Source organism: Salmonella sp. SAL03688 (genome assembly GCF_046551895.1).
GTDB lineage: Bacteria > Pseudomonadota > Gammaproteobacteria > Enterobacterales > Enterobacteriaceae > Salmonella > Salmonella enterica.
The window spans coordinates 1-56,883 of the sequence record NZ_JBGDVI010000026.1 but is presented as its reverse complement, the minus strand read 5'-3'; the positions used below and the strand labels follow the sequence as shown (position 1 = coordinate 56,883).

The 56,883-nt window shown below is 52.2% G+C and carries 55 protein-coding genes, 4 pseudogenes and 1 other annotated feature (1 of these 60 only partly in view); of the genes and pseudogenes, 38 read left to right on the top strand and 21 right to left on the bottom strand.

Going from position 1 to position 56,883, the window contains the following annotated elements:
• Positions 1-449, top strand: the 3' portion of a protein-coding gene (locus ACLJR2_RS20775) for a DUF3748 domain-containing protein (protein WP_000809940.1). Its footprint begins 778 nt before the window's first position; the window shows 449 of its 1,227 coding nt (coding positions 779-1,227); its start codon lies beyond the left edge, outside the window; the stop codon is at positions 447-449.
• A 1-nt stretch (position 450) separates the two neighbouring features.
• On the opposite strand, the gene ACLJR2_RS20770 is transcribed toward ACLJR2_RS20775, so the two are convergent.
• On the bottom strand, positions 451-783 hold the full coding sequence (locus tag ACLJR2_RS20770) for a YceK/YidQ family lipoprotein (RefSeq protein ID WP_001581211.1): 333 nt from the start codon (positions 781-783) through the stop codon (positions 451-453).
• 242 nt (positions 784-1,025) lie between these two features.
• Positions 1,026-1,099: a sequence feature (ROSE (Repression Of Heat Shock gene Expression) occurs in the 5'-region of heat shock genes and acts as an RNA thermometer to modulate expression.), on the top strand.
• Here ACLJR2_RS20770 and ibpA point away from each other — a divergent pair.
• The 6 genes from ibpA (at position 1,093) to ACLJR2_RS20740 (ending at position 5,563) form a co-directional block, all read left to right on the top strand.
• Complete coding sequence (ibpA, locus tag ACLJR2_RS20765; RefSeq protein WP_001532742.1) at positions 1,093-1,506, top strand: small heat shock chaperone IbpA; 414 nt, start codon at positions 1,093-1,095, stop codon at positions 1,504-1,506. (Overlaps the previous feature by 7 nt.)
• Before the next feature lie 109 nt (positions 1,507-1,615).
• A complete protein-coding gene (gene ibpB / locus ACLJR2_RS20760; protein WP_001246918.1) occupies positions 1,616-2,044 on the top strand; it encodes a small heat shock chaperone IbpB in 429 nt (142 codons plus the stop codon).
• A gap of 188 nt (positions 2,045-2,232) precedes the next feature.
• Positions 2,233-3,894, top strand: a complete 1,662-nt coding sequence (locus ACLJR2_RS20755) for a putative transporter (protein ID WP_001279793.1) — start codon at positions 2,233-2,235, stop codon at positions 3,892-3,894.
• A 442-nt stretch (positions 3,895-4,336) separates the two neighbouring features.
• Complete coding sequence (locus ACLJR2_RS20750; protein ID WP_000703964.1) at positions 4,337-4,684, top strand: YidH family protein; 348 nt, start codon at positions 4,337-4,339, stop codon at positions 4,682-4,684.
• The gene (locus tag ACLJR2_RS20745; protein WP_001113454.1) at positions 4,674-5,036 is read left to right on the top strand and encodes a DUF202 domain-containing protein; all 363 of its coding nucleotides are present in this window, start codon (positions 4,674-4,676) and stop codon (positions 5,034-5,036) included. Before ACLJR2_RS20750 ends, ACLJR2_RS20745 begins: the two co-directional genes overlap by 11 nt.
• Positions 5,033-5,563, top strand: coding sequence for a radical SAM protein (locus ACLJR2_RS20740; RefSeq protein WP_000147839.1), 531 nt, complete (start codon positions 5,033-5,035; stop codon positions 5,561-5,563). The genes ACLJR2_RS20745 and ACLJR2_RS20740 overlap by 4 nt, the downstream gene beginning before the upstream one ends.
• Before the next feature lie 81 nt (positions 5,564-5,644).
• Here ACLJR2_RS20740 and dsdA read toward each other — a convergent pair whose 3' ends face one another.
• Positions 5,645-6,967, bottom strand: coding sequence for a D-serine ammonia-lyase (gene dsdA / locus ACLJR2_RS20735; RefSeq protein WP_000427991.1), 1,323 nt, complete (start codon positions 6,965-6,967; stop codon positions 5,645-5,647).
• 17 nt (positions 6,968-6,984) lie between these two features.
• Positions 6,985-8,322, bottom strand: coding sequence for a D-serine transporter DsdX (gene dsdX, locus ACLJR2_RS20730; RefSeq protein ID WP_000543314.1), 1,338 nt, complete (start codon positions 8,320-8,322; stop codon positions 6,985-6,987).
• A gap of 225 nt (positions 8,323-8,547) precedes the next feature.
• On the opposite strand from dsdX, the gene dsdC reads away from it, so the two are divergent.
• Together dsdC and ACLJR2_RS20720 are read left to right on the top strand one after the other, a co-directional pair.
• The gene (dsdC, locus tag ACLJR2_RS20725; protein ID WP_001522218.1) at positions 8,548-9,471 is read left to right on the top strand and encodes a DNA-binding transcriptional regulator DsdC; all 924 of its coding nucleotides are present in this window, start codon (positions 8,548-8,550) and stop codon (positions 9,469-9,471) included.
• 63 nt (positions 9,472-9,534) lie between these two features.
• A complete protein-coding gene (locus ACLJR2_RS20720; RefSeq protein ID WP_000238924.1) occupies positions 9,535-10,620 on the top strand; it encodes a cellulase family glycosylhydrolase in 1,086 nt (361 codons plus the stop codon).
• Here ACLJR2_RS20720 and emrD read toward each other — a convergent pair.
• The 4 genes and pseudogenes from emrD to ACLJR2_RS20700 form a co-directional block, all read right to left on the bottom strand.
• A complete protein-coding gene (gene emrD / locus ACLJR2_RS20715) occupies positions 10,547-11,731 on the bottom strand; it encodes a multidrug efflux MFS transporter EmrD (protein ID WP_000828737.1) in 1,185 nt (394 codons plus the stop codon). The genes ACLJR2_RS20720 and emrD overlap by 74 nt on opposite strands.
• Positions 11,732-11,933: 202 nt before the next feature.
• Positions 11,934-12,794, bottom strand: a complete 861-nt coding sequence (locus tag ACLJR2_RS20710; protein WP_001531658.1) for a DMT family transporter — start codon at positions 12,792-12,794, stop codon at positions 11,934-11,936.
• Positions 12,795-12,886: 92 nt separating this feature from the next.
• The gene (gene tisB / locus ACLJR2_RS20705; protein WP_000117642.1) at positions 12,887-12,976 is read right to left on the bottom strand and encodes a type I toxin-antitoxin system toxin TisB; all 90 of its coding nucleotides are present in this window, start codon (positions 12,974-12,976) and stop codon (positions 12,887-12,889) included.
• A pseudogene (locus ACLJR2_RS20700) lies at positions 12,973-13,087 on the bottom strand (hypothetical protein). The gene tisB and the pseudogene ACLJR2_RS20700 overlap by 4 nt, the downstream one beginning before the upstream one ends.
• Positions 13,088-13,609: 522 nt before the next feature.
• Between ACLJR2_RS20700 and ivbL the strand changes: the two are divergent.
• The 3 genes from ivbL to ilvN all read left to right on the top strand — a co-directional run bounded on the left by ivbL (position 13,610) and on the right by ilvN (position 15,797).
• Entirely contained in the window at positions 13,610-13,708 is a 99-nt protein-coding gene (gene ivbL, locus ACLJR2_RS20695) for an ilvB operon leader peptide IvbL (protein ID WP_001541152.1), read from the top strand.
• Between the two features lie 106 nt (positions 13,709-13,814).
• Entirely contained in the window at positions 13,815-15,503 is a 1,689-nt protein-coding gene (gene ilvB / locus ACLJR2_RS20690) for an acetolactate synthase large subunit (RefSeq protein WP_000168441.1), read from the top strand.
• Between the two features lie 3 nt (positions 15,504-15,506).
• Positions 15,507-15,797 (top strand): acetolactate synthase small subunit, encoded by a 291-nt coding sequence (gene ilvN / locus ACLJR2_RS20685; RefSeq protein ID WP_001171826.1) that lies wholly within the window; start codon positions 15,507-15,509, stop codon positions 15,795-15,797.
• Position 15,798: 1 nt separating this feature from the next.
• Here the strand turns inward: ilvN and ACLJR2_RS20680 are convergent, their stop codons facing one another.
• A complete protein-coding gene (locus ACLJR2_RS20680) occupies positions 15,799-16,584 on the bottom strand; it encodes a DeoR family transcriptional regulator (RefSeq protein WP_000448641.1) in 786 nt (261 codons plus the stop codon).
• A gap of 324 nt (positions 16,585-16,908) precedes the next feature.
• On the opposite strand from ACLJR2_RS20680, the gene rbsK reads away from it, so the two are divergent.
• The 8 genes from rbsK to ACLJR2_RS20640 all read left to right on the top strand — a co-directional run bounded on the left by rbsK (position 16,909) and on the right by ACLJR2_RS20640 (position 25,885).
• Positions 16,909-17,829: a ribokinase gene (gene rbsK, locus ACLJR2_RS20675; protein WP_000350272.1), complete on the top strand. Its 921-nt coding sequence runs from the start codon at positions 16,909-16,911 to the stop codon at positions 17,827-17,829.
• Positions 17,830-17,859: 30 nt separating this feature from the next.
• Complete coding sequence (gene fucP, locus ACLJR2_RS20670; protein ID WP_000998359.1) at positions 17,860-19,176, top strand: L-fucose:H+ symporter permease; 1,317 nt, start codon at positions 17,860-17,862, stop codon at positions 19,174-19,176.
• Between the two features lie 11 nt (positions 19,177-19,187).
• Positions 19,188-20,201: an aldose 1-epimerase family protein gene (locus tag ACLJR2_RS20665; protein WP_001533839.1), complete on the top strand. Its 1,014-nt coding sequence runs from the start codon at positions 19,188-19,190 to the stop codon at positions 20,199-20,201.
• A 74-nt stretch (positions 20,202-20,275) separates the two neighbouring features.
• The gene (gene uhpA / locus ACLJR2_RS20660) at positions 20,276-20,866 is read left to right on the top strand and encodes a transcriptional regulator UhpA (protein WP_000633672.1); all 591 of its coding nucleotides are present in this window, start codon (positions 20,276-20,278) and stop codon (positions 20,864-20,866) included.
• Positions 20,866-22,368 carry a signal transduction histidine-protein kinase/phosphatase UhpB gene (uhpB, locus tag ACLJR2_RS20655; protein WP_001091262.1) on the top strand — a complete coding sequence of 501 codons (1,503 nt, stop codon included), beginning with the start codon at positions 20,866-20,868 and terminating at the stop codon, positions 22,366-22,368. Before uhpA ends, uhpB begins: the two co-directional genes overlap by 1 nt.
• A gap of 9 nt (positions 22,369-22,377) precedes the next feature.
• On the top strand, positions 22,378-23,706 hold the full coding sequence (locus tag ACLJR2_RS20650; RefSeq protein ID WP_000948164.1) for an MFS transporter: 1,329 nt from the start codon (positions 22,378-22,380) through the stop codon (positions 23,704-23,706).
• 142 nt (positions 23,707-23,848) lie between these two features.
• Positions 23,849-25,240: a hexose-6-phosphate:phosphate antiporter gene (gene uhpT, locus ACLJR2_RS20645; RefSeq protein ID WP_000879180.1), complete on the top strand. Its 1,392-nt coding sequence runs from the start codon at positions 23,849-23,851 to the stop codon at positions 25,238-25,240.
• Positions 25,241-25,432: 192 nt separating this feature from the next.
• The gene (locus ACLJR2_RS20640; protein ID WP_001533865.1) at positions 25,433-25,885 is read left to right on the top strand and encodes a DUF1198 domain-containing protein; all 453 of its coding nucleotides are present in this window, start codon (positions 25,433-25,435) and stop codon (positions 25,883-25,885) included.
• Between the two features lie 432 nt (positions 25,886-26,317).
• Here the strand turns inward: ACLJR2_RS20640 and ACLJR2_RS20635 are convergent, their stop codons facing one another.
• Positions 26,318-26,641 (bottom strand): helix-turn-helix domain-containing protein, encoded by a 324-nt coding sequence (locus ACLJR2_RS20635; protein ID WP_001274844.1) that lies wholly within the window; start codon positions 26,639-26,641, stop codon positions 26,318-26,320.
• Complete coding sequence (locus ACLJR2_RS20630; protein ID WP_001217953.1) at positions 26,625-26,984, bottom strand: type II toxin-antitoxin system RelE/ParE family toxin; 360 nt, start codon at positions 26,982-26,984, stop codon at positions 26,625-26,627. The genes ACLJR2_RS20635 and ACLJR2_RS20630 overlap by 17 nt, the downstream gene beginning before the upstream one ends.
• A 215-nt stretch (positions 26,985-27,199) precedes the next feature.
• Between ACLJR2_RS20630 and nepI the strand changes: the two genes are divergently transcribed.
• A complete protein-coding gene (gene nepI, locus ACLJR2_RS20625) occupies positions 27,200-28,393 on the top strand; it encodes a purine ribonucleoside efflux pump NepI (protein WP_001004802.1) in 1,194 nt (397 codons plus the stop codon).
• A 59-nt stretch (positions 28,394-28,452) separates the two neighbouring features.
• Here the strand turns inward: nepI and ACLJR2_RS20620 are convergent, their stop codons facing one another.
• Positions 28,453-29,835: a glycoside hydrolase family 1 protein gene (locus ACLJR2_RS20620; protein ID WP_001270483.1), complete on the bottom strand. Its 1,383-nt coding sequence runs from the start codon at positions 29,833-29,835 to the stop codon at positions 28,453-28,455.
• 105 nt (positions 29,836-29,940) lie between these two features.
• Positions 29,941-30,234 (bottom strand): YicS family protein, encoded by a 294-nt coding sequence (locus tag ACLJR2_RS20615; protein WP_000824212.1) that lies wholly within the window; start codon positions 30,232-30,234, stop codon positions 29,941-29,943.
• Positions 30,235-30,430: 196 nt separating this feature from the next.
• Between ACLJR2_RS20615 and dagR the strand changes: the two genes are divergently transcribed.
• From dagR to ACLJR2_RS20575, 8 genes are all read left to right on the top strand, one after another.
• Positions 30,431-33,229, top strand: a complete 2,799-nt coding sequence (gene dagR / locus ACLJR2_RS20610; protein ID WP_001252672.1) for a transcriptional regulator DagR — start codon at positions 30,431-30,433, stop codon at positions 33,227-33,229.
• Between the two features lie 218 nt (positions 33,230-33,447).
• Complete coding sequence (locus tag ACLJR2_RS20605) at positions 33,448-33,873, top strand: PTS sugar transporter subunit IIA (RefSeq protein WP_000214106.1); 426 nt, start codon at positions 33,448-33,450, stop codon at positions 33,871-33,873.
• A gap of 10 nt (positions 33,874-33,883) precedes the next feature.
• Positions 33,884-34,369 (top strand): PTS system mannose/fructose/N-acetylgalactosamine-transporter subunit IIB, encoded by a 486-nt coding sequence (locus ACLJR2_RS20600; protein ID WP_001284293.1) that lies wholly within the window; start codon positions 33,884-33,886, stop codon positions 34,367-34,369.
• 145 nt (positions 34,370-34,514) lie between these two features.
• On the top strand, positions 34,515-35,264 hold the full coding sequence (locus ACLJR2_RS20595) for a PTS mannose/fructose/sorbose/N-acetylgalactosamine transporter subunit IIC (RefSeq protein ID WP_000380259.1): 750 nt from the start codon (positions 34,515-34,517) through the stop codon (positions 35,262-35,264).
• A complete protein-coding gene (locus ACLJR2_RS20590) occupies positions 35,261-36,121 on the top strand; it encodes a PTS system mannose/fructose/sorbose family transporter subunit IID (RefSeq protein WP_001526325.1) in 861 nt (286 codons plus the stop codon). Before ACLJR2_RS20595 ends, ACLJR2_RS20590 begins: the two co-directional genes overlap by 4 nt.
• A 3-nt stretch (positions 36,122-36,124) precedes the next feature.
• Positions 36,125-37,234, top strand: coding sequence for a D-glucosaminate-6-phosphate ammonia lyase (dgaE, locus tag ACLJR2_RS20585; protein ID WP_000188474.1), 1,110 nt, complete (start codon positions 36,125-36,127; stop codon positions 37,232-37,234).
• Entirely contained in the window at positions 37,221-37,964 is a 744-nt protein-coding gene (gene dagF / locus ACLJR2_RS20580; RefSeq protein ID WP_001186146.1) for a 2-dehydro-3-deoxy-phosphogluconate aldolase, read from the top strand. The genes dgaE and dagF overlap by 14 nt, the downstream gene beginning before the upstream one ends.
• A 235-nt stretch (positions 37,965-38,199) precedes the next feature.
• The gene (locus ACLJR2_RS20575) at positions 38,200-39,129 is read left to right on the top strand and encodes an Rpn family recombination-promoting nuclease/putative transposase (protein WP_000749536.1); all 930 of its coding nucleotides are present in this window, start codon (positions 38,200-38,202) and stop codon (positions 39,127-39,129) included.
• A 42-nt stretch (positions 39,130-39,171) separates the two neighbouring features.
• On the opposite strand, the gene ACLJR2_RS20570 is transcribed toward ACLJR2_RS20575, so the two are convergent.
• The gene (locus ACLJR2_RS20570; protein ID WP_000535970.1) at positions 39,172-40,074 is read right to left on the bottom strand and encodes an EamA family transporter; all 903 of its coding nucleotides are present in this window, start codon (positions 40,072-40,074) and stop codon (positions 39,172-39,174) included.
• A gap of 505 nt (positions 40,075-40,579) precedes the next feature.
• Between ACLJR2_RS20570 and ACLJR2_RS20565 the strand changes: the two genes are divergently transcribed.
• The 5 genes from ACLJR2_RS20565 (at position 40,580) to cigR (ending at position 45,013) form a co-directional block, all read left to right on the top strand.
• Complete coding sequence (locus tag ACLJR2_RS20565) at positions 40,580-41,275, top strand: MgtC family protein (RefSeq protein WP_000392699.1); 696 nt, start codon at positions 40,580-40,582, stop codon at positions 41,273-41,275.
• A gap of 217 nt (positions 41,276-41,492) precedes the next feature.
• Complete coding sequence (gene mgtA, locus ACLJR2_RS20560; RefSeq protein WP_000131289.1) at positions 41,493-44,219, top strand: magnesium-translocating P-type ATPase; 2,727 nt, start codon at positions 41,493-41,495, stop codon at positions 44,217-44,219.
• A gap of 21 nt (positions 44,220-44,240) precedes the next feature.
• The gene (gene mgtR / locus ACLJR2_RS20555; protein WP_001082117.1) at positions 44,241-44,333 is read left to right on the top strand and encodes a protein MgtR; all 93 of its coding nucleotides are present in this window, start codon (positions 44,241-44,243) and stop codon (positions 44,331-44,333) included.
• A gap of 12 nt (positions 44,334-44,345) precedes the next feature.
• Positions 44,346-44,432, top strand: a complete 87-nt coding sequence (gene mgtU / locus ACLJR2_RS20550; RefSeq protein ID WP_252515021.1) for a magnesium transporter protection protein MgtU — start codon at positions 44,346-44,348, stop codon at positions 44,430-44,432.
• A 101-nt stretch (positions 44,433-44,533) separates the two neighbouring features.
• Positions 44,534-45,013 carry an anti-virulence regulatory inner membrane protein CigR gene (gene cigR / locus ACLJR2_RS20545; RefSeq protein WP_001065324.1) on the top strand — a complete coding sequence of 160 codons (480 nt, stop codon included), beginning with the start codon at positions 44,534-44,536 and terminating at the stop codon, positions 45,011-45,013.
• A 228-nt stretch (positions 45,014-45,241) separates the two neighbouring features.
• Here the strand turns inward: cigR and ACLJR2_RS20540 are convergent, their stop codons facing one another.
• Entirely contained in the window at positions 45,242-45,922 is a 681-nt protein-coding gene (locus ACLJR2_RS20540) for an isochorismatase family protein (RefSeq protein ID WP_000106458.1), read from the bottom strand.
• A 783-nt stretch (positions 45,923-46,705) separates the two neighbouring features.
• On the opposite strand from ACLJR2_RS20540, the gene ACLJR2_RS20535 reads away from it, so the two are divergent.
• A complete protein-coding gene (locus ACLJR2_RS20535; RefSeq protein ID WP_001278064.1) occupies positions 46,706-47,563 on the top strand; it encodes a transcriptional regulator in 858 nt (285 codons plus the stop codon).
• 10 nt (positions 47,564-47,573) lie between these two features.
• Entirely contained in the window at positions 47,574-48,038 is a 465-nt protein-coding gene (locus ACLJR2_RS20530) for a hypothetical protein (protein WP_015633176.1), read from the top strand.
• 94 nt (positions 48,039-48,132) lie between these two features.
• Here ACLJR2_RS20530 and misL read toward each other — a convergent pair whose 3' ends face one another.
• The 3 genes and pseudogenes from misL to ACLJR2_RS20515 all read right to left on the bottom strand — a co-directional run.
• Positions 48,133-51,000, bottom strand: a complete 2,868-nt coding sequence (gene misL / locus ACLJR2_RS20525; protein WP_001143056.1) for an intestinal colonization autotransporter adhesin MisL — start codon at positions 50,998-51,000, stop codon at positions 48,133-48,135.
• A 74-nt stretch (positions 51,001-51,074) separates the two neighbouring features.
• Positions 51,075-51,692 carry a helix-turn-helix transcriptional regulator gene (locus ACLJR2_RS20520; RefSeq protein ID WP_000984812.1) on the bottom strand — a complete coding sequence of 206 codons (618 nt, stop codon included), beginning with the start codon at positions 51,690-51,692 and terminating at the stop codon, positions 51,075-51,077.
• Between the two features lie 755 nt (positions 51,693-52,447).
• Positions 52,448-52,558, bottom strand: a pseudogene (locus ACLJR2_RS20515) (transposase); the annotation flags it as partial.
• Positions 52,559-52,704: 146 nt separating this feature from the next.
• Here ACLJR2_RS20515 and ACLJR2_RS20510 point away from each other — a divergent pair.
• Positions 52,705-52,836, top strand: a pseudogene (locus tag ACLJR2_RS20510) (transposase); the annotation flags it as partial.
• Positions 52,837-52,989: 153 nt separating this feature from the next.
• On the opposite strand, the gene rhuM reads toward ACLJR2_RS20510, so the two are convergent.
• From rhuM to ACLJR2_RS20490, 4 genes and pseudogenes are all read right to left on the bottom strand, one after another.
• Positions 52,990-54,027, bottom strand: a complete 1,038-nt coding sequence (gene rhuM / locus ACLJR2_RS20505) for a virulence protein RhuM (RefSeq protein WP_000774140.1) — start codon at positions 54,025-54,027, stop codon at positions 52,990-52,992.
• 87 nt (positions 54,028-54,114) lie between these two features.
• Positions 54,115-54,531: pseudogene (locus tag ACLJR2_RS20500) on the bottom strand (DUF4942 domain-containing protein); the annotation flags it as partial.
• Positions 54,532-54,560: 29 nt separating this feature from the next.
• Complete coding sequence (locus tag ACLJR2_RS20495; protein WP_015633173.1) at positions 54,561-55,751, bottom strand: AAA family ATPase; 1,191 nt, start codon at positions 55,749-55,751, stop codon at positions 54,561-54,563.
• Positions 55,752-55,885: 134 nt separating this feature from the next.
• Positions 55,886-56,053 (bottom strand): TA system toxin CbtA family protein, encoded by a 168-nt coding sequence (locus tag ACLJR2_RS20490; RefSeq protein WP_223228506.1) that lies wholly within the window; start codon positions 56,051-56,053, stop codon positions 55,886-55,888.
• Between the two features lie 371 nt (positions 56,054-56,424).
• Between ACLJR2_RS20490 and ACLJR2_RS20485 the strand changes: the two genes are divergently transcribed.
• Positions 56,425-56,769, top strand: a complete 345-nt coding sequence (locus ACLJR2_RS20485) for a hypothetical protein (protein WP_000120778.1) — start codon at positions 56,425-56,427, stop codon at positions 56,767-56,769.
• The last annotated feature ends 114 nt before the right edge of the window (positions 56,770-56,883 follow it).

Here is a 56,883-nt window from a genome sequence, read left to right as displayed (position 1 = left end):
TGCCATCGCCGCCGTTGGGCGTAGTTCAGCGGCGTCTTACCTTCACTCACCAGCGTGTTTATCCGGGACTCACTAACGAACCACGCCACTGGGTCCGCAGTAATCCGCAGGCGACGGCGATCGCCTTTTTGATGCGGGACGATAACGGCGTAGCGCAACTGTGGCTGATATCGCCGCAGGGAGGCGAGCCCCGGCAGTTAACGCATCATGCGACCGGCGTACAGTCAGCGTTTAACTGGCATCCGTCGGGTAAATGGCTGGGACTGGTGCTGGAAAATCGGATTGCCTGCTGCGACGCACAAAGTGGGAGGATCGACTTCTTAACCGCCAGGCACGACAACCCGCCGTCTGCGGACGCCGTCGTTTTTTCACCGGATGGGCGACACGTCGCATGGATGGAAGAGGTGAAAGGGTTCCGTCAGCTATGGGTGACGGAAACCGGGCGATAAATCAGGGAGGAGGCATCTTCGCCGGGGGGATGACGGCATTGGTCATTTTCGTCTCCTCCTCGCTTTTCTCTACGCGCGATCTTACCGAACTGTCTTTGCGGAAGATGTCCCACGGCAGAAGGATCGTATCCATCACGGCGGTAAACGGCATATCCAGGATGGCCAACGATTTTGTGCCCCAGTTTGTCTCATCGTTACCGATCATCGTAGCGCTGGCGCGCGTGCCAGGATAAGTACCCTCTTTACCGCCGGTGTGCGACATGACGCTTGAACAACCGCTTAATAAAAGCATCCCATTCCATATTATCAGCGTTAACCACACGTTTTTTATCATCACTCATTCATCTGTTGGTTGTCGTTATTTGCATGATGAGTTATAGCGATCCGTTGCTAAAAATAACATCACCAGTACGTGGCACTGTGGCGGTAATCGCACTTTAACAATCAGTGCTGTCCCAACCAGTCTATGCAATAGCCAATAAACTGCAAAAAAAAGTCGGATTAAAATACTTGAAAAGTACGTATTCAGACCCATTTATAAGACGTAGTGAATAGAAGGGCACGCCTGATGGGTGTTCTGGCAATCCTGGCCTGTCCATGATGGAAGGTCTGACATTCTCGCTGATTTCAGGAGTTTATGATTATGCGTAACTTTGATTTATCCCCGCTGTACCGTTCTGCCATTGGTTTTGACCGTCTGTTTAACCTGCTTGAAAATAACCAAAGCCAAAGTAATGGCGGCTACCCTCCGTACAACGTTGAGCTGGTAGACGAAAACCACTACCGCATCGCCATTGCCGTTGCCGGTTTCGCGGAAAGCGAACTGGAGATTACCGCCCAGGATAATTTACTGGTGGTAAAAGGCGCTCATGCGGACGAGCAGAAAGAACGTACTTACCTGTATCAGGGCATTGCCGAGCGTAACTTTGAACGTAAGTTCCAGTTAGCGGAGAACATTCACGTTCGCGGCGCAAACCTGGTCAACGGGCTGCTGTATATCGAACTGGAGCGCGTGATTCCGGAAGCGAACAAACCGCGCCGTATCGAAATTAACTGATTCCGTCGGGTCGCGTTGCGCGGCCTGTCATCCCATGCTCGCCGTCAGGGAGCATATTCGCACGTAAAGTGTGAAGGTAAAAACTCGCTTCTTAGAAGGAGAAATGATTATGCGTAACTACGATTTATCCCCACTGCTGCGTCAATGGATCGGTTTTGACAAGCTGGCCAATGCGCTGCAAAACAGCGGCGAAAGCCAGAGCTTCCCGCCCTATAACATCGAAAAAAGCGACGATAACCATTATCGCATTACCTTAGCGTTAGCCGGTTTCCGTCAGGAAGATCTGGATATTCAACTGGAAGGCACGCGCCTGACGGTGAAAGGCACGCCGGAACAGCCGGAAAACGAGCCCAAATGGTTACATCAGGGCCTGGTCATGCAGCCTTTTAGCCTGAGCTTTACGCTGGCTGAAAATATGGAAGTTTCCGGCGCGATGTTTACCAACGGCCTGCTGCATATTGATTTAACCCGCAACGAGCCGGAAACCATTGCGCCGCAGCGTATCGCCATTAACGAACGCTCCGCATTAAATAGCTAATGAGCTCCTTGCCTTGCCCCGCCAGAGATGGCGGGGCTTTTTTGTGCCACGAAAAAGGGTAAGACGCTGCCGAAGTCAGGACGTCTGGGCGGTTTTGTAACATGAGAATGTGCGCCATGCTGTATATATGCCTTAACGGTTCAGTCATAATCCCTATAAATTGAAATGTTACTCACAGGGAAGAAAAGATGAGTGATATCGCATTGACGGTCAGCGTTCTGGCGTTGGTGGCGGTTGTCGGTTTATGGATCGGCAACATTAAAGTGCGCGGTGTCGGCTTTGGTATTGGCGGCGTTCTGTTCGGCGGTATTATCGTCGGCCACTTCGTCGATCAGGCTGGGGTGACGCTGAGCGGCGATATGCTGCACTTTATCCAGGAATTCGGCCTGATCCTTTTTGTTTATACCATCGGCATACAGGTGGGGCCGGGGTTTTTCGCCTCGCTGCGCGTTTCCGGGCTGCGTCTCAATCTGTTTGCTGTTTTGATTGTGATTATGGGCGGGTTAGTCACCGCGATTCTGCATAAAATTTTCGCTATTCCGCTGCCAGTGGTGCTGGGGATTTTCTCCGGCGCAGTCACCAATACGCCTGCGTTAGGGGCGGGTCAGCAAATCCTGCGCGATCTGGGAACGCCAGTGGATCTGGTGGATCAGATGGGGATGAGCTATGCGATGGCGTATCCGTTTGGCATCTGCGGTATTTTGCTCACCATGTGGCTGATGCGGCTGATTTTTCGCGTTAACGTCGAGGCGGAGGCGCAGAAGCACGAATCCTCTCTCGCTAACGGTCATTCATTAATTCAAACAATGAATATCCGTGTCGAGAATCCGAACCTCAATAATATGGCTATCCAGGATGTGCCGATCCTGAACAGCGATAAAATCATTTGCTCACGCCTGAAACGCGACGACACGCTGATGGTGCCGTCGCCGGGGACGATTATCCAGGCAGGCGACCTGCTGCACCTCGTCGGCCAATCTACCGACCTGCATAACGCGCAACTGGTGATCGGCAAGGAAGTGGACACCTCGTTGTCGACGCGCGGCACGGATTTACGCGTCGAGCGTGTGGTCGTCACCAACGAAAAAGTGCTCGGCAAACGTATCCGCGATTTGCACTTTAAAGAGCGTTATGACGTGGTTATCTCCCGTCTTAACCGCGCGGGCGTTGAGCTGGTCGCCAGTAGCGACGCCAGCCTGCAGTTTGGCGACATTCTCAATCTGGTGGGGCGTCCTGCCTCGATTGATGCGGTAGCCAATGTGGTCGGCAACGCGCAGCAAAAACTCCAGCAGGTGCAGATGCTGCCGGTGTTTATCGGCATCGGATTAGGGGTTCTGCTTGGGTCAATCCCGTTGTTTGTGCCGGGATTCCCGGTCGCGTTAAAACTGGGGCTGGCCGGCGGGCCGCTGATCATGGCGCTAATTTTGGGGCGTATCGGCAGCATCGGTAAGCTGTACTGGTTTATGCCGCCGAGCGCCAACCTCGCGCTGCGTGAGTTAGGCATCGTTTTGTTTCTGGCGGTCGTTGGGCTGAAATCCGGCGGCGATTTTGTCGATACGCTGACGCAGGGCGAAGGATTAAGCTGGATTGGCTATGGTATTTTCATCACCGCTATTCCGCTGATTACCGTCGGTTTGCTGGCGCGGATTTTTGCCAAAATGAACTATCTGACGCTGTGCGGGATGCTGGCCGGTTCGATGACCGATCCGCCAGCGCTGGCATTTGCCAACAATCTTCATGCCACCAGCGGCGCGGCGGCGCTCTCTTACGCGACCGTCTATCCGTTAGTGATGTTCCTGCGTATTATCACGCCACAACTGCTGGCGGTGATTTTTTGGGGAATGGGTTAGCGCCTGATGGCGCGTTGCTTATCCAGCCTACGCACTGTGTTAAATCCAGGCTGGATAACGCGCGCCGCACCGGTCACACTTCTGCTCTTCTTCTTATCTCCTTCCTCAATGAACGCGCTAATCAGCGTAATGGCAACGAGCATAATTCCAATTTTTTCAGTTAGTTATCAATCTTCATCGCCTTTTTTTTCGTCGCGACGGGTAGTTTTTCAGCTTTTAATTCGGCAATAATGCCTTTCCTGGCGGTGGCGTTGAAAAAGGTCGCAACTGAAATGAAAAATAGCGGCAATGAGCGCGGTTGCGCCGAAACACGTCACCAGTGAACTACAGTTATTTTGCAATAAGATTCCCTTGCTGCGGGATAATGTGAAGCATATCAGCAACAACGTGAGTGGTATTCTGAAAACGAACGGGAATACATAAGAACGTAAAAGGAGTCGTCATGAAGATTTCCCGCCTCGGAGAAGCGCCGGATTATCGCTTCTCACTGGCAAATGAGCGCACCTTTCTGGCGTGGATTCGCACCTCGCTGGGATTTCTGGCGGCAGGCGTCGGTCTTGATCAGCTCGCCCCGGATTTTGCCACGCCGGTGATCCGTGAACTGCTGGCGCTACTGTTGTGTCTGTTTGCGGGCGGCCTGGCGATTTATGGCTATCTACGCTGGTTACGTAATGAAAAAGCGATGCGCCTGAAAGAGGATTTGCCTTATACCCATAGCCTGTTGATCATCAGCGTTATTTTGATGATTGTCGCGGTGATAGTGATGGGGCTGGTACTGTATGCCGGATAGTCGTAAAGCCCGTCGGCAGAACGATCCGGGACTGCAACCGGAGCGTACGTCGCTGGCCTGGTTTCGCACGCTGCTGGGATACGGGGCGTTAATGGCGTTAGCCGTCAGGCACCACTGGCATCAGGCGGGGTTCTTGTTCTGGGTGTCAATCAGCGTTCTGGCGATAGTGGCGGTGATTCTTTGGCGTTATACCCTGAGTCGTAATTTGATGGATGTTGCGCATAGCGATTTTTCCGAAACTCATGTCGTGCGTGACAAATTTTTGATCTCCCTCGCGGTGTTGTCGCTCGCAATCCTGTTTGCTGTTACCCATATTCGCCAACTTATTGCATTTATCGGGAATTTTATATGACAGGACGTCAGGACATTGTCGTGAGTGATGACCAGATTCAGGTCGTCGTAAATCGCCAGAATAGCCAGCGCCCTCAGCAACTGTACCGTAACTTACAACGGCTCGGCATTCGCAATGTCCATTTTATCCCATTGTTGGAACATGGCCGGAACGGAATGTTGACCGAGGATTCATTGTGTTCAGCAGACTGGGGGCGGTTTTTAAATAGCGTATTTGATATCTGGGTACGTGAAGATATTCAGCGTATCTCGGTTCGCCTTTTTGATGAGACGCTACAGCAGTGGTGCGGCGGCAAGGATGGCGTTGAAGCGCCGGACAAGGCGCCGCTAAGCGCTGAATGTCAGAAGTGCTCTTTATTACGATTTTGCGGCGGCGGATGCCCTGAGCATCGGGATAGCCAGGGGAAAAATCAGCTTTGCGAGGGCTACCAGACCTTTTTTAACTACTCCTCGCCGCATATGCGGGTGATGCGGGATTTACTGAAACAGCATCGCTCGCCTGAGGAGTTGATGGCGATGCTGCGTTAACGTTACAGGCCTGATAAGCGTAGCGCCATCAGGCGATGGCGTGCCGGATGGCGTAGCCGTCTTTCCGGCACTGAGCGAGTATTAGCGTCCTTTTGCCAGGTATTGTTCCATTTCATCCTCCGGCACCATGCCGCCCCCGGTTGCCCATACCAGATGCGTCGCGTTGCCGAGCTGCGTCTGACTGAATCCATGCCTTTGCTGATACGCGACGGAGGCGCAAATGCGCTGTGGCCCGGCCATCCCCGCCAGAGCTGATGGCTCCAGTCGAATTCCTTCCTCCTGCGCCAGCCAGCCCAGCATGTCATACATTGTTTGATCGTCTAAGGTATAGAGGCCGTCAAGCAGACGCTCCATTGCCCGACCAACAAAGCCCGAAGCACGACCTACCGCCAGGCCGTCAGCCGCCGTCAGGTTATCAATACCGATATCTTGTACTGAGATGGCATCGTGCAGACCGGTATAAACGCCGAGTAACATACAGGGTGAATGGGTCGGTTCGGCAAAGAAACAGTGGACGTTGTCGCCAAACGCCAGTTTCAGGCCAAAGGCGACGCCGCCAGGGCCGCCGCCAACGCCGCACGGTAGATAAACAAACAGTGGGTGACTGGCGTCAACGACGCGTCCCTGCTGCGCGAATTGCGCTTTCAGACGCTGACCCGCTACCGCATAGCCCAGAAATAGCGTGCGAGAGTTTTCATCGTCGATAAAGAAACAGTTTGGATCGGATTGCGCTGCTTTTCGGCCCTGCTCAACCGCCACGCCGTAATCATCTTCGTATTCTACGACCGTCACGCCGTGGCTACGCAGCTTCGCTTTTTTCCAGGCGCGGGCGTCGGCAGACATATGTACCGTCACTTTAAAACCGATGCAGGCGCTCATGATACCGATCGATAGCCCCAGATTGCCGGTTGAACCGACGGCGATACTGTACTGGCTGAAGAATTGTTTAAATTCCGGCGAAAGCAACACGCTATAGTCATCGTCGGTGGTTAACAGACCCGCCTCCAGCGCCAGTTTTTCCGCGTGCGTTAGCACCTCGTAGATGCCGCCGCGCGCTTTAATGGAACCAGAGATTGCCAGGTGACTGTCTTTTTTTAACAGCATTTCACCGTCGATCGTTTGCCCATACTCTTTTTCCAGCCGTTTTTGCATGGCCGGAATAGCGACCACGTCAGATTCGATCATGCCGCCAGCGGCGGCGGTTTGCGGAAACGCTTTCGCCAGATACGGCGCAAAGCGCGCCAGACGGTCATGGGCGGCGTTTACGTCCTGCTCCGTCAGGCCGACATACGGTAGACCTTGTGCAAGAGAGGTGGCGCCCGGGTTAAACCAGGTGGTTTCTTTGAGGGCGACCAGATCCTCGACCAAAGGATACCGGGCGATGAGCTTTTGTATGTTTTCCATAGTACGTCTCTTTACGATCAGATGATAAAGGAAAGCAGGAATGTGCCAGCCAGTGCAACGACAGATGCGATAAACGTGGCCGTCGTATAGTATTTAAACGTTTCATTCAGCGTAGCGCCGCAATACTGCTTGACCAGCCAGAACAGGGAATCGGTCACGATCGTGCAGCCAATGGCGCCGGAACCAATGGCAATCGCAATGATCTCCGGGCTGACGTCAGGATAGAGCGGCAGCATGGGCGCAACAATCGCCGTGGCGCCCATCATCGCCACCGTCGCAGAGCCGACCGCCGCGTGCAGAATCAGCGCTACCAGCCATGCCAGCAGAATCGGGTGCATATGCATATTTGAGAGGATCACCGCCAGCGTGTCCGCCAGCCCGCTACTTTTGAGAATGGCGTTGAACGCGCCGCCCGCGCCGATAATCAGCAGGATGTTCGCAATGGCGCCAAAGCCGTTTTCGGTGTGGGTAAGTAGTGTGCCCATACCCATATGCTGGCGCAGACCGAGTATGTAATACGCCACAAAGACAGCGATAAACATTGCGGTGATCGGATTACCGATAAACTCCAGCAGCGTATACAACGTGCCGTCTTTCGCCATATTCAGTTCAGCGACGGTTTTCACCAGCATCAGGCCAATCGGCAGCAGAACGGTAAACAGCGTTGCGCCCAGCGACGGCAGGGTGTTTTCGGCGCGCACTTCAAGATCCGCAAACTCTGTCGGTACGGGCTTGAACGGCAGACGATTACCCAGAAACTTTAAGAACAGCGGGCCGCCGACCAATGAGGCCATCAGCCCGACCAGTAGACCGTAGACAATCACCGAGCCGATATCCGCCCCCAGTTTATTTGCGACAAACAGCGCAGCCGGATGCGGCGGTACCACGCAATGGACGGCCATCAGCGCGGTACACAGCGGAATGGCCAGCTTCAGCAGCGAGGTATGGGTTTTTTTAGCGATAGAAAACGCCAGTGGGATGAGCAACACGACGCCCACTTCCACGAACAACGTGATACCGCAAATCAGCCCCACCAGTACCATGATCACGTCAGCAGAGAGCCAGCGGCAGCGCTGGAGCGTAAGCCCGATGCGTTCCGCCGCGCCGGAAACCTCCATCATTTTGCCGAGGATGGTGCCAAGACCGATAACGGCGGCCAGAAAACCGAGCGTACCGCCTATTCCGTTTTCTATCGCCGTGACCATCTCCAGCGGCCCCATGCCCATCATCGCGCCGACAAAGAAACTGGCGAGCAGTAACGCCAGGAAGGGGTGGAATTTAAACTTCACGATGGTCAATACGATTAACACGATGCTGATCAGCAGCGTGCTCACTACCCAGATTTGAGCGTGCATATCTCACCTACCCTGTGATTAATCTGTTCTTATTGGACAGAAAAACAGCACCCCTTGACAAACGATATAATTTGCCATTCACATGATGTAAATTGAATCAACTATGTGATTTCCATCTAATATTGCCTTTATTTTGCGATATGGTTCATTTTGCTTCATCTATGTGCGGATTTTTTCAGCGTGTTTTTTTACACTTCGGGAAATTAAAAGATGACTGAGGTTGCCATGGAACCCCTTCGCGATACCCGAAACCGCTTACTCAACGGCTGGCAGTTATCCAAACTCTATACTTTTGAAGTCGCGGCCAGACACCAGTCCTTTGCTCTGGCGGCAGATGAGCTGTCGTTAAGCCCCAGTGCGGTAAGTCATCGTATCAATCAACTGGAAGCCGAGTTGGGAATCCAGCTATTTGTCCGCTCTCACCGTAAAGTGGAGCTTACCCATGAAGGCAAACGGGTATTCTGGGCGCTGAAATCGTCGCTGGATACGTTGAATCAGGAAATCCTCGATATCAAAAATCAGGAACTGTCCGGCACGTTGACCGTGTATTCCCGTCCCTCTATCGCCCAGTGCTGGCTGGTACCCGCGCTGGGGGACTTTACCCGTCGCTATCCGTCAATTTCTCTCACTATGCTGACCGGCAACGATAACGTTAACCTACAGCGTGCCGGCATTGACCTGGCTATCTATTTTGACGATGCGCCGTCGGCGCAGCTCACGCACCATTTTTTAATGGATGAGGCGATTTTGCCCGTTTGCAGCCCGGATTACGCCCATCGTTTCGCCTTGCAGGACAACCTGAATAACCTGCGGCACTGTACGCTCTTACACGACAGACAGGCGTGGAGTAACGATTCGGGCACCGATGAGTGGCACAGTTGGGCGCAGCATTTTGCAGTAAATTTGCCGGATTCATCCGGCATTGGCTTCGATCGTTCTGATTTAGCGGTGATTGCCGCGATGAACCACATTGGCGTGGCGATGGGGCGTAAACGGCTGGTGCAAAAGCGTCTCGACAGCGGAGAACTGATTGCGCCTTTTGGTGACATGAGGCTGAAATGTCATCAGCATTATTATGTCACCACTCTGCCTGGCAGGCAGTGGCCGAAAATCGAGGCATTTATTCGCTGGTTGCAGGAACAGGTGTGAAGATTTATTACGCTTTGTCGCTACACCTGCCGGGAGTGAATATGCTAAATACGTGCTATCACCGTGGTAAAAATTTTAGGGGGCGTCGTGTTTAAACCGCTTATTGCCTCTCTCATGCTGACCAGCGCGGTCGTCTATGCGAAACCGATGCCTTTGACGGCGGCGCGCTATGCGCAGCAGCTTGGCGTTGGGATGGATGTTGACTGGGCGCGAACGGAACGGGGTATCCGCGAGTTTGATCCGCTGGTCGTGCGGGATTTTAAGGCAAAAGGGTTAACGCATGTCCGTATTCGTGTGGCAGGCGCGCCGACGGAAGCGCGCCTCATCCATTTGCGTAAGCTGGTAGAAGCCTGCGAATACTATGGCGTCATACCCATTATTGCCTATCAGGCGGATGCGTATAAAACCGATCCCAGCGCCAGCCATGAAAAGGAGCTGATCAACTGGTGGAGCGTGGTCGCGCGCTATTTTGGTCAGACATCCCCGCTTCTGGGGTTCGATCTCATTTATGAGCCTGCCGACAAACTCAATCATAATATGGCGTCGCTGAATCGCGTATATGACAAAACCATCCGCCTGATTCACGCCATTGACCCACAGCGGATGATTTTCGTTGCCCCCCGCATGCGCGCCGCGCCGGAGGATTTGTCGGCGCTTAAACTGCCGGCGCAAAGCCAGAACTATGTACTGGCGGAGTGGCACATCTTCCCGTGGGGACCCCTGAAAAGCGGCGGTAAATATCCGTGGACGTCAGGCACGGCGGCGGAAAAAGCGGCAATTCGGGCACGGATTAACGCTGCGGTTCGCTGGCAGCATAAGACCGGCCATGCAAGCTGGGTGGGCGGATGGGCGCCGGGAGAGTCGATAAAAATGACGCCGGTCGCTTCACAGTTCGCGTTTGCCCGTTTTATGGCCTGCGAGCTGAAAAAAGCGCATATCCCGTATGCGATAAACGCGGATACTCAGTTTTATGACGGCGAAGAAGGAGCGTGGCGTCCGGCGCAGGAGCCCCTGCTCAATGCGATGATCGCGCCGGAATGTGAAACGCCCGGCAAAAAGCCGGGCGAGGGAAACGTTAAACCGTCTGCCCCTGATGCGATATCCGTGACGCCAGCGGCAGCCAGCACGCCAGGATCAGCAATCCCATAAGGGTCATCAGCAATCCCAGACTGCCCTGACCGGTTTGCGGCAGCATTGCCGAAAGCCACGCCAGTACGCCGGAACCAATATTTTGCAGCCCGCCGACCAGCGCGCCAGCGGTGCCTGCGAGGAATGGAAACGGCTCCATCGCGCCGCTGGTGGCCAGTGGAAATAACATCCCGGCGCCGAAGAAAAACAGCGCAGCGGGGATGAGTAGCGTCCAGACGTTCATCACGCCAAACCAGCCGGGAATCCACATCATAAGGCCTGCCAGCAGACAGCAAATAACTGACTGCCACATCAGGGTTGAGAAGCGTTTATTCGGGCGTCCGGCAAACCAGGCTCCGAAGAACGCCGCCGGAATCGGCAGAATAAACAGAATGCTTACCACCATACTGCTGAGACCTAATACTGCCCCCATCAGCACGCCGGAACAGGCTTCAAAGACCGCAATGCCAGCCAGCCCGCCGATTAGCATCAGCAGGTAACAGTTAAATGCGCCGTTGCCAAACAGCGTTTTATAGCTGGCGATCAGCCGTGTGCGCGGCGCGCCGGCAGGGCGGGTTTCCGGCATCCAGCGCGCCATGCTGAAGGTGACGCCAGCGCAAAGCACCAGCAGGAAAGCGTAACACGCGCGCCAGTTCCACAGGGTATCCAGCAGACCGCCAATCAGCGGCGCTAACAGCGGGCTGACCAGAATCCCCATATTTAACAGGCTATTGGCGTGACGAAGTTGCGTTCCTTCATACAGATCGCGCGGGAGCGTTCTCGCCATTACTCCGCCAACGCCGGTTCCCATCCCTTGCATGGCGCTGGCGGCAATCAACACCGTCAAACTATGCGTGGTCATGGCGAACAGAGTCGCTACCATAAAAATAGACATGCCGACGAGGATTACCGGGCGGCGCCCAACCCGGTCGGAAAGCGGGCCGTAAAACAGTTGCGAGACGCCGTAGGTCAGGAGGTAAGCAGCCATTACGCTCTGGACGGCGCCTTCCCGGACGTTTAGCGCTTGTGCCATATCGGCGATGGCGGGAATATAAATGGTTTGCGCCATCTGCCCTACGGCTACCAGTAACACCAACATCAACAACAAATTGACGTTTCTCTGCCTTTTCATTTCGCTGATTACTTTTCAAAAAAAGAAAAAATAAGAATAACTTGCTGCGCATTCCCATAAATGCGAGAGGAATCTATCACACCAGAAAAAGAAGGCCAGACAGCGACCAGTAATGGCAGGCGAAGGAACGGCAGGATATGTAAACAAAAGCGGCAACAAATGTTGCCGAGAATGTGTTACGTCTGCGGCTGTTATTGGGCGATCATGACAGACGGAGTAAAATCGCCCCGAGGGCAATCCCGCCTGCCGCCACCAGACGTAGCCCGGCCACTTTCTCTTTAAGCAACAGCCAGGCTATCAGCGCGCCGAATAAAATCGACGTCTCACGCAGCGCGGCGACCACCGCCAGCGGCGCCTGGGTCATGGCCCATAGCGCCAGCCCATAAGATCCCATAGTGCCAATCCCGCCAAAAATGCCTTTTTTCCACTGTTGCGCCAGATAACGCGACGCTTCCCGCCGCCGCGCAATCATCGCCCAGGTTAACAGGCAGGCGCCGTTGAGAAAAAATGACCATAGCGTATAGCCCAGCGCCGTTTCGGAGAGTCTTACGCCGGTCCCGTCCACCAGCGTATATCCGGCAATAAAACAGGCGTTAGTTAATGCCAGCACGACACCACGTTGAGAGCTGGCGCGGCCATTACAGGCCATCCCAAGTATCGCCATGCAGATCACTGCGATGCCGACCCAGGCCATCGACGACAGGCTGTCGCCAAGAAACAGAACGCTAATGAGCGCCACCAGCAGCGGCGCGGTGCCGCGCATAAGAGGATAGGTCTGGCTCATGTCCGAGACCTGATAGGTTTTCGCCACCAGGACGGTATACACCACCTGGAGCGCGGTAGAGGCCGCTAAAAAAGGGATACTGGCGTGAGCTGGCTGCGGCGAGAAGGGCAAAAGGATCAATGCCATGACCGCCGCGGAACCGCTGACGCCGATCGCGGCGTAGAGCTTATCGTTTCCCGCTTTGACAATGGCGTTCCAGCTGGCATGTAGCAGCGCGGCGAACAGCAAAATGCAGAAAACGGAAAGGGTCATAGCGTCAGGCGTCGTTGAGGGTGTCATAAAAACGTAACATACCCGAGAAGCGAAAGACCAGCGGATAAGGTGAAAGGGGAGCGGTTGCCCGCTCCCCTTCGGTGCGGCTTGAATCTGAATTACTTAAGGTATTTCAGAACAGCATCAAGCAGTTGCAGTGCTGCAACAATGAGTTTCAGGATAAGAATGGTGATATCCACTACGCTCATACGCGTCTCCTGTGGTTAAGGAGCACTGCCAGCCGACGTACCTTTCCGCTGCCTGTTGCCAGCTGTTGCGCACGCGATCCCTTTTGCGAGGAATAGTGTGCGTGTTGACATAACACAGTGTGCTCACGAGGGGGTTAAGGCGCTGACGGCACCACCCGTTTCAGCCAGGACTTCGTTGCGCCGGTTTACGATGCGGCCCCCGCATAACACATTGTGTCAAAGACATTATAGTTAAGTACTGTATAAATGAACAGTAATTTATAGACAGAACGGAGCTTCTGATCCATACTCAAATTCATCAAAATTCGCGCCGAAATTGCGCGTTCTGCACAGAACGCGTATACTTCTGCTGTTGACATAACACAGTGTGCTTCGCGGCTACCACCCGCATTACGCTGTAAGAACCTCGCTTCGGCGAGGTTTTTTGTTTTCCGGCATTGTGAAACGTGTGATCATCAATCCCGGCGATTACCGGAGGGCGCTACGCTTATCACGCCTATACTCAAAGCGTGTAAATTCGTAGAAAAATGTGATCGCTGACGCATTTTTGTGCAGATGAAAACTTTTCCGTTGTCATGCTGAAAGCGCTGTGCTTGTATAAAACGTGTTAATAACAAACAGACAAGGCCCCTAATGAACCCTTCCATGCTGAACGCGACCCTACTAACAACTGCGCCATCTCGCGCAGTGGTCGTCGTGCGTGTGGTGGTGGTCGTCGGCAATGCGCCGTAGGGTCCGGAACACACACGATTCCAAAACCCCGCCGGCGCAAACCGGGCGGGGTTTTTTGTTTAAGACACCTTCCCGGAACGTCGGCTCAGAATAAAAGGAATGGAGCATGGCAAGTTCGGGCACAACATCTACACCTCAGCGCTTTACGGGCGCGGAATTTATTGTTCATTTTCTGGAGCGCCAGGGGATTCGTATCGTCACCGGCATTCCCGGCGGTTCGATCCTCCCCGTTTACGACGCGTTAAGCCAAAGCACGCAAATCCGTCATATTCTGGCGCGCCACGAACAAGGCGCGGGGTTTATTGCGCAGGGGATGGCGCGAACGGAGGGTAAACCTGCTGTTTGTATGGCCTGTAGCGGGCCGGGCGCGACCAATCTGGTCACGGCCATTGCCGATGCACGCCTGGATTCCATTCCGTTAATCTGCATTACCGGGCAGGTTCCGGCGTCCATGATCGGTACTGACGCGTTTCAGGAAGTGGATACCTACGGTATCTCTATCCCCATCACCAAGCACAACTATCTGGTCAGAAATATCAACGAGCTGCCTCAGGTGATGAGCGATGCTTTTCGTCTGGCGCAGTCGGGACGTCCCGGCCCGGTGTGGATAGACGTTCCTAAAGATGTGCAGACGGCGACAATTGAGCTGGATGCGTTGCCGTCGCCGGCGGAAAAATCACCCCCGCCGGAGTTTAGCGCGGAGAGTATCCGCGAGGCCGCCGCAATGATTAACGCGGCGAAGCGTCCGGTGCTGTATCTGGGCGGCGGCGTGATCAATGCGCCGACACGCGTGCGCGAACTGGCGGAAAAAGCGCAACTGCCGACGACAATGACCTTAATGGCGCTGGGAATGCTGCCTAAGGCGCATCCGCTGTCGTTAGGAATGCTGGGGATGCACGGCGCGCGCAGTACCAATTTTATTCTGCAAGAGGCCGATTTACTGATTGTCCTGGGCGCGCGTTTTGATGACCGGGCGATTGGCAAAACGGAGCAGTTTTGTCCGAACGCCAAAATCATCCATGTGGATATCGATCGCGCCGAGTTAGGCAAAATTAAGCAGCCGCATGTGGCTATTCAGGCGGATGTCGATGATGTACTGGCACAGTTAATTCCCCATATCGAGGCACAGCCGCGGGAAGCATGGCATCAGTTGGTGGCGGACTTGCAGCAAGAATTCCCTTGCAGTATTCCCCAGGAAAATAACCCGCTTAGTCACTATGGGCTGATTAATGCGGTCGCCGCCTGTGTGGACGACAACGCGATTATTACCACTGACGTAGGTCAGCATCAGATGTGGACCGCGCAGGCTTATCCACTCAACCGTCCGCGTCAGTGGCTGACTTCCGGCGGGCTGGGCACCATGGGGTTTGGTCTGCCCGCGGCGATTGGCGCGGCGCTGGCGAATCCGGGCAACAAGGTGCTGTGTTTTTCCGGTGACGGTAGTTTGATGATGAATATTCAGGAGATGGCTACCGCCAGTGAAAACCAGTTGGATGTGAAAATTATCCTGATGAATAACGACGCGCTGGGATTGGTACATCAGCAACAGAGTCTGTTCTATAAACAGGGCGTTTTTGCGGCAACCTATCCGGGAAGCATCAACTTTATGCAGATTGCCGCCGGGTTTGGTCTGGATACCTGTGATTTGAATAACGAATCCGATCCGCAGGCGGCGTTGCAGGCTATCATTCGTCGTCCTGGACCGGCGTTGATCCATGTGCGCATTGATGCAGAAGAAAAAGTGTATCCGATGGTGCCGCCGGGCGCGGCAAATACAGAGATGGTGGAGGAATAAGCCATGCAGAAACAATCACATGATAACGTTATTCTGGAGCTGACCGTTCGCAACCATCCTGGCGTGATGACCCACGTCTGCGGGCTGTTCGCCCGACGCGCTTTCAACGTTGAGGGTATTCTCTGTTTACCGATTCAGGGCAGCGATCAGAGCCGCATCTGGCTTCTGGTCAATGACGATCAGCGGCTTGAACAGATGATCAGTCAGATCGATAAACTGGAAGACGTGGCGAAGGTGGTACGAAACCAGTCCGATCCCACCATGTTCAATAAAATTGCCGTCTTTTTTGAGTAAGTTATTCACTTTCCGAATCAGGCGTGATGACTTTGACGGAACCATTCCGACAGTGAGCGGCATAATCTGTCGGTAATGGGCGATCGCTAATCAGGACATCAAAGGCAGAAAGCGGACCAATGCTGGCAGGCGCGACCTCATCAAACAGGGCGTGACGCGCCAGCAAAATTTTGCGCAGACCGCGCTCCATCGCTTTACGTTTGGCGGCAAGATCATCCGGGTTAAACCAGCTCACGCCAAAATGTTCATGTACGCCGCTGGCGGAAATAAACACTTTGCGCGGATTGAGCGAATCCAGCGCCGAAGGATTATTGGCATCATAAAAGGCATCGCTCTTGGCCCGATAGGTGCCGCCGCACAAAATCGCCGTGGCATTAGGCTTTTCATTCAGCGCGATAAATACCCGATGCGAGTAGCAAATCCCGGTAAAGGTAATATCATCCGGTATCATGCTGATAACTAATGGCATTTCCGGACCGTTATCAAAAAAAACCAAATCGTTTTCACGCACCAGGCCGGCGGCCAGGATCGCAACGGGAAGGTCGTCCCTATGATGCGTCTTTTTCGCCGGCAGCGGCATATTGGTTGAAGACGTAGGCTTATTTACCATGACGATATAGCCGCCGAGCAGCGTCAGCGGTAAAGGGTCATCATCCTGGCTGAGATCGCGGCGAATGGTCATCACCGAAACTTCCAGCATCCGCGCGGCGTCTTTCAGATGGATTCGATCGGTCTTTTTCAGTAACTCCATCAAGCGTCGGATACGTTCTTTTTGCTTGGTCTCCATTCACCCTCTCCACAAATCATGTTGTTATGTTCCATCAGTAACATTTATGTGTTTCTGAGAACATTACAGTGTGGCACTACTATACGTCTGGCTGTCAGGAAATAAAAGTGGGTTTATTCGCGTTTTATAACAATAAATAGTTAATTTTCAGTAAATTGTAACCCTAAAAATGATTTGATGCGCGTATGTTCCGCCAGGGATTGTTCACGCAGTAAATGGCAAAATGATCCTCTAATCGCGATCATAGTCACAAATGATACGGAAGTAACATGGTAATGTTATTTTAATATCATTGTCGTGTGACGATTTCTGAGAGGGAGTAAAATGGATATCGCGGTTATTGGCTCTAACATGGTGGACCTTATCACCTATACCAACCAGATGCCTAAAGAAGGGGAAACTCTGGAAGCGCCGGCGTTTAAAATCGGCTGCGGCGGAAAAGGGGCGAACCAGGCCGTGGCGGCCGCTAAGCTCAATTCAAAAGTATTGATGTTGACCAAGGTGGGCGACGATATTTTTGCCGACAACACCATTCGTAATCTCGAATCCTGGGGGATCAATACGACGTATGTAGAAAAAGTACCGTGTACCAGCAGCGGCGTAGCGCCGATTTTCGTCAACGCCAACTCCAGCAACAGCATTCTGATCATCAAAGGCGCCAACAAGTTTCTCTCGCCGGAAGATATCGATCGCGCGGCGGAAGATTTAAAAAAATGCCAGCTTATTGTTCTGCAACTGGAAGTTCAGCTTGAAACGGTTTATCACGCAATAGAATTTGGCAAGAAACATGGGATTGAAGTGTTATTAAACCCTGCGCCAGCATTACGGGAATTAGATATGTCTTATGCCTGTAAATGCGATTTCTTTGTACCCAATGAAACCGAGCTGGAAATATTAACCGGTATGCCAGTGGATACCTATGACCATATTCGCGCAGCGGCACGTTCGCTGGTGGATAAAGGGCTGAACAATATTATCGTCACCATGGGTGAGAAAGGCGCGCTGTGGATGACGCGTGACCAGGAAGTCCATGTCCCGGCGTTTAGAGTGAACGCTGTCGATACCAGCGGCGCGGGCGATGCCTTTATCGGCTGTTTCGCGCATTACTACGTCCAGAGCGGGGATGTGGAAGCCGCCATGAAAAAAGCCGTCCTCTTTGCCGCTTTCAGCGTCACCGGGAAAGGCACCCAATCCTCTTATCCAAGTATTGAGCAATTTAATGAGTATCTTTCGTTGAACGAATAACAATCACCCTGCACTGTTAAAGGTAGCACTATGAACGATAAAAACATCGTTCAGATGCCCGACGGGTATCTGAATAAGACACCTCTGTTCCAGTTTATTTTGTTATCCTGTTTATTCCCATTATGGGGATGCGCAGCCGCGTTAAATGATATTCTGATTACGCAATTTAAAAGTGTATTTTCGCTGAGCAACTTTGCTTCGGCATTAGTACAAAGCGCCTTTTATGGCGGTTATTTTTTAATTGCTATTCCGGCCTCGCTGGTCATTAAAAAAACCAGTTATAAAGTGGCGATACTTATCGGCCTGACGCTATACATTGTCGGCTGTACGCTCTTTTTCCCGGCGTCGCACATGGCGACCTACACCATGTTCCTCGCGGCGATTTTCGCCATTGCGATTGGCCTGAGTTTCCTGGAAACGGCGGCGAATACCTACAGTTCGATGATCGGGCCGAAAGCCTACGCCACGCTGCGGCTGAATATCAGCCAGACCTTTTATCCGATCGGCGCGGCGGCAGGCATTTTATTGGGTAAGTATCTGGTCTTTTCCGAAGGGGAAAGCCTGGAAAAACAGATGGCGGGCATGAATGCCGAGCAAGTCCACAACTTCAAGGTGCTGATGCTGGAAAACACTCTGGAACCCTATAAGTACATGATTATGGTTCTGGTAGTGGTGATGGTACTGTTCCTGCTGACGCGTTTCCCGACCTGTAAAGTCGCGCAAACCGCGAGTCATAAACGCCCCTCGGCGCTGGATACGCTACGCTATCTCGCCAGCAACGCCCGCTTCCGTCGCGGTATTGTGGCGCAGTTCCTGTATGTGGGAATGCAGGTGGCGGTCTGGTCGTTCACTATCCGTCTGGCGCTGGAGTTAGGCGATATCAATGAGCGCGATGCCTCAACCTTTATGGTCTACAGCTTCGCCTGCTTTTTTATCGGCAAGTTTATCGCCAACATTCTGATGACACGCTTTAACCCGGAAAAAGTCCTGATCCTTTACTCTGTGATCGGCGCGCTGTTCCTGGCCTATGTAGCGCTGGCGCCCAGCTTTAGCGCGGTATACGTGGCGGTGCTGGTCAGTGTTCTGTTTGGCCCCTGCTGGGCGACCATTTATGCCGGAACGCTCGATACCGTCGATAACGAGCATACCGAAATGGCGGGGGCGGTCATCGTGATGGCGATTGTCGGCGCGGCGGTGGTTCCCGCGATTCAGGGCTACGTGGCGGACATGTTCCACTCGTTACAGCTCTCATTCCTGGTTTCCATGCTGTGCTTTGTTTACGTTGGCGTTTACTTCTGGCGCGAAAGCAAAGTGCGCGGCAACCTGGCTGAAGTCGCCGCGTCCTGAGGAGATCAACCATGACAACACGTATTACATTATGGCGGGAGCTTTTTAGCGAGCAGCCGCGTATCTTGCTGGAAAATGATGATTTTACGGTTACGGCGTTTCGTTACGCCAGCGGCGTGGAAGGACTGAAAATACAAAACAGCCGCGGTCATCTGGTGATTCTGCCCTGGATGGGGCAGATGATTTGGGACGCGCAGTTTGACGGTCATGACCTGACTATGCGCAACATGTTCCGCCAGCCGAAGCCGGCTGCGGAAGTGGTGGCAACGTATGGTTGCTTTGCTTTCCATTCCGGACTATTGGCGAATGGCTGCCCGTCGCCGGAAGATACACATCCGCTGCACGGCGAGATGCCCTGCGCTGCCATGGACGACGCCTGGCTGGAGTTAGAGGGCGACAGTCTGCGCGTGACCGGGCGCTACGAGTATGTGATGGGGTTCGGTCATCATTATCAGGCGCAACCTGCGGTGGTAATGCGTAAAGCAAGCGCGCTGTTTGATATTCAGATGACCGTGACTAACCTGGCTTCAGTCGCCATGCCGCTACAGTACATGTGCCACATGAACTATGCCTATGTGCCGAACGCCACGTTCCGCCAGAATATCCCGGATACCGCGCTGAAGCTACGCGAGTCGGTGCCGGCGCATGTCAAACCCACGGCGCAGTGGCTGGCGTTTAATCAACGGCTTTTGCAGGGTGAAGCCTCGCTGGCAACGCTCAACGAGCCTGGCTTTTACGACCCGGAAATCGTGTTCTTCGCCGATGAACTGGACAAGTACACGGATACCCCGGAATTCAGTATGATCGCCCCGGATGGCACCACGTTCGTGACACGTTTCGCCAGCGCGGAGCTGAATTACGTGACCCGCTGGATTCTTTATAACGGCGATCAGCAGGTTGCCGCCTTTGCCCTGCCCGCGACCTGTCGGCCTGAAGGTTTTCTCGCGGCGCAGCGAAATGGAACCTTGCTTCAACTGGAACCGCAGCAAGCCCGGACGTTCACCGTCACGACAGGCATTGTCTGACCGCTCAAGGCTTGAACAGCCGCGCGCTTATCGTTAAGGTAAGCGCGTTTTTTTTATCCATCAGGACAGAACCCATGATCACCGTTGCCCTTATCGACGACCACCTTATCGTCCGCTCCGGCTTTGCACAGCTACTGGGGCTGGAACCTGATTTGCAGGTGGTCGCCGAATTTGGTTCCGGGCGCGAAGCGTTGGCAGGCTTACCGGGGCGCGGCGTACAGGTGTGTATCTGCGATATCTCGATGCCGGATATTTCCGGACTGGAGCTGCTAAGCCAACTGCCAAAAGGGATGGCGACGATCATGCTCTCGGTTCACGATAGCCCGGCGCTGGTGGAACAGGCGTTGAACGCCGGCGCGCGCGGTTTCCTCTCTAAACGCTGTAGTCCGGATGAACTGATCGCCGCGGTGCATACGGTGGCGACGGGCGGCTGCTATTTGACCCCCGATATTGCCGTGAAACTGGCGGCGGGTCGGCAAGATCCGCTAACCAAACGCGAGCGTCAGGTGGCGGAAAAACTCGCCCAGGGTATGGCGGTAAAAGAGATTGCCGCCGAGCTGGGGCTGTCGCCAAAAACGGTGCATGTCCATCGCGCGAATCTGCTGGAAAAATTAGGCGTCAGCAATGACGTTGAACTGGCGCATCGCATGTTTGACGGTTGGTAATGAACACCTTTTTTTCCCGTTTAATCACCGTTGTTGCCTGCTTTTTTATTTTCTCCGCCGCGTGGTTCTGCCTGTGGAGCATCAGCCTGCATCTGGTAGAGCGCCCGGAGCTGGCGGCGCTGCTCTTTCCCTTCGGCCTGCGCCTGGGACTTATGCTGCAATGTCCGCGCGGTTACTGGCCAGTATTGCTGGGCGCGGAGTGGCTGCTGGTGTACTGGTTGGCGCAGGAAGTTGCGCTGGCCCATCTGCCGCTTTTGATGATCGGTAGTGTGTTAACGCTACTGCCCGTGGCGCTGACTTCGCGTTACCGCCATCAGCGCGACTGGCGCACGTTATTGCTTCAGGGCGCGGCCCTCACCGCCGCGGCGCTACTGCAATCCCTGCCCTGGCTGGGGCAGGGGGAAGCGGCATGGAACGCGCTACTGCTGACCCTCACGGGTGGTCTGACGCTGGCCCCCATCTGCCTGGTTTTCTGGCACTATCTCACCAGCACTACCTGGCTGCCGCTGGGACCATCGCTGGTATCGCAGCCGGTAAACTGGCGCGGGCGGCATCTGATCTGGTATCTGCTGCTGTTTATCGTCAGTCTGTGGCTGCAACTGGGGTTACCTGCTGAACTTTCGCGCTTCACGCCGTTCTGCCTGGCGTTGCCGATTATCGCGCTCGCCTGGCATTATGGCTGGCAGGGCGCGCTCATTGCCACACTGATGAACGCTATCGCGCTGATCGCCAGCCAGACCTGGCACGATCATCCCGTCGATTTATTACTTTCGCTGTTGGCGCAAAGCCTGACCGGGCTACTGCTTGGCGCGGGCATTCAGCGCCTGCGCGAGCTGAACCAGTCGTTGCAAAAGGAGCTGGCGCGCAACCATCGGCTGGCGGAGCGTCTTCTGGAGACCGAAGAGAGCGTGCGGCGCGATGTTGCGCGTGAGCTGCACGATGACATCGGACAGACCATCACCGCGATTCGTACCCAGGCGGGCATTGTGCAACGACTGGCGGCGGATAACGGCGGCGTGAAGCAGAGCGGGCAACTTATCGAGCAGCTTTCGCTGGGTGTGTATGACGCCGTGCGTCGCCTGCTGGGGCGCTTGCGCCCGCGTCAGCTAGACGACTTAACGCTGGCGCAGGCCATCCGTTCGTTGCTGCGCGAAATGGAGCTGGAAAGCCGCGGTATTGTCAGTCACCTCGACTGGCGAATTGACGAAACGGCGCTGAGTGAAAGTCAGCGCGTGACGCTGTTTCGCGTCTGTCAGGAAGGGCTGAATAACATCGTAAAACATGCCAATGCCAGCGCGGTGACGCTCCAGGGCTGGCAGCAGGATGAGCGGCTGATGCTGGTGATTGAGGATGACGGCAGCGGCCTGCCGCCGGGCTCTCACCAGCAGGGCTTCGGCCTGACCGGAATGCGCGAACGCGTGTCGGCGCTCGGCGGGACGCTAACCATCTCTTGTACCCACGGTACGCGGGTGAGCGTCTCGTTGCCCCAGCGTTACGTTTAAGGAAGGATAATGCTTTCGTTTTTAAAAGCCCCGGCCAACGCGCCGCTCATCACCGATAAGCACGAGGTTGACGCCCGCTATCGCTACTGGCGGCGGCATATCCTGATCACCATTTGGTTGGGTTACGCGCTGTTCTATTTCACCCGTAAAAGCTTTAACGCCGCCGCGCCGGAAATCCTTGCCAGCGGCATACTGAGTCGCAGCGATATCGGCCTGCTGGCGACGCTGTTTTACATCACCTACGGGGTGTCGAAATTTGTCTCCGGCATCGTTAGCGATCGCTCTAACGCTCGCTATTTTATGGGCATCGGGCTGATTGCGACCGGCGTAGTGAATATTCTGTTCGGCTTCTCGACCTCGCTGTGGGCCTTTGCTCTGCTATGGGCGCTGAACGCCTTTTTCCAGGGGTTTGGATCGCCGGTTTGCGCCCGTTTGCTGACCGCCTGGTACTCGCGTACCGAGCGCGGCGGCTGGTGGGCGTTATGGAACACCGCGCACAATGTCGGCGGGGCGCTGATCCCTCTCGTTATGGCCGCTGTCGCCCTGCATTATGGCTGGCGCGTCGGAATGATGGTGGCCGGATTGCTTGCCATCGGGGTGGGCATGGTCCTCTGCTGGCGGCTGCGCGACCGTCCGCAGGCGATTGGTTTACCGCCGGTAGGCGACTGGCGGCACGATGCGCTGGAGGTCGCCCAACAGCAAGAGGGCGCGGGGCTAAGTCGCAAAGAAATCCTCGCTAAATATGTGCTGTTGAATCCCTATATCTGGCTGCTTTCGCTGTGTTATGTCTTAGTGTACGTGGTGCGCGCGGCGATCAACGACTGGGGCAACCTGTATATGTCCGAGACGCTGGGCGTGGATTTGGTCACGGCCAACACGGCAGTATCGATGTTTGAGCTGGGGGGATTTATCGGCGCGCTGGTGGCGGGCTGGGGCTCGGACAAACTCTTCAACGGCAACCGCGGACCGATGAATTTAATCTTCGCTGCCGGGATTTTGCTCTCTGTGGGGTCGCTGTGGCTGATGCCGTTCGCCAGCTACGTCATGCAGGCGGCCTGTTTCTTCACCACCGGTTTCTTTGTCTTCGGCCCGCAGATGCTCATTGGCATGGCGGCGGCGGAGTGCTCGCATAAAGAGGCGGCGGGCGCGGCCACCGGCTTTGTCGGCCTGTTCGCCTATCTCGGCGCGTCGCTTTCCGGCTGGCCGTTAGCGAAAGTGCTGGAGATCTGGCACTGGACCGGTTTTTTTGCGGTCATCGCCATCGCGGCGGGGATCTCCGCGCTATTGCTGTTGCCATTTCTGAACGCTCAGGCCCCGCGCGAGACCAGCGAAGCGTGATGCACCTCACCTTTTTGCGCTGAATGGGGCAAAACTAAGAAATTTTCCCGGTTTTGCCTGGACGCTGTCGCAGGCCACTTTTCCTGTGGATTTTTACAATGCCTGCCATTCGCAGGTATAAAAATTAGCTCAGGAGTAATCCATGCTGGCCTTCTTAAACCAGGTGCGCAAGCCGACCCTGGATCTGCCGCTCGATGTGCGGCGTAAAATGTGGTTCAAGCCGTTCATGCAGTCCTATCTGGTGGTTTTTATCGGCTACCTGACCATGTACCTGATCCGCAAAAACTTTAACATCGCGCAGAACGACATGATCTCTACCTACGGGTTGAGCATGACCGAGCTGGGGATGATTGGCCTGGGCTTCTCGATCACCTACGGCGTGGGGAAAACGCTGGTTTCCTACTACGCTGACGGTAAAAATACCAAGCAGTTTCTACCGTTTATGTTGATCCTCTCCGCTATCTGTATGCTCGGCTTCAGCGCCAGCATGGGCGCGGGGTCAACCAGTCTGTTTCTGATGATCGCTTTCTATGCCCTGAGCGGTTTCTTCCAGAGTACCGGCGGATCGTGCAGCTACTCGACCATCACCAAATGGACTCCGCGTCGTAAACGCGGCACCTTTCTCGGCTTCTGGAATATCTCCCACAACCTCGGCGGCGCGGGCGCGGCAGGCGTGGCGCTGTTCGGCGCCAACTACCTGTTCGACGGTCACGTCATCGGCATGTTTATCTTCCCGTCGATTATCGCGCTGATTGTTGGCTTTATCGGTCTGCGTTTTGGCAGCGACTCCCCGGAGTCTTACGGTCTGGGTAAAGCTGAAGAACTGTTCGGCGAAGAGATCAGCGAAGAGGATAAAGAGACTGAAGAAAACGAAATGACCAAGTGGCAGATCTTTGTTGAATATGTGTTGAAAAACAAAGTGATCTGGCTGCTGTGTTTCTCCAATATCTTCTTGTATGTGGTGCGTATTGGTATCGACCAGTGGTCAACCGTCTACGCCTTCCAGGAGCTGAAACTTTCTAAAGAGGTGGCGATTCAGGGCTTTACCTTGTTTGAAGTGGGCGCGCTGGTCGGCACGTTGCTGTGGGGCTGGCTCTCTGACCTGGCGAACGGTCGTCGTGCGCTGGTAGCCTGTGTGGCGCTGGCGTTAATCATCGCCACCCTCGGCGTCTACCAGCACGCCAGCAACCAGTATGTCTATCTGGCCTCGCTGTTCGCGCTCGGTTTCCTGGTGTTTGGGCCGCAGCTATTAATTGGTGTGGCGGCTGTCGGTTTCGTACCGAAAAAAGCCATCGGCGCTGCGGACGGTATCAAAGGAACCTTCGCTTATCTTATCGGCGATAGCTTTGCCAAGCTGGGTCTGGGCATGATTGCCGACGGCACCCCCATTTTTGGTCTGACCGGTTGGGCGGGTACCTTCGCTGCGCTGGACGCCGCCGCGATCGGCTGTATCTGCCTGATGGCGATGGTCGCCGTGATGGAAGAGCGCAAAATCCGCCGTGAGAAAAAAATTCAGCAAGTTAATATCGCTTAAATGTGTGCATTTGGTAACGTTTTGCCCGGCTTAACGCCGGGCTTTTTTATGCCTTGCGTTCGTCAGACAGGACATCCGGCGTCTGGCGTGAATGAAGACAGGCGTTAATAAATCACATCCTGACAGGCCAGAACGTCGACAGTTATAAATTTACCGTTATGATGGGCATCCTGTTTGGTGACGGATGTGCGCATGATTTGGTTGATTCTGGCCACGTTTGTGGTGGTGTTTATTGTGGGTTTTCGGGTGCTGACATCGGATACCCGCCGGGCGATTCGCCGCCTGAGCGAACGTCTGAATATTGATGTAGTACCGATAGAATCGATGATTGATCAGATGGGTAAAACGACAGGCGGTGAATTTTTACAGTATCTGCATCGCCCTGATGAGTCGCATTTGCAAAATGCCGCTCAGGTGTTACTAATCTGGCAAATGGTGATTGTCGATGGCGGCGATCAGAATTTGCAGCGGTGGCATCGGTTGCTGCAAAAAGCGCGTTTAGCCGCGCCGATCACCGATACACAGGTACGGCTGGCGCTGGGCTTTTTGCGCGAAATGGAACCCGATATGCAGGAGATCAACGCGTTTCAACTGCGCTATAACGCCTTTTTTCAGCCGGAAGAGGGTGTCCACTGGCTGCATTGATACTCTTCACTATCTCGTTAACAAAAGACGAGATGAATGAGGCTGGCAAGGGCGGAGAGCCACGATTAACGGCCGGATGGCGCGATTCATCGTTAGCCAAATAAAGCGTAGCCGCCATCGTATTTGCTAAGGGTGAGCCACAGAAGTAACGCACCGAATAACCGCTAACGACGCCAGAACGTCAGAGACTTGTAGCTCATCATTTCCGTGACATATATCACGGAAATGTGATCTTGTTTTGAACACCAAAACTGTGACTCCTTGCCATACCTCCTGTCTCAAAATTTCTTAGCATAAACTCGAAGTTGTACATGATTGTCTATAGGAAACTCTAAATGTTTAGGCGCGCCCCATGAAAACATTGTAGTGGCACACTGAATTTGCCCACCCCCAGACATCCGACTTAGTCTTAACAGACCATCGGTAAAACCCTCATACCAGCACCTTTAGCCCGTGTTTTTGGACAACATTAAGTAGTTTCAGTGACATCCCGCTGGGACGCTTGGTGCCGCTTTCCCACTTTTGAACCGTTGATACGCTGGTATTCAGGTACCGAGCGAAAACCGGCTGGCTAACGTTGAGTTTTTCTCGTAACGCTTTTATTTCAAGTGGCTGCAGGTCTTTGATGCTGCTTAAGCAGGCCGTGTCAAAACTGCGCATTGTCTCCTGGGGAATGGCATCCACGCTAAATAATCCAGATGCCGCGCTATGAATCGCTTCAAAGGCAGGGCTTTTGAATTTAGTTTTTGCTGACATGGCGCACCTCTACCAGTTCTTTGTTATTAATGAGTGCCGTTATCTGATCTTCGGTCAGGCAAGCATAGTGTTTTGCTAACTCACGGAAACCCGCGAGTTCGCGATAGCTAATGTTGGCCATATCCTGTTTGGCATACAGGAAGGTGTAAAACCAATGTTCGCCTCCCTTTGCCAACACAATTGCGCGATCGCGGTTTTGATTGAGACGTTTTTTATAAACTCCGCCGCCGAGATTATCTGCTTTTCCTTGCAGTACGGCGTTGATGGCCTCGCTTAACTCGTCGTCTTTTATCGTGTGGGACTTCGCTTCTCTGTTAAACCACCTGGTTTTGAAGATTCGCATCAGGTTGACATCCTGTAATCTGAAGTATAGCACCAGGTGATACACTATGTCTTACCTTTTGGTTTTGCACGCAGCGAGAGAAGATAATTCTCAACGCTCGACCAGCCTCGCAAAATGCAGCGCAACAATGTCAGTTGCTAAAACGTTAATCAGATCACATTTTGTAATGTTACACTGCATGAATTTTCCGCACTAAAACGACGCAGGTAACCACAATGAATGAAAATATCGCAGAAAAATTCCGCGCTGATGGGGTTGCCAGGCCTAACTGGTCAGCCGTTTTTGCCGTGGCGTTTTGTGTCGCCTGCCTGATTACCGTTGAGTTTTTGCCCGTTAGTCTGTTGACGCCGATGGCGCAGGATCTGGGGATCTCCGAGGGCGTCGCCGGTCAGTCGGTCACCGTTACGGCGTTTGTCGCGATGTTTTCCAGCCTGTTCATTACCCAGATTATTCAGGCGACCGACAGGCGTTATATCGTTATTCTGTTCGCCGTTTTGCTGACGGCTTCTTGTCTGATGGTCTCCTTTGCCAACAGCTTTACGCTGCTATTGCTGGGCCGCGCCTGTCTTGGGTTGGCGCTGGGCGGATTCTGGGCGATGTCGGCGTCGCTGACCATGCGACTGGTTCCCGCGCGTACCGTGCCGAAAGCGCTGTCGGTGATTTTTGGCGCGGTTTCCATCGCGTTAGTGATCGCCGCGCCGCTGGGCAGTTTTTTGGGCGGTATTATTGGCTGGCGTAATGTCTTTAACGCCGCTGCGGTGATGGGCGTACTGTGCGTCATCTGGGTGGTGAAATCACTGCCGTCGCTGCCGGGCGAACCTTCTCACCAGAAACAGAATATGTTTAGCCTGTTGCAACGCCCTGGCGTGATGGCCGGGATGATCGCCATCTTTATGTCTTTTGCCGGGCAGTTCGCTTTCTTTACCTATATTCGCCCGGTCTATATGAATCTGGCGGGCTTTGACGTTGATGGTCTGACGATGGTGTTGCTCAGTTTTGGTATTGCCAGCTTCGTTGGCACTTCTTTCTCATCTTATGTCCTGAAACGTTCGGTAAAACTGGCGCTGGCCGGTGCGCCGCTGCTACTGGCGCTGAGCGCGCTGACGCTCATTGTGTGGGGAGGCGATAAAACCGTGGCGGCGGTCATAGCGATTATCTGGGGGCTGGCGTTTGCGCTGGTGCCGGTGGGATGGTCAACGTGGATCACTCGTTCCCTTGCCGATCAGGCGGAAAAAGCCGGTTCCATCCAGGTCGCGGTGATTCAACTGGCAAATACCTGTGGCGCGGCGGTGGGCGGTTATGCGCTCGACAATTTCGGGCTGCTTTCGCCGCTGGCGCTTTCCGGCGGACTGATGCTGTTGACGGCGTTAGTCGTGGCGGCGAAAGTCCGTATTACGCCAATGAGTTGATATTGCTGCCATTTGTAGGCCGGATACGACGTTAGTCGTTATCCGGCAATAATAAACGCTTAATCAAAACCGTTATGCTCTGCGGTGGCGGCAAACCATTCTCCGCTTTTTTTCACCGTGCGCGTTTGGGTGGCTAAATCCAGTTGTACAAAACCATAGCGATTTTTATAGCCGTTCAGCCATGACCAGTTATCGATAAAGGTCCACATGTGGTAGCCAAGACAGTGACAGCCCTCGCTAATGCCTTTATGCAGCCATTTAAGATGCTCAGAGATAAAGTCAATCCGGTAATCATCGTGAATCTGTCCCGCTTGCACAAAACGCTGCTCGTTCTCAACGCCCATCCCGTTTTCGGAGATAAAACAGCGCGGATTGCCGTAATTATCCCGTAGGTTGGTAATGATGTCGTAAATTCCTGGCGCGTAAATTTCCCAGCCGCGGTAAGGGTTCATCTTGCGCCCCGGCATGTCGTAATAGTCAAATAACCATTCCGGCATAAACGGCGCTTGCGGATTCACCGCCGTATCACGGCATTTCACGCGGCGCGGCTGATAATAGTTAATCCCCAGTAAATCGATTTTGCCGTCGGCAATAAGCTGACGGTCGCCTGGCTGACAGGCAGGCAGCTGGTCATAGGTTTTCAGCAGCGCCACCAGCTCCGCCGGGTATTCTCCCTTTAATACCGGGTCAAGAAAACTGCGGTTGAATAACAGATCCGCATGATGCGCGGCTTGCACATCGGCGGGATGCTGCGAGCGTGGGTAGGACGGCGTCAGATTCAGCACTACGCCGATTTCACCGTCGTAGCGCCCGGCGCGCCAGGCGCGCACGGCGGTCGAGTGCGCCAGCACGGTATGGTACGCCACGGTGGCCGCACGTTTAAAATCCACCACATTGGGATAGTGGAAGTCGTACAAATAGCCGCCTTCCACCGGCACAATCGGCTCATTAAAGGTAAACCAGTGCTTCACGCGGTCGCCAAACAAGGTAAAACACGTTTGCGCGTACCGACCAAACGCCTCTACGACGTCGCGATTTTCCCAGCCGCCTTTCTCCTGCATGACCATCGGCATATCAAAATGGAACAGCGTAATAAACGGCGTGATGCCCTGCGCCAGTAGCTCGTCGATGACGTGATTGTAGAAGCTCACCGCTTGTGGATTCACCTCGCCTACACCGTCTGGAATGAGCCGCGCCCAGCTTAGCGAGGTGCGAAAACTGTTGTGTTTTAACTGTTTCAGTAGCGCGATGTCTTGCTTCCAGTGGCGATAGAACGTTGAGGTTTCTGCTGGACCGATGCCCTGATGAAAACGACCCGGCTGGCGCTCGAACCACACATCCCACGTGGTCTGGCTTTTACCGCCATTCAGACTATCCCCTTCGGTTTGCAACGCTGAGCAGGCGCTGCCCCACCAGAAGTTATCGGGAAAACGGTATCGCATTGTCGTACTCCTTGATCGCGTAAATTCGCTCCAGAATACGCGGTTTTAGCGAACAGAAACCGGTTACAGTCCGCATTTTCGCGACCAAAAAGCGGAAAAGCGGTGCTACATCTCCGGGCATTCCACCTTGCCGAGAGCCTGCCAGTAGTTATGCTGATTGTTGCGCTCTATCGCGATCATCGCCTCCCGAATATGCTGCTGGTTCCCCTCGCTCGCCATGATTTTTTTCTCCCAGGCTTCATCGGTTAGCGCGCCTTTGGGCGTACACATTTTGCGCAAATCCTTTAAAATCGTATTTTTTTCATGCGCCGACTGGAGTGAGCTAAACGGAGAGTCGGCATACGTGACGCCCGGTAGCGCGACAAGCGCGGCAATAAGCAGAAGCGTTTTTCGTTTCATAAACGGTATCCTTATCGGTTTGCACTTTTTCAAGAGTAAGTGTAGACCGCGCGACGCTCACTCATCGGGGCGTGCTATCCGTTGGCGTTGAAGTCAGGCAAAAGTGGGAAGGCGGTTTCTCGCTGCGCCTTCACTTTCTTGCGTGGCAGAATAGTGTATGTTCTGAACACTCTTTTATTTCGTAAGCGGTAGTGTAATGAGACGTATTGAGATCGTACTGGGAGAGCTGGAACGGCTGACGCGCGGGCTATGCCTTGCCGATTTGGCGCAGGAGACGGCGTTTACGGCGGAGGCGATAGGTTTCAATCTTGGGCTGGCGCGTAACTCCGTCAGCAAAGATCTCAATCAGTTATGGAATGACGGCCTGGCAATCAAAAGCCGTGGCCGCCCGGTCTATTTTCTGCATCGCCAGGCGCTGGAAACGTTGCTGGGACGACAGCTGGAAGAGTCTGAACGCGAAGTGCGGTCGGTGGCGGATGTGCTGCCGCATGAAGAGCATTACGCGCCCGACGATCCGTTTACCAGCCTGATTGGTTACGATCGCAGCCTGCGCGATGCGGTAGAAAAAGGCCGTGCGGCGGTGCTCTATCCGCACGGTTTACACGTTCTGCTTACCGGGCCGTCCGGCGTCGGTAAAACCTTTTTTGCGGAACTGATGCACCGTTTCGCCTGTGAACAGGCGAGCGGCGCTATCCCGCCGCTGGTCTACTTTAACTGCGCGGAATACGCCCATAACCCGGAACTGCTCTCCTCGCATCTGTTTGGTCATCGGCAGGGGGCGTTTACCGGCGCGAATGAACATAAAACAGGCCTCGTGGAGCAGGCGGACGGTGGTTATCTGCTGTTGGACGAGGTGCACCGTCTGTCTTATGAAGGGCAGGAAAAGCTGTTCTCTATTCTGGATAAAGGCGAGTACCGTCCGCTCGGCGTGAGCAGCCAGCCGCGATCAATTTCGGTACGCCTGATTTGCGCCACTACCGAACCGGTCGGGTCGGCGCTGTTACGTACTTTCCAGCGGCGTATTCAGGTATGCATTGATTTGCCGGGTATTCGCCAGCGCTCCGTTGAAGAACAGATCGAACTGATCGTGGGGTTCTTACAGCGGGAAAGCCGCAAAATAGAACGCACGGTCAGCATTGATAAACCGTTGTTGCTCTGGTTGCTGAATAAACCCCTGGAAGGCAATATCGGCCAGCTAAAAAGCGATATTCAGTTTCTCTGCGCTCAGGCGTGGGCATCGGGAATGACCGAGCATAACGACACGCTACAACTGGATAAGCGGCTGGCGGAGATGTCGGTTAACCCGACGCCGGAACAGCGTCTATTGGTGGATACTCTGTTTGACGGTAAAGCGCGGCTAAATATAGACGCGCGCACGCTGCCCGCATTGAAGACGTCGCTGGCGACCGGGGCGGAAATTGAAGAGAGCGACCTCTTTTACAGCTTCCTGACGCGCGAGTATGTTAATTTGCGCAACAGTAACGTCCCCCCGGCGGAGACGCTGGCGATCCTGAAAAATAAACTCAGCTCGATTTTTGAATACGGTCTCTATAGCCGCGACAGCGTGGCGCATCCGCCGCGCTATGGCGACCAGATTGAAGAGCGCGTGACGCTGCTGATTGGCTGCGTAGAGCAGGTGTTGGGCTTTTCGCTGCCGGAAAATCTGGTTAACCCACTGCGTAAACACTTCCTGGCGCTGATAGGCTACGTGCAGCGCGGCCTGATCCCGCAGCTTTACTCTTCCAGTTTGATCCTGGATCGCTGCAAAGACGAATATGACAACGCCACGCTGCTGTGTCGGAAAATCAACGAACTGCTGCATATTCAGTGTCCGGCGACGGAAGTGGTCTGGCTATGCCTGTTCCTGAAAGAGTGCCGCCATTATCGTCAGCGTATCGATGCCAGCCCCGACTGCGGGGTCATTTTGATCGCCCACGGCGCGACCACCGCCACCAGCCAGGCGCAATATGTCAACCGCGTGCTGGAGCGCGAGCTGTTCAGCGCCATCGACATGCCGTTTGAACAGTCGGTGCATGACACGCTGGAAACGCTGACCCAAATGATTCAAACCCGCCAATATCGGCGGCTTATCCTGTTGGTGGACATCGGTTCATTGATCCATTTCGGCAGTACGATCAGTAAGTTATTCCAGATAGATGTTTTGCTCATGCCGAACATCACGCTGACCAGTCTGCTGGAAGTCGGGCTGGATTTAAGCTATGAAACCAGTGACTTACCACAGTTGACGGCGCTCCTGCAGAGTAAAAATATCCCCTGCCAGCTTTGTACGCCGCAGCAGGAGAACGGCGGCAAAGTGCTGGTCATCTCCTGTATTACCGGCATGGGAACGGCGGAAAAAATCAAAAAGGTGCTGGAGGAGAGCTTTGGCGAACTGATGTCGCAGGACACCAGGATGGTGATCCTTGATTATAACGAGGTACGAAGTCTGGAGCGCGTTCAGCAGGCATTGAATGCCAGCGAGCGGCTGGCGGGGATTGTCGGCACTTTCCAGCCGGGGCTGCCGGATATTCCGTTTATTTCGCTGGAAGAGCTTTTCTCCGAACAAGGGCCGGAACTGGTGTTGAGCCTGTTAACGCCCGATCTGTCCAACGCTGAACGCCGTCTGGAGATGGAGCGCAGCGCCATGCGCTTTATCAGCGCGCTAACGATGGAGAGCATCATCAACCATATTTCTGTGCTTAACCCGCAGCGTATTCTGAAAGAGATGGAGGGCGTTTTTAACCATCTGACGTCTTCGCTTTCCCTGAAACCAAGCCGCCAGGTGACACTGCGCTTCCTGATCCACTGCTGCTGTATGGTAGAGCGTATTGTGATTAACCGTAAACCGTTACAGATGGCGCTGGAAAGTCAGCCGAATCTGGACGCGCGCGCGTTTAGTGTCATCAAATCCGCTTTTCTGCCGATCGAAGACGCCTACGCCATCCGTTTATCGGATGCGGAATATTTTTATATCTACGAACTGCTCTATAGCTAATCCTTTTACTGGCGGGGCTTCGCGCCTCGCCAGACCTTTCTTCTTCCTCGCGTGACACAAATTCTGGCACAACCTTTGCTCTTCTGATGATGCGTTATGCCGGATAGCGGCGTAAACGCCTTATCCGGCCTACCGGGAGCGTCCTGTAGGCCCGGTAAGCGCAGTGCCACCGGGCAATATATGCCGGTGTTCTCATGTAATTGCGCCAGGAGGCCATTTTGACTACCACACAACCGTTGCCCCACATCCTGCTGCTGACGCATGGCGGCTGGGGACAACCGCTTTGCAACAGCCTGCGTATGGTCACGGGCGAAATTAAAGGCGTGACGGAAATCGCGCTAATGCCTGTCGATACGCTGGGCGAGTTTTATCAACGCGTCGAGGCCGTGGTGAAAACGCTGCCGGAAGGCTCGCTGATCCTGACGGATTTTGTCGGCGGCACGACGTCCAACGTCGCGGCGCGACTAAGCGCCGATTATCCGGTGGCGGTGATTGCCGGACTGAATGCGTCGCTACTGCTGGAGGCGCTGGACAGGCGCGAACAAGGGATGCTAACCGCCTGCGTGGATGAGTTAGTTGAGGCCGGGCGCAGTAGCTGCCTGGATGTGGTCGCCCATGTACGTCAGCTACAACAATCACTCTAAGGAAAACATCATGGCCAATATCGTTTTATGCCGCATCGACAGCCGTCTCATTCATGGGCAGGTTGTCACGAAGTGGGTCGGACAATCTCAGGCGAACCGGATAGCCGTTGTGAGTGATGAACTGGATGCCGATCCGTTTATGAAAAATATCTACCTGATGGCCGCGCCGCCAAATATCAAAGTGGATTGCTTCGGCAACCAGAGTTTTGCCGCCGCATGGAAAGAAAATCAGCTTGGCGACGGTAACGTGCTGGTGCTTTTTCCCTCACTGGCGGCGGTGCAGGACGCCATACAACTGGGCTTTGACGTCACCCGCATTCAGGTTGGCGGTCTCGGCGGCGGGCCAAACCGCAAAGCGGTTTTTCAGAATATTACGCTGGATGAAAAAGACGTCGGCATTCTTAACGACCTGAAAAAACGTGGCGTTCAGGTATTTTTCCAGACCATTCCGGAAGATAAGCCGCAGCCGCTCGACGATATCCTGAAAAAATTCTAACCCTTTAATAGACACAAAATCATTCTGGATGCATCAAGGCGGCAACTGAGTGAATCCCCTGGAGCTTACTAAAGTAAGTGACTGGGGTGAGCGAAGGCAGCCAACAAAGAGGCAGCCTGAAGGATGAAGTGTATAGGATAACACTATGGATACCTTACTCTTTGCAAGCCTGATGGGGTTGTATTACTGGTTTGCCCGTTTACGCCTCGGCTACACCTTCTCCGCGATGCTGTTACAACCGGTGGTGATCGCGGTATTTGTCGGGCTTTTGCTTGGCAATATGCAGACCGCGATGATCATCGGCGCAGGGATGCAGCTCGTTTATTTGGGCGTGACCTCAACGCCGGGCGGCAACGTGCCGTCGGACCCGGCGCTGGCGGCCTGTATCTCCATTCCTATCGCGGTGAAGGCCGGTATGGACCCAAACCTGGCGATCGCGCTGGCAATCCCGTTTGGCGTGATTGGCGTGTTTCTCGATCAGCTTAGGCGCACGCTGAACGCCGCCTGGGTGCATATGGCGGATAAACACGCGGAAACGGCAAACATGGCGGGCATCATGCGTTGCGCCTTTCTTTACCCGGCATTGCTGGGGCTGGTGCTGCGCTTCCCGGTGGTCTTTGCCGCTAACTACTTTGGCCAGGATGTGGTGGAAAGTTTCCTTAAACTGATGCCGCACTGGTTAACCCACTCCTTTGAAATCATGGGCGGCATTCTGCCGGCGCTGGGCTTTGCCATCACCATTATGGTGATCGGTAAAAAGAGCCTGTTGCCGTGGTTTATCGGCGGGTTCTTCGCGGTGTTATACCTCAAGGTCGACATCATGGCGATGGCCATCTTCGGCACCTGTGTCGCCTTCCTGATTAAAGGCCTGGCGAAAAATGAAGGAGCAGCATGATGAGCAGTGACGTAATGCAACATGAACTGGTTGAGCGCGCGCGGGAAAGCGGGGCGCTGACCAAAGCAGATATCACCAAAGCCTGGTTTATCTACTGGCTGGGCGCCGAGGTTTCCAGCTCCTATGAGCGCTTACAAAGCCTGATTTTCTGCGCCTCGATGACGCCGATCATCAAAAAACTTTACCCACAAAAAGAGGAGCAGGTAGAAGCGCTAAAACGCCACCTTAACTTCTTTAACTCCGAGCAGACCTTCGGCGCGGTGATTCAGGGCATCTCTATTGCCATGGAAGAACAAAAAACGCGCGGCGAGCCGATTAACGACTCGTCTATCACCGGCATTAAAACGGGCCTGATGGGGCCGCTTGCCGGGATGGGCGACTCGATTATCTGGGCGGCGGTGATGCCGCTGTTGATAGCGATCTTTATTCCGTTCGCGGCAAATGGCAGCGCGATGGGCGGTATTATCCCGCTGATTCTCTACCCGGCGATCACCCTGGCGATCAGCTACGGCATGGTCCACAAGGGATATACGCTGGGGCGTGATTCGATTATCGGCCTGCTGCAAGGGGGGCGAATCAAAGAACTGATCTACGGGGCCAACGTGCTGGGTTTGATCATGATGGGCGCGCTTTCCGCCAGCTACGTCAAAATCACCACGCCGTTAAAAATTAGCGCCTTGAAAGGATCTGAAGTGGTGGTTCAGCAGATCCTCGACTCTATCGCGCCGGGCTTACTGCCACTGGCGGCGGTATTCGCCATCTACTTCTATCTGGTAAAAAAAGGGCCGCGCTACACCACCATTTTGCTGTCGATTGTCGCACTGAGCATAGTCTGTTCGTTGTTGGGAGTGCTGTAAATCATGACGCCGAATATCTATCAACAACTGGGGTTGAAAAAGGTCATTAACGCCTGCGGCAAAATGACCATTCTGGGCGTCTCAAGCGTCGCGCCGGAGGTCATGCAGGCCACCGCGCGCGCGGCTTCCGCTTTCGTCGAGATTGATGCGCTGGTGGAAAAAACCGGCGAACTGGTATCTCGCTATACGGGTGCTGAAGATAGCTATATCACCTCGTGCGCCTCGGCGGGTATTGCCATTGCCGTCGCTGCCGCTATCACCCACGGCGAGCGGGCGCGCGTCGCCCTGATGCCGGACAGTAGCGGTATGGCCAATGAGGTAGTGATGCTGCGCGGGCATAACGTTGACTACGGCGCGCCAGTCACCAGCGCCATTCGTCTTGGCGGTGGGCGCATAGTGGAAGTGGGGTCGAGCAATCTGGCGGCCCGCTGGCAACTGGAAAGCGCCATTAACGAAAAGACCGCCGCGCTACTGTATGTGAAATCACACCATTGCGTACAGAAAGGCATGTTGAGCATTGACGATTTTGTACAGGTGGCGCAGGCCAACCACCTGCCGTTGATTGTCGATGCAGCGGCGGAAGAGGATTTGCGCGGCTGGGTGGCGAGCGGCGCGGATATGGTTATCTATAGCGGCGCGAAAGCCTTTAATGCGCCAACCTCCGGCTTTATCACCGGGAAGAAACAGTGGATTGCCGCGTGTAAAGCGCAGCACCAGGGGATTGCCAGGGCGATGAAAATCGGCAAGGAAAACATGGTTGGGCTGGTGTATGCGCTGGAGAATTACCACCAGGGCCAGACGACCGTGACCGCAGCACAGTTACAGCCGGTCGCGGAAGCGATTTCCGCCATCCATGGACTTTATGCCGATATCGAACAGGATGAGGCCGGGCGTGCAATCTGGCGTATTCGTGTGCGGGTGAACGCATCTGAATTGGGGCTGAACGCGCAGGACGTCGAAGCGCAGTTGCGCGGCGGCGAGATAGCGATTTACGCCCGCAAATATCAGCTTCATCAGGGGGTTTTTAGCCTCGATCCACGCACGGTAGCCGAAGGGGAAATGGCATTGATTGTGGCGCGACTCAGGGAGATTGCAGAACATGCAGCAGATTAATTTTTATCGTCAGCGGGTAGCGATTAACGTGCTGGCAAAGGATATCGCCAACGCGAAGGCTATCTATGAAGCCGCCGAAGGCCATGCGGTCATTGGCGTACTTTCCGCGCAGTTCGCTACGGTAGAAGAGGGCGTGCCGGAGGTGAAACGCTGGATGGCGGAGGTGCCGTCTATCTCAGTGGGTCTGGGCGCAGGCGACCCGGCGCAGTACTACAAAGCGGCGATGATTGCCGCCCATACTCACCCGGCCCATGTCAACCAGACCTTTACCGGCAGCGGCTTCGCAGCGGGCGCACTGGCGGCGACAGGCGGCGAGCAAACACATATTAACGCCCTGGTCAGCCCGACGGGAACGCCTGGCGAGGTGGTGATTTCTACCGGCGTCAGCAGCAGCCAGGGAACGCCAGCCCGCGTTTCCTGTGAAGCGGCGGTACGCATGATGCAGGATATGGGCGCACATGCGGCGAAGTTTTTCCCGATGGGCGGCGAAAAGTCGTTACCGGAACTCTATGCGCTGGCGACAACCGCCGCCCGCCACGGCATGACGCTCATCGAGCCGACCGGCGGTATCTCACTGGATAATTTCGGTATTATCCTGCAAACCTGCCTGGAAGCAGGCGTGCCGCGCGTCATGCCGCATGTTTACAGCTCGATTATCGATCCGCAAACCGGCAATACGCGCCCCGAAGACATCATTCGGTTGATGGAGATAGTCAAAGCGCTGGTGTGAGATTTATCGCCGAAGAGCGCTGCGTTTACCTGGCCTACAGATGACGTGTATTTGTAGGCCCGGTTAGCGTTACGCTATCGGGCGATAATGCGTAGCAGGCTGGGCAAAAATGTACGTATTGCAGCCGTCAGTGATTCCCTTTCGAGCCTCCTCGCAGGGGTAAATTTTCCTGAATGCTGTCTGTATTTTTGGCGAGTACAGTGGCGTCATCTTATTCCTCAGGTGACGGATCGCCATGAAAAAAAGCCCCACGTCCACGCCTCATGATGCGGTATTCAAAACGTTTTTACGCCATCCGGATACCGCGCGGGATTTTCTCAATATTCATCTTCCCCATTCGCTAAGAATACGTTGCGATCTGACGACGTTAAAACTGGCGCCGGACAGTTTTATCGAGAAAAATTTACGCGCGTTTTATTCCGACGTCCTTTGGTCGCTAAAAACGTGTGAAGGCGACGGTTATATCTATGTCGTTATAGAGCATCAGAGTACGCCGGACGCGCATATGGCGTTTCGGTTAATGCGTTACGCGACTGCCGCGATGCAGCGCCATCTGGATGCTGGCCATAAAACGTTACCGCTGGTGATTCCCATGCTGTTTTACCATGGCGCGAAAAGCCCGTATCCCTTTTCGCTGTGCTGGCTGGATGAGTTTGACGATCCTGCACTGGCGCGTCAGCTTTATGCGACGGCATTTCCACTGGTAGACATTACGGTGGTGCCGGATAACGAGATTATGCAGCATCGACGTATCGCGATGCTGGAGCTGGTACAAAAGCATATACGTCAGCGCGACCTGATGGGATTGGTCGAGCGCTTAGCGGTACTTCTGATTACGGGAAACGCTAATGACAGTCAGCTAAAAGCGCTGTTTAATTATTTGCTAATACAGCATGGCAGCACGCCTCGTTTTGGCAAGTTTATCCGCGAGGTGGCGCGTCGTGTTCCCCAACACAAGGAGAGATTAATGACGATCGTAGACAGAATACGTGAATCGGGGCGCAGAAAAGGTAAGCGTGAAGGCGTGCAACAAGGTATACATCAAGGTAAGCAGGAGGAAGCCTTGCGTATTGCGCATACGATGCTGGAACAGGGGATCGAGCGAGAGATGGTGCTGATGATTACCGGGCTTTCTGACGAAGAGATTAAGGCAAAGCGCCATTAAACTTTTCCCTCTTCCGCCCGGTCATCGTGATTATCAACGGCGTTAAGCGGCCCGCGCACGTCGACGGGAATCGAGGGAGATCAGAATCACTGACGAGAGAATGAGCAGCGTGCCCAGCCAGTCCGGCAAGGTAAAACTAATCCCCAACAGCAGTAGCGACAGCAGGGCGCTGCTTAACGGTTCCGCGCAGCTTAAAATGCTGGCTTTGGGGCCACCAATCAGTTGCGCGCCTTTCAAATACAGGCTGAACGTCAGCGATGTACCGATCACCACCAGGTAGAAAAAGGCCAGAATCAGGCTGCCGCTCACCGCAAAGTGCGTTCCTTCTTTAGCGTAGAAGGGCAGCAGAATAAGGCCGCCAAAGGACATACTCCAGCCGACCACTGGCAGCGTGCCGTATTGGGCGATTAGCCTGGAAGGCCAGGTCGTATAAAAGGCGGCGGCAAATGCGGAGGCGATACCCCAGAACAGCGCGCCTGAAGAGATCGACAGCGATGTTGGATTGCCGTGAGTCACCAGTAAAAAGGTGCCGATAAGCGATGTAAGAATGGCGGTTAAGACCAGAATGCCTGGTCGTGTTCTTCGCGCTAATGCAAACCACGCCACAATAATGGTCGGCGATAAAAATTGCAGCACTGTCGCGGTGGCGGCATTGGATTTTTCAATCGTAAGCAGGAAGGTTAGCTGAACGGTGAGCGCGCCCACCACGGAGAAAATCAGCAGACTCAGTGCATCTTTGCGGTTTTTAAGAATCGAAAATATCTTATCGCCGTGCATAAAGGAGAAGGTCACCAGTATCAGCCCGGCGAATAACAAACGTATCATCGTCAGGAACTGTGACGACATACGGCTTTGCTCCATGATGTACTGCGCGCAAACACCTGAACTCCCCCACAATACGGCGGCAATCAGGACGTTTAGCATCCCTTTTCTGGTGGAACCCATTTTTTCCTCGTCATGTTGTTTTATTTTTTTACGTGCAGGCATCATAACAGAGCTATCGCCAGCATTAAGCAGGAATTTATTGTTTAATGATTTCATACGAGCCTGTTATTGACATAATATTGTCATTTTTTTGTCATAGAAAATATCAAACAAACTTAAACAAATCGTCACTATCCCCGCCTTTGCACTTTACAGAACATATTGACTGACTATAATAAGCGCAAATTCATGCAGGAGTAATATGTTGGACAGTCACTTTTACGTAAATCATCTGGCAAGTTAACGCACGCTATTCCTGCGCTGCTTGCCGAACCGGTGGGCAGCAATCTCCCCTTGTGACGATTGTCATCCCAATAATGTTACAACACGCGCATTGTCGCGAGGTAATCGTCATGTTCATGTTTAAACACGCTTTATTTCCTCCGCCGTTAACACGACGCTAATTGCCTCAGGGCAGAAATTTGTCGTGTGCTAAATATAGCACGTACTTATTCTTCCAGAAAAAATGGAGGAACGTATGTTAATGTTTCCTTATATTTTGAATTTACTGGCCGCTATGCTGTTGGGCGCGCTGATTGGCGCGGAAAGACAATGGCGTCAACGTATGGCGGGATTACGCACTAATGCGCTGGTGGCGACAGGCGCCGCCGTTTTTATTCTGAGCTCCATGACGACATCGCCAGACAGCCCCGGGAGAATTGCGGCGCAGATTGTCTCTGGTATTGGCTTTCTGGGGGCGGGCGTCATCATGCGCGAAGGGATGAATGTGCGCGGGCTGAACACTGCGGCAACGCTATGGTGTTCGGCGGGCATCGGCGTGTTATGCGGCTTAGGGCAGTTCAAAAATGCGCTGGCGGCGACGATCATTATTCTTTGCGCCAATATTTTATTGCGTGAAGCGGCGCAGCGTATAAATCAACTCCCGGTATCCGCCGAGGGAGAAAAACGTTATATCCTGAAAGTAACCTGTAATAAAGAAGATGAGAGCGCGGTTCGTCAGTGGTTACTGAATATCGTAAAAGAGGCCGCGATCTGTTTACAAGGGTTAGGTTCGGTCCCCGCTCAGGAACAGGGCTATAAAGAAATTCGTGCCGAGCTCGTGGGTCATGCTGATTATCGTAAAACGCGAGAACTGATTATATCCAGAATAGGTGATAACGATAATATCACCGCAATTCACTGGAGCATTGATAGTCAATAATAGTTTTTTATTCAATTGCAACATTACGCCAGGCGTATAAGGAGGGAATGATGGATATTCCCGAGTCGATAAAATAAAACCCACTCAAAATAGTGAGTAAGCAATAACCTTTTTTATGCATAGATAATTCTCCCGGGGCTCACCTTCAAATCGTGAGTTTACTATTCCCCGGGCGTGATATGCAGGAAACACTACACCTTAATTTTGGGGATTCATCATGACTGACATGAACATTGAAAACCGGAAACTCAATCGCCCGGCGTCAGAAAATGATAAGCAGCATAAAAAAGTATTTCCGATCGAAGCGGAAGCTTTTCATAGCCCGGAGGAGACACTGGCGCGGCTGAACAGCCATCGTCAGGGCCTCACGATAGAAGAGGCCAGCGAACGGTTGAAAGTGTATGGGCGCAATGAAGTGGCGCATGAGCAAGTTCCTCCGGCGCTGATTCAGCTTCTGCAGGCATTCAATAACCCGTTTATTTACGTTCTGATGGCATTGGCAGGGGTTAGTTTCATCACGGATTACTGGCTCCCGTTACGCCGTGGCGAAGAGACCGATCTCACTGGCGTGCTGATTATTCTGACGATGGTCAGTTTGAGCGGGTTATTGCGTTTCTGGCAGGAGTTTCGCACTAACAGAGCAGCACAGGCGCTGAAAAAGATGGTTCGCACCACCGCCACGGTGTTGCGTCGTGGGCCGGGCAATATAGGCGCGGTGCAGGAAGAGATTCCCATTGAAGAACTGGTGCCGGGCGATGTGGTTTTTCTGGCCGCAGGCGATCTGGTGCCCGCCGACGTTCGACTGCTGGCGTCGCGCGATCTCTTTATCAGTCAGTCAATTCTTAGTGGTGAATCATTACCCGTAGAAAAATACGATGTTATGGCTGATGTGGCAGGTAAAGACAGCGAGCAATTGCCTGACAAAGATAAAAGCCTGTTAGATTTGGGCAATATCTGTCTGATGGGAACCAATGTAACCAGCGGCAGAGCGCAAGCGGTCGTGGTTGCGACGGGAAGCCGTACCTGGTTCGGCTCGCTGGCGAAATCCATTGTGGGTACGCGTACCCAGACGGCTTTCGATCGCGGAGTCAACAGCGTGAGCTGGCTGTTGATACGCTTTATGCTGATCATGGTGCCGGTTGTCCTGCTGATCAATGGTTTCAGTAAGGGAGACTGGGTAGAGGCTTCGCTGTTCGCGCTGGCGGTTGCGGTGGGGTTGACGCCGGAAATGTTGCCCATGATTGTCAGTTCCAACCTGGCAAAAGGCGCGATTGCGATGTCGCGGCGCAAAGTGATCGTCAAGCGCCTGAACGCTATTCAAAACTTCGGCGCGATGGATGTGCTGTGTACAGATAAAACCGGCACCTTAACCCAGGACAATATTTTTCTGGAGCATCATCTGGATGTGAGCGGTGTAAAAAGCAGCCGGGTATTGATGCTGGCCTGGCTGAATAGTAGCAGCCAGAGCGGCGCCCGGAATGTGATGGATCGCGCCATACTGCGTTTTGGCGAGGGGCGAATCGCACCATCGACAAAAGCGCGCTTCATTAAACGCGATGAACTGCCATTCGACTTTGTACGTCGCCGGGTATCGGTCCTGGTGGAGGATGCGCAGCATGGAGACAGATGTCTGATCTGTAAAGGCGCCGTTGAAGAGATGATGATGGTAGCCACCCATCTTCGCGAAGGCGATCGTGTGGTGGCGCTGACGGAAACACGCCGCGAGCTGCTGCTGGCGAAAACCGAAGATTACAATGCTCAGGGATTCCGTGTATTGCTGATAGCGACACGTAAGCTGGATGGTTCCGGGAACAATCCGACATTAAGTGTGGAGGATGAGACCGAACTTACCATCGAAGGGATGCTCACTTTTCTCGATCCGCCGAAAGAGAGCGCCGGAAAAGCTATTGCCGCGTTGCGGGATAACGGCGTGGCGGTCAAAGTCCTCACCGGCGATAATCCGGTCGTGACGGCGCGTATCTGTCTGGAAGTGGGTATTGATACGCACGATATCCTGACCGGAACCCAGGTTGAGGCGATGTCGGATGCCGAACTGGCGTCTGAAGTGGAGAAACGCGCAGTATTCGCCCGGCTGACGCCGTTACAAAAAACGCGTATTTTGCAAGCGCTACAGAAAAATGGTCATACCGTTGGTTTTCTTGGAGATGGGATCAACGACGCGCCCGCGCTTCGTGATGCGGATGTGGGAATTTCCGTCGATAGCGCCGCCGATATTGCTAAAGAGTCATCAGATATTATTCTGCTGGAAAAAGATCTCATGGTGCTTGAGGAAGGCGTTATCAAAGGGCGGGAAACCTTTGGCAATATCATTAAATATCTGAATATGACCGCCAGCTCTAATTTCGGCAATGTTTTTTCGGTACTGGTAGCCAGCGCGTTTATTCCGTTTCTGCCGATGCTGGCGATTCATCTGTTGATCCAGAATTTGATGTACGATATTTCGCAGTTGTCGTTGCCGTGGGACAAAATGGATAAAGAGTTCCTGCGTAAGCCGCGGAAATGGGACGCGAAAAATATTGGTCGTTTTATGCTATGGATTGGCCCAACGTCTTCTATTTTCGATATCACAACCTTTGCGCTGATGTGGTACGTTTTTGCGGCTAATAACGTAGAGGCACAGTCGCTCTTTCAGTCCGGCTGGTTTATTGAGGGTCTGCTCTCGCAGACACTGGTCGTGCATATGCTAAGGACGCAGAAAATACCGTTTATCCAAAGTCGGGCGACGTTGCCGGTATTATTGACGACCGGCTTGATTATGGCGATAGGCATTTATATTCCATTCTCACCTCTGGGCGCGATGGTTGGACTGGAGCCGCTGCCGCTGAGCTACTTCCCGTGGTTGGTGGCGACATTATTGAGCTACTGTCTGGTGGCGCAAGGCATGAAACGCTTTTATATCAAACGCTTTGGCCAGTGGTTTTAATAATGTTTGAGGATCGCCCAGATGAATCGCTCACCCGATAAAATCATCGCGCTGATATTTTTACTGATTAGCCTGTTGGTGTTGTGTTTAGCCCTCTGGCAAATCGTTTTCTAACGAGGTGACGCCATGCAAAAAAGAGGGTTGGACAAAATTTTTTATCAGGTTGTCCTGATAGCAATCATCCTGATTTTACTGACTATCTGGATACGATAAGCTGCCGTTGGCGAGCCCCGCTTAAAATAAGAATCGATGTAGTTGTTCTTTTTATGGCGGGGCGCTATTTTCATGGTATCCCACATCAGAAGGGCAATATCATGAATAATCGTCGTGGTTTAACCGCCGTCCTGGCGACGTTGATTACGTTTTCCCTGAGCGCTACGCCTGTGCTGGCGAATCCGGGAAATGGCAATGGCGGCGGACATGGTAATAACGCGGCTAATCAGGGTAATAACGGTAACGGACATAAAGGAAATGCCGGGCAAAAAACGGAACACCGTAAAAATGGCGGCAAACCGGATCACGTCGAGTCGGACATTAGCTACGCTGTCGCCAGGCAACTGGCAGTGAATTTAGGGCTGACGGGTTATCAGTCTTTACCTCCGGGGATTGCGAAAAATCTGGCGAGAGGAAAACCGCTGCCGCCGGGAATCGCTAAAAAAACGGTGCCGGCGTCTATGCTGGGACAATTACCTTATTATCCGGGCTATGAGTGGAAAATCGTTGGGGATAATCTGGTGCTGATCGCGCTCAGTACCGCGGTGGTCACGGCGATTATTAATGGCGTATTTGATTAAGAGCCTATCCCACCAGGCGTTATTGGCGCAGCCAGTTTGGACACGGACAGCGCGCAAAAACCGGAGCGTACACGTAGTACGTGAGGTTTGACTCGCTACGCTCGCCCTTCGGGCCGCCGCAAGCGGCGTTCAAAACGCTAACGCGTTTTGGCGAGCACTGCCCAGGTCCAAAATGGCAAGTAAAATAGCCCCATTAAATGGGGCTATTTAGTCTCTTCAGGGCGTTATTTATGCGGGTTGAGAATCCAGCAGTTCATTATTTTTTACTACTTCCTGCGCTTTGGTATAACTTTCAATCAGTAGCTGATAGGCCGGGAATATTTTGGTATATACATCCGCCCATTCTGCGGCATCTTCCCGATTCCAGGTACGTTGCAGCTCAGAGGCTACCGCCGCGGTATCCATTGGTACTACGCCCGCCTGCACCACGCGGGCCATCGTAATTTCCTGCGCCATTTTACTGTACGTACCGGAGGCATCAATTACCGCAAATACCTTGTACCCTTCCGCGACGGCGCTGATGGCTGGAAAAGCCATGCAGACACTGGTAATAGTACCGGCGATGATCAGCGTTTTACGGCCTGTCGCTTTTACCGCTTGTACAAAATCGGCATTATCCCAGGCATTAATTTCCCCTTTACGCGCGACATATTGCGCGTGGGGCGCATTCGCATGGATTTCCGGAATCAGCGGGCCATTCGGTCCCTGTGGTACGGATGCGGTAGTAATGATCGGCATATTGCATAAGGTAGCGATCTTAGCCAGCGCCGCGGCGCGCGCGCGTAATTCCGGCATCGGCATGTCGCCGACGGTCTGAAACAGGCCACTTTGGTGGTCAATCAGCAGCATTACTGCGTCGTTAGCATCAATGGCAGGGCGTTGACCGTTAAAATTCGCGGGTGTAGACATAATTCATTCCTTGTTGTTGCCTTTCACTGATAGTCACTATCAGTGTTAAAGTCATTAATCGCCGGGGCGATTTCCGTTTTTAAGCTGATGACAGTAATCCGTTGCCGATCCTGGATTACCCTGGTGAGTTCTTTCTGAAGGAATATTCATCGGCATCACCTTCAGTCGATTTACTTTCACGCGAATCTGTTATCACAACAATATTCATATTATGAATAAATGTTTCTATTTTACATGTCAGAGAGGATTATTGATTGAAAAAACAAACTATGTCCCCACAAATTGTTTCTGATGGATAGTTTTAAAATTATTTAGTATAAGTTTGAAATATGTGGGTTAAGGATTAACTTATTTATATTTAAATAACATAAAGCACAGCTTAAATATTAAGTGGGAAGCGTGCTTTTATTAAGTATGGCTACTGTAACTCTTAATAAATTGGAAACTATCCCTACATAACGAGTGCTGCTTTTTTGGATATTACAAGTCATTATAGGAACACGTTGAATAAAACCTTGTCTTTCATATGATATAGATTGTCAGGATATATTTTCTCATGATTTATCTATGAGATATTAAAACGTAGTGGCACAGTAAATTTGGCCACTTGATTAAAGGTGATATTCTCACCTCAATACAAAACAGGAGACTTAACGAACAAGAAAACCAAACGTACTTTCACCCCTGAGTCTGCTATAATGAGAAAAGCGGTGTCTACGCTTACCTGTTAATGTCTTATGCCTCTCGCTCTTCTATATGATCGGTATGTGCAGGGGACAATCCATGTCCTGCTACGCAGCCACAGCATCAGACTATACTCAGTGGTGTCTATTAACCCTCTCCAACTACGTTATGTTTTGGCATGGTAACAATGCGATGTTATGGATAATTAACGATAATATTGAATTTAATCCAGAAATGAATCGCCTGGCGTCATTATCGAGGCCAGATCTCAACATTATTCTGACAACGCCCGCCAGCCGCTGCTTGCGCCTTCTGCTGGAAAACGCCCCCTCCGTCGTCTCACAACAAACATTCTTTCAAAAAGTGTGGGAAGAAGACGGCATGGTGGTGTCGGCAAATACGCTTTATCAGAATATCTCCATTATTCGCCGCGGATTACGTACCGTTGGCGAAAATGAAGATACGCTGATAATCACGGTTCCGCGTAGAGGCTTTCAGATTGAGCCTGGTGTGAGCCTCATGACCATCCGCAAAGACTTCGCTCAGACAATAGAAAAAAAGGGTGAGACGCCGCCACGTATGTCAGGGCGTTGGTTTAAACATTATGTACCTGTACTTTGGATGACCGGGACATTTGCTGTCGGTATTTTGCTTGGCGCTATAAGCTGGCAAACCGTTCCCGATAAGGATTTTTACGATCGCTACACGCTGGTTGAAACAACTCAGGGCTGTCATTTTTTCTCGCGAAATGAAGATATCGAAAGCGGTAGCCGCTTTGCAAGCTATAAGTCAATGATTCTAAAAACCGGTATGGATTGTCAGAAATACCCATGGGTCTATTTCCCTTCCAGCAGTCGCACCCCAGCGGTTACGGCATTGATTTGTCAGCAACCTTATAAAACGCGCGGTGATACAGGCTGCGTGACGCTTTTTTTCCGCGGGGTGACACATGGGTAAAAAGGCACTGATGTTAGCCTGCCTGACGCTACTGTTTCTGGGAGTAGGGCTTGGACATCTTTTTCATTTGTATACGGAAAAGAACCGGGATCCAGAGAAATGTACGGCGCCTGTGATTGTGTTTTATAACAACACTCAGGCTAACCTGACGCTGGACTTTATGTATTCGCTGAAAAAACGCACTGGGGTGGTTTCCATCAGCGGAACGTATTACGTCAATAATAAAATGAGCGGCGTGATCCGCCGTGATGTTTCCTATGTATGGAGTGAAAATAAAGACAGCACCCATTTTATATCGACGGATATCAACAAAGTCACGCGTGACGAAACACTGTCCGATGCGGTTATCGAGACGGTTTTACCCGATTTTTATGTCTATCCAGGGAAAAGCATCAGTTACACCATCCTGACTCAGGGCCATCGTGGCTTTATGTTCACCATCGGGAAACGCCCGATATTTTTCTGTACACATTAAGCTGTTTTGGGAGCCGTTCATGGAACGTATCAGCCAAATGAAAGCGCTTCCGGGTAAAAGCCGCTGAAGATCAGCGGCTCTGTTGTTACCTGAATCAAAAACTGTATTTAACCCCCAGTAGGCCTTGGGTATTACTATAGCCCTGGTCACCTACCTGCTGCGCCACGTTACCCCATACGTTCAGGCGCGGGGTAATTTGCCCTTCAATACCCACTTTCAGTTCACCAATATTTTTTGTACCACGCATATCGCTGCTGACATCGTCCATCTTCACGCTGGCAGGCTGCGTATTATGGATCCAGTTCGCCTCCACGAACGGCTGGAACTCTCGAGATTTATCGTTATCAATAGCATTGTGGCCGTTAATATAGGCTTTTACGCCCATGCGGGTTAGCAGATTACCGGCGGTATCATCCTTGACGAGGGTACCATTGGCTTCGCGATTGTCGTCAGCCTGCACGCCCATCCATACCACCTGCGCTTTGGGCTGCAACCAGTAGCTTTGATGCGCGCTTTCACTTAACCTGAAGCTGTAACCGGCTTCAACCGAGGCGGTAATTCCTTTGGATTTATATTTCTCAGCGGCCTGATCCTGACCCATGACCTTGTTATCAAACCAGTTGTACAGCATCCAGGTATCCACATAAGCTCCAGACCGATCGATATTGTTAGCATACCAGGTGCCGTAAAGGCCGACGCTGTAACCGGTGACTTGACCACGGGAATGATAGTCACTCACGGACGACTGCGTGCGGTTCTGGCTGTTGGCATAACCTGCCATTGCACCAATATGCCAACGGTCAAGACCGTCAGTGCTCCACTGTGCCAGATCGCCTCCCAGTTGTAACACATAGCTGTTGATGCGGGTTTTTAGCTGCCCGCTGCCATCGTTGAAGCGAGTATGGGCGCCGACGTTACGCATCCACAGGCTGGTGACCTTCTTCTCACCCGTCAGCATGTCGGTGTACTGGGTTTCACCCAGACGGTCATGGAGACGCGTCATGAACAGCGTATTTGCCGCATAGTTGTTGGCAAGATAGCTGCCCACTTCCGGACGGAACTGATGTTCTGTTATCGGCGGTGTGTCAGATTGCCCTATGTCAGGAATTGTCGGATCAGGGATGACCGGGTCTACTGGCTCAGGGTCTACAGGATCAGGGTCCACCGGATCGGGAATAACAGGGTCAGGGATAACCGGGTCTACAGGATCAGGGTCTACCGGATCGGGAATGACAGGGTCAGGGATAACTGGGTCTACTGGATCAGGAATAATCGGTTCGTCCGGCTCAATGTAGCTGGTCAGATACCAGTTTTTACCTTTCTGCACCACGTTGTAGTCATAGGCTCCGGCAACAATACGGCTTGCTTTTTCGAAAGTACCGTTAGAATTACCAGCAACGTTAACAATTTCAATACCTTCAATGGTTTGCGCCCCAGCTCCTCCAATATTATTTACTGCAACAAATGTGTTGCCTGAAGTATTGCCGAGAACCTGCAGCCTGTCCGTTTCGGAATCATCATCGTTGAGCACAGTATTAAAGACCAGCTTACCGCCGTTGCCTACATAATCTTCATTGATGGTGAGCGTTTGCCATGGCTCGCCATCTTCATGGCTGAAGTTAATGGTTGCGCCACTATTCAGCGTCAGGTCAGTGAGCGTTGAGCTGCTGGTCATATTCCAGGTCGCATCGCTCATTTGTACAGAGATAACGCCTGTGCCCGCCGTAGCGCTGGTGATGTACGACGCCCCGTCCCATCGCGAGTTGTCCGTCATATTGAGCTTAATTGTACTGTTCTGCTGCGGTAGCGTACCGCTGGCAGCGGTGGCGCCAGCAGCACGAATATCACCGTCGATGACGAAACGACCTCCTGAAGAACCGTCAACAATGCCGCCAGTCTCCGTGCTGATGGCGTAACTTTCGTTACTGTTATCGCCCGCCATAGTAATAGCCGCACCGCCTGCCAGATTAATGGCGCCTCGGGAGAGGGCGTATAAACCGGCAGGGGCTTTACTATAGGATGCAGCCTTACTGGCGCTGTTAACGCTAATAGTGGCATTCTCTCCCAAACTAACGGTAGCGTTAGTTGCATATACCGCGTGTGCGCTGGCACCGTTCACCGTAATAGTAGCGTTGTTGCCAAGCTCGGTTCTGGAGGATGATGCTGCGTAAATCCCCGTTGAGGATGCGCCGGAGGTTTCGATAGTTGCATCGTCACCCAGACGAATCAACGAACCGCTTTGTCCGGTACGCAGCCCCTCCGAACTGTCGCCGGTAGTAACAATATGTGCACGATTGCCGACGACAATCGTATTTTTGGCACGTGACGCATCCCGCATGGCGTTAGCTGTAATTCCACGTCCCTGGCTACCTGTTGTTTTGATATACAGATCGTCGCCGACGTAAATATTGGCCGATCCGGTCCAACCCTGGCCCAGTGAGTTATATCCGGCGTTAATACCGTCACCATCCTGACCATCCACGTAGATGCGGGTACGGTCACCGGTAATAATAAATACCGGGTTATCCGGAGTATTTGCGCCGTGAGTACGGATGCCATCGACGTCTCTACCATTATTCGCGGCATTCGCCGACTGCGTCCGAATGGTCAGGTCGTTGCCAAAAATCACGCCCGGACTTCCCGTCCCGCTGTTCTGAATAACCGTGACAGTGTGTTCAAACGCCTCCGCGCCCGGCCCATTAAGCGTGAGGCCATTGCCATAAACCGGGATGGTGCCGGTGTTCCACTGATAAACGTAGTTGGGCATGGTACCGACTTTGGTGAAACCGGTACTGGCCTGAGCGGGAATAATAGCCTGTAATTCCGGCGGCAACTGGCTGACCAGCCCACTGGATGGCAGACTATCAACGTCAACCCAGGCCGCCTGGGAGGGAAATACCATAGAGGCTAATGCTGCTGATACCGCTATGGCGATGAATGAGTAATTTTGGGGAGTTGGCATTCTGCCTCCTGCATTATGGCGTAAAGCGTCTTCCACATCGCAATAATATGGAAATAATAAAAATGGAAACGGATCTATAAAATATTTGATATTATTTTATGAATGCTATGCCCTAGCTTATTTTCAAGCCGCAGCTTATGCACATAAAGTTTCTTAATATCAATATTGTCAATATTTACAATCTGCTGAATACTTATTCCTGATACAAAACGCTTCAGTAATATAAATTCCGTATAGTTAAGCGTTCGTCCACGTTTACTGTTGGCAAGCCGACCGGTAAACAAGCGGTGCATCTTTTGCTGTTGCACAATATCATCGTCATCGGAATAAATAATTCCTTGTATTTTATTGCTTTTCAAAATCCAGTAATTGGCCAGCGGAGTTAAACTTCTGTCAGAAATCAGGACAATATGCATACCACTGTTTGCCAGACTGTCAGCCCATTGTAAATCGGTAAATCGTCGAAGATTCGGGAAAGAAAAATCAACAAAGATAAAACCGCTGGATAAATGGTTGTGTCTATCAAGCAATAACTTTTCAATAAACCCTTTTTTCAGAAAAGCATTACCATCCGGCCAGATGGAAAATGCCGCATTATGACAGTATTGCACCCGTACTGCGCTGTCAGGGAATAATTGACAGGATAAATCGCAACTAATGCAATGGACAATTTGTGAAGGCTTTCTCATCATCCTGAACGACTCCCGTCGATGTTTCTATTAATATTTCATTGGTAAATAAATGTGTCAATCCAGATAATATACAGTGCTACGGCTGTCAAAAGTCGCGAATTATTGTCAGTGTCATAAACTCCTGGAAAGACCTAAAATACAGCTTTAAGGAACCATGACAGATCCGACAGTCGTAATACATCATTTCGGATTTTCATTTCACGCATTGAGATTTTTATACAGTATCTCCAATATCATAAAAAATCTTAAAACAGCACTATTTGCTAAATCATGAGGGTGATAAATAACGGTTCTCAATACCATCTGTCTGCTGTCCTCGTCACTATCGGGGTGATGTGATGAAATATAAAAGTAATTCCTGTAAACCTGTAATGAATTCTTATTATTAAAACCTAATTTAAGATTTTTTCTTTTATTGCATTGTTATTCAATGACTTAATGGTGACATTTGTGCTCTCATCAACTTCTTATATACAAATTTAAGACTATTTTATAGAGACGCATGTAAACTTTAAGGGGTGTAATGCTAATGCCATGAGAAAATTTTGTAACTTAATGCCGGGAGTTATACCTTGCCAATAAGTTGATCTGACTTAATTCTGATCGTGACAGTCTGAGCAACCGACAGACTTATCGGTCGAAACAACTTCAGCTTCTGGCTACTTTTTTCAATTGCTCATTTGATGAAAACTCTTTCCCGGAGCACATTAGTGAGAAACAGGATGTGGTCAAACCTAATGTCCATAGATGTCGTCAGTCACTTCAGAAATATTCGCCTCCTGGCAGATATCTTTAACCGCTCGTCCAGCTTCGACCAACTTAATTACGGCGATGTTCTGATGCTCAGTGAGACGGGATTTACACATAGAGATTCCTTCGTCAGCAGATCGATGACGTGATCTCTAAATGTGAATAGCACGATTATGTGGGATACGTACAAAAAATTAAATGAATCGCCACAGGTTTAACAGACACCGCAGAGTCATTTAAGATAGCTTAAAGAGAGGAGCCCATGAGCGGTAAACGTTATCCCGAAGAGTTTATAATTAAAGCGGTAAAACAGGTTATTGAGCGCGGCCATTCTGTTTCCAGCGTCGCAACACGTCTTGATATTACTACCCACAGTCTTTACGCCTGGATAAAACCGCCATATTCACGACGGTATCATGCAATCACAGGAGTCTAATTTGATATCTTGGTCTGTTGAATTTATTGATTTTTATCTTGTTGGATTTTTACTGGTGCCCACTATTGTGCCCCCAAATGATTTTGCTTGTGGGGTTCGGGGCATTCTGAGCTACTTTTTAGGTTCTGTTTTCCATTGTAGCAAACCGGCGATATCCTTCTCACCTTCGGCTTCTTTTAAGCGCCGTTGTTGTTCAGCAAACTGACTATATTCCGCCTGCGCTTTTTCATCGGCCATTTTCTTAGTGACTTTACCTGCGCCTTGTAAAACCTCACGGTCGTTAAATTGCAGGAACTGATCCAGCTTATCCTGCCAGTCGCGTAAAAAGATCTGCTGACGACGACGGGCCTGATCCTCGGCAAAATCCAGCCACATGTTAACTACGCGGTTAAGCTCGCTGACTTCATCCTGAGTGAGATAATTTTTTGCCACCGTCACGTCACCCTTACGTACCTCTTCACCTTTATAGCTGGTCAGCCCCATATGCGGCTGGCTGGCGTCAGCACGCTGATGAATGAGTTCAGCAGCGGTATGTCCGGTACAGGCAAAATGCAACTTGTTCTGGATGGTTTGAAAAAATTGCGTGGTTTCTTTGAGCGATGGTTGATAGTCGGCGGCTAACGCAAAGATCTCTCGTACCCGCAAATAAACCCGACGTTCGCTGGCGCGAATATCGCGGATACGCTCCAGCATCTCATCAAAATAGTCGGGTACAGCCGATGAACCCACGGGCGGATTTTTCAGGCGCTCATCGTCCATCACAAAACCTTTGATCAGGTATTTCTGGAGCGTCTGGGTTGCCCACTGGCGGAACTGTGTGCCGCGCGGGGAACGAACGCGGTAGCCGACAGCAAGGATGACAGGCAGGCTGTAGTGAAGCCTGTTGCGGCTTACCTGACGGCTACCTTCCTGTTGAACTTGTAAGTAAGACTTACAGGTTGCGTTTTGCTCAAGTTCGCCTTCTTCATAGATCGCTTTAATGTGCTGTGTAACTGCCTGGGGAGTGATCTGATAAAGGTTGGCGATGGTTGCCTGAGGGAGCCATAGCGTCTCTTGCTCAAAGCGGCACTCCACACGAACTTCACCGTCATCGCTGGCAAACATAACAAATTCGCCTGCCGGGGATTGGGTTAAGTATTTGTCTGCCATGCCGCCTCCGCTTATATCTGACTCGCAATGCCGTAATCTGCCTAGTATGCCAGAAATTCCTGGTGAAGCTTATTACGCAGATAGCGTTTATTTTGCGGGCAGCGCCCCCGGATAATGCTTCGCCACGATATCATTCATATTCTCCACCAGATCCAGACGCTTAAATGTGATATGTCCGCTGCCCTTCTAAAAGTAGCGGATGGTGAACATATCGTCTTCAAAGACCTGCTCACGCGGATTATCGCGCACGAAGTCCATAAACCGGATAGAGACATCATGCCGGTTGTCAGGAATGGTTTTACTATCCAGCAGGTAGAGTATTCGTTCCAGATCGGCGAGCTGGTCGCGTCGCCAGCCCCAGTTCAGGCTGTAGCCCCATCGGTCATGCTTCACCAGATTGTTGACGATAATCTTCTTGCCGAAATAACAAGGATTATTGGTTTTGTACTCCTGGCTTAACCCCTTAAATACATTGATAATCCCACGTTCGAAAACATCCTGTTCCTTAACCGGAGGTTGCGGATCGACGCCCATCACGCTGTGCAGTACATCATTACTTGGCTCGCCGTAGGTCGCCCCGGTGGTATTGACGCCAGACCATTACCTTTCTCGTCCTGTTCAAGTAGGCGAACAGACTCACGTTTTACCGTGCTGATAACCTGCGGGCTATGGGTAGTGACAATAAACTGGATTAGTGGAAATGCGCTGCGCAAAGACTGGATAATTTGCTGCTGCCAGGCTGGGTGCAGGAACATATCGACTTCATCGATCAGCACAATCCCCTGTGTTTTTAAGGCGGCTTCATCGCGTAAATGGGGGTTGAGTTTGACACAGCGAAACGCGATATCCGCTACCATCGCAACCGCATTACGCAGGCCGTCGCTGAGCTGGGATAAGGGAATCTTACCGTGCTGTGGATGGTTCATCACCAATTGCTGGTTATGGCTGGAGCTGTATTCCAGATCGTGCCAGCCAGTCACTTCCTGCGTCAGACAGTTAATGGTTTGCTGGATGGCTTGAATAGCTTCTTTCATCCGCTGAACACGAACACCTTCTTTTAACTTTGCTGAAGGTGATTCAAGTTGTGTGATTTGATGTTCACGGTAGCTAAGCCATAACCAGCTATACCATTGTTCAAATTGCTTATAGTTTGATGTGGCAGAAAGGCAATCGTCATAACCAGACAAACGTGAAAAGGCGCTGTTATCCAGACGCTGTTCAGTAGGCTGTGCCTCATAACGTTCCTGATACCACAAGCGAGCAGTCCCCAGATAAAGCATTAGGGGAAGTTCAACCTGCTGCAAATTATGCTCTTCACGCACCAGCGTCTGAAGTTGTTCACCCCAACGGGTAAGCTGCGCCGCTGTCTTATCTTCATGCGGCGGCTGTTCTCCTCGCTTGTCGAGCATCCAGGTTGCCGTTTTTCCACTTTCCCATTCCCCGGTAGCCGTAATCATGGCCGGAGACGACATTTCCATGTTCAGCGCTTCGGGGCGGAAAACCAGACGTACATCTTCTGTACGGATCGCCAGCGATTTATCTTTTACGTAGAGGCTGGCATCAAAACCACGAATAAAGGGAAACAGCGCCAGGCGTATCGCATCCAGCACTGTTGTCTTGCCCGCGCCATTCGGTGCAACCAGAATCGTAATGTGCTCATCAAAAGTAATATCGAGCTGTCTAAAGCAACGAAAGTTAAGCAGTGAAAGTTTGTCGATTCTCATTACACCAGCCTCACCTGTTTTTATGTTTTAGTATAATAACATCTCTTGCCTGCAATATTGCCCGCTTTAAGCGGGCAAAGGTTACGCCTTTTATCACGTTTTAACTATTTATCCTGTTGATTAACATGGTTTTTCTAAGGAATTAATAAAATCCTTTCCTGTCGTGTCCGTAGAATATCGACAGCCTGGAGACAAGGTGACTGTTGCTGGTAACCATATTCTTTGCGATCGATACCAACTCGTTCATGTTTTTTCTTCAGAAAGTTACGGCATCGACAAACGTAGCGCCTGCGTTGATAAATGTAAGGCTATAGTGCCGTTCAATGAGTAAGCTGCGACGTTACTGCTCGTATGAACACCATCCACCCTTATGATGTGAGCCTGTACCCCCATGTGGATGTTGACCCTTTGGGCAGGCAAGCGCACCGGATGATGCCGTGACAGTAATAAAAGCGATAATCATCGCTGTAAATAATCTCTTCATATATAACTCACATTAATAAATTAGAACATATTACTACCTACTACAGAATACGCATACTTGATACGGACTTAGGGGATAATATAACGCGTACTTTAGTTTAAATTCTATCCTTCATGTGGCATAGGTTATCAGGATAGGTTTTCGTTATGAATTTTATCTGGGATATTGAAGCAACATATTGGGGGGGATATGAGTTATAAATATGTTGGTAAGCATGGCTGTGATGTTGCATTGCGGATGGGCTATAAAGAATGCCCCGATGAAAATGCTTATGGTGATGCCTATTATATTAAAGATGGGTTAAAATGGATATTTAATATAACAGGCTTAAAAAAACGGCTTGGCGTATACAGCGACGACGATCTCCGTAAACAGAACTATGATGTAGATACCTATTATCGAGTTGAAAACCAACAGGAAGAAAGTGCAGATGATGAAATGCAATCGCTATATCATAATTTAGCGGTAGAAGAAGGAGAACCCGTGTATCTGGAGGGAGGCATGTATCTTTATCCGGATGGCTCTATACGTTGATCTCATAATTTTGGCCGAGAGCGTTCAGAATTCTGTGTCACGTTAAAAATTCTACAGCGTCATCACATTATTCAGCCGCCCTTCAAAATAAATCGCCAACTGCGACAATGTCAA

Coding starts and splice junctions, on each gene's coding strand:
- ACLJR2_RS20770 (WP_001581211.1), bottom strand. CDS start 783: ATGATAAAAAACGTGTGGTTAACGCTGATAATATGGAATGGGATGCTT.
- ibpA (WP_001532742.1), top strand. CDS start 1,093: ATGCGTAACTTTGATTTATCCCCGCTGTACCGTTCTGCCATTGGTTTT.
- ibpB (WP_001246918.1), top strand. CDS start 1,616: ATGCGTAACTACGATTTATCCCCACTGCTGCGTCAATGGATCGGTTTT.
- ACLJR2_RS20755 (WP_001279793.1), top strand. CDS start 2,233: ATGAGTGATATCGCATTGACGGTCAGCGTTCTGGCGTTGGTGGCGGTT.
- ACLJR2_RS20750 (WP_000703964.1), top strand. CDS start 4,337: ATGAAGATTTCCCGCCTCGGAGAAGCGCCGGATTATCGCTTCTCACTG.
- ACLJR2_RS20745 (WP_001113454.1), top strand. CDS start 4,674: ATGCCGGATAGTCGTAAAGCCCGTCGGCAGAACGATCCGGGACTGCAA.
- ACLJR2_RS20740 (WP_000147839.1), top strand. CDS start 5,033: ATGACAGGACGTCAGGACATTGTCGTGAGTGATGACCAGATTCAGGTC.
- dsdA (WP_000427991.1), bottom strand. CDS start 6,967: ATGGAAAACATACAAAAGCTCATCGCCCGGTATCCTTTGGTCGAGGAT.
- dsdX (WP_000543314.1), bottom strand. CDS start 8,322: ATGCACGCTCAAATCTGGGTAGTGAGCACGCTGCTGATCAGCATCGTG.
- dsdC (WP_001522218.1), top strand. CDS start 8,548: ATGGAACCCCTTCGCGATACCCGAAACCGCTTACTCAACGGCTGGCAG.
- emrD (WP_000828737.1), bottom strand. CDS start 11,731: ATGAAAAGGCAGAGAAACGTCAATTTGTTGTTGATGTTGGTGTTACTG.
- ACLJR2_RS20710 (WP_001531658.1), bottom strand. CDS start 12,794: ATGACACCCTCAACGACGCCTGACGCTATGACCCTTTCCGTTTTCTGC.
- tisB (WP_000117642.1), bottom strand. CDS start 12,976: ATGAGCGTAGTGGATATCACCATTCTTATCCTGAAACTCATTGTTGCA.
- ivbL (WP_001541152.1), top strand. CDS start 13,610: ATGAACCCTTCCATGCTGAACGCGACCCTACTAACAACTGCGCCATCT.
- ilvB (WP_000168441.1), top strand. CDS start 13,815: ATGGCAAGTTCGGGCACAACATCTACACCTCAGCGCTTTACGGGCGCG.
- ilvN (WP_001171826.1), top strand. CDS start 15,507: ATGCAGAAACAATCACATGATAACGTTATTCTGGAGCTGACCGTTCGC.
- ACLJR2_RS20680 (WP_000448641.1), bottom strand. CDS start 16,584: ATGGAGACCAAGCAAAAAGAACGTATCCGACGCTTGATGGAGTTACTG.
- rbsK (WP_000350272.1), top strand. CDS start 16,909: ATGGATATCGCGGTTATTGGCTCTAACATGGTGGACCTTATCACCTAT.
- fucP (WP_000998359.1), top strand. CDS start 17,860: ATGAACGATAAAAACATCGTTCAGATGCCCGACGGGTATCTGAATAAG.
- ACLJR2_RS20665 (WP_001533839.1), top strand. CDS start 19,188: ATGACAACACGTATTACATTATGGCGGGAGCTTTTTAGCGAGCAGCCG.
- uhpA (WP_000633672.1), top strand. CDS start 20,276: ATGATCACCGTTGCCCTTATCGACGACCACCTTATCGTCCGCTCCGGC.
- uhpB (WP_001091262.1), top strand. CDS start 20,866: ATGAACACCTTTTTTTCCCGTTTAATCACCGTTGTTGCCTGCTTTTTT.
- ACLJR2_RS20650 (WP_000948164.1), top strand. CDS start 22,378: ATGCTTTCGTTTTTAAAAGCCCCGGCCAACGCGCCGCTCATCACCGAT.
- uhpT (WP_000879180.1), top strand. CDS start 23,849: ATGCTGGCCTTCTTAAACCAGGTGCGCAAGCCGACCCTGGATCTGCCG.
- ACLJR2_RS20640 (WP_001533865.1), top strand. CDS start 25,433: ATGATTTGGTTGATTCTGGCCACGTTTGTGGTGGTGTTTATTGTGGGT.
- ACLJR2_RS20635 (WP_001274844.1), bottom strand. CDS start 26,641: ATGTCAGCAAAAACTAAATTCAAAAGCCCTGCCTTTGAAGCGATTCAT.
- ACLJR2_RS20630 (WP_001217953.1), bottom strand. CDS start 26,984: ATGCGAATCTTCAAAACCAGGTGGTTTAACAGAGAAGCGAAGTCCCAC.
- nepI (WP_001004802.1), top strand. CDS start 27,200: ATGAATGAAAATATCGCAGAAAAATTCCGCGCTGATGGGGTTGCCAGG.
- ACLJR2_RS20620 (WP_001270483.1), bottom strand. CDS start 29,835: ATGCGATACCGTTTTCCCGATAACTTCTGGTGGGGCAGCGCCTGCTCA.
- ACLJR2_RS20615 (WP_000824212.1), bottom strand. CDS start 30,234: ATGAAACGAAAAACGCTTCTGCTTATTGCCGCGCTTGTCGCGCTACCG.
- dagR (WP_001252672.1), top strand. CDS start 30,431: ATGAGACGTATTGAGATCGTACTGGGAGAGCTGGAACGGCTGACGCGC.
- ACLJR2_RS20600 (WP_001284293.1), top strand. CDS start 33,884: ATGGCCAATATCGTTTTATGCCGCATCGACAGCCGTCTCATTCATGGG.
- ACLJR2_RS20595 (WP_000380259.1), top strand. CDS start 34,515: ATGGATACCTTACTCTTTGCAAGCCTGATGGGGTTGTATTACTGGTTT.
- ACLJR2_RS20590 (WP_001526325.1), top strand. CDS start 35,261: ATGATGAGCAGTGACGTAATGCAACATGAACTGGTTGAGCGCGCGCGG.
- dgaE (WP_000188474.1), top strand. CDS start 36,125: ATGACGCCGAATATCTATCAACAACTGGGGTTGAAAAAGGTCATTAAC.
- dagF (WP_001186146.1), top strand. CDS start 37,221: ATGCAGCAGATTAATTTTTATCGTCAGCGGGTAGCGATTAACGTGCTG.
- ACLJR2_RS20575 (WP_000749536.1), top strand. CDS start 38,200: ATGAAAAAAAGCCCCACGTCCACGCCTCATGATGCGGTATTCAAAACG.
- ACLJR2_RS20570 (WP_000535970.1), bottom strand. CDS start 40,074: ATGGGTTCCACCAGAAAAGGGATGCTAAACGTCCTGATTGCCGCCGTA.
- ACLJR2_RS20565 (WP_000392699.1), top strand. CDS start 40,580: ATGGAGGAACGTATGTTAATGTTTCCTTATATTTTGAATTTACTGGCC.
- mgtA (WP_000131289.1), top strand. CDS start 41,493: ATGACTGACATGAACATTGAAAACCGGAAACTCAATCGCCCGGCGTCA.
- mgtR (WP_001082117.1), top strand. CDS start 44,241: ATGAATCGCTCACCCGATAAAATCATCGCGCTGATATTTTTACTGATT.
- mgtU (WP_252515021.1), top strand. CDS start 44,346: ATGCAAAAAAGAGGGTTGGACAAAATTTTTTATCAGGTTGTCCTGATA.
- cigR (WP_001065324.1), top strand. CDS start 44,534: ATGAATAATCGTCGTGGTTTAACCGCCGTCCTGGCGACGTTGATTACG.
- ACLJR2_RS20540 (WP_000106458.1), bottom strand. CDS start 45,922: ATGTCTACACCCGCGAATTTTAACGGTCAACGCCCTGCCATTGATGCT.
- ACLJR2_RS20535 (WP_001278064.1), top strand. CDS start 46,706: ATGTCCTGCTACGCAGCCACAGCATCAGACTATACTCAGTGGTGTCTA.
- ACLJR2_RS20530 (WP_015633176.1), top strand. CDS start 47,574: ATGTTAGCCTGCCTGACGCTACTGTTTCTGGGAGTAGGGCTTGGACAT.
- misL (WP_001143056.1), bottom strand. CDS start 51,000: ATGCCAACTCCCCAAAATTACTCATTCATCGCCATAGCGGTATCAGCA.
- ACLJR2_RS20520 (WP_000984812.1), bottom strand. CDS start 51,692: ATGATGAGAAAGCCTTCACAAATTGTCCATTGCATTAGTTGCGATTTA.
- rhuM (WP_000774140.1), bottom strand. CDS start 54,027: ATGGCAGACAAATACTTAACCCAATCCCCGGCAGGCGAATTTGTTATG.
- ACLJR2_RS20495 (WP_015633173.1), bottom strand. CDS start 55,751: ATGAGAATCGACAAACTTTCACTGCTTAACTTTCGTTGCTTTAGACAG.
- ACLJR2_RS20485 (WP_000120778.1), top strand. CDS start 56,425: ATGAGTTATAAATATGTTGGTAAGCATGGCTGTGATGTTGCATTGCGG.